Annotated in this window: 43 protein-coding genes and 1 pseudogene (1 of these 44 only partly in view); 27 read left to right on the forward strand and 17 right to left on the reverse strand. The window is 70.1% G+C overall.

Features of this window, described 5'->3' with window-relative positions; all coding sequences use genetic code 11:
- Window positions 1–6 precede the first annotated feature (6 nt).
- Together PV679_RS14385 and PV679_RS14390 are read right to left on the reverse strand one after the other, a co-directional pair.
- Window positions 7–204 (reverse strand): annotated as a pseudogene (locus tag PV679_RS14385) (short chain dehydrogenase); the annotation flags it as partial.
- A gap of 76 nt (window positions 205–280) precedes the next feature.
- Complete coding sequence (locus PV679_RS14390; protein ID WP_319680596.1) at window positions 281–1,045, reverse strand: SDR family NAD(P)-dependent oxidoreductase; 765 nt, start codon at window positions 1,043–1,045, stop codon at window positions 281–283.
- Window positions 1,046–1,370: 325 nt separating this feature from the next.
- On the opposite strand from PV679_RS14390, the gene PV679_RS14395 reads away from it, so the two are divergent.
- Window positions 1,371–2,321, forward strand: coding sequence for a helix-turn-helix domain-containing protein (locus PV679_RS14395; RefSeq protein ID WP_319680597.1), 951 nt, complete (start codon window positions 1,371–1,373; stop codon window positions 2,319–2,321).
- 72 nt (window positions 2,322–2,393) lie between these two features.
- Here PV679_RS14395 and PV679_RS14400 read toward each other — a convergent pair whose 3' ends face one another.
- Window positions 2,394–3,920, reverse strand: coding sequence for a GMC family oxidoreductase (locus tag PV679_RS14400; RefSeq protein ID WP_319680598.1), 1,527 nt, complete (start codon window positions 3,918–3,920; stop codon window positions 2,394–2,396).
- Between the two features lie 171 nt (window positions 3,921–4,091).
- On the opposite strand from PV679_RS14400, the gene PV679_RS14405 reads away from it, so the two are divergent.
- From PV679_RS14405 to PV679_RS14425, 5 genes are all read left to right on the forward strand, one after another.
- Window positions 4,092–4,559: a MerR family transcriptional regulator gene (locus tag PV679_RS14405; RefSeq protein ID WP_319680599.1), complete on the forward strand. Its 468-nt coding sequence runs from the start codon at window positions 4,092–4,094 to the stop codon at window positions 4,557–4,559.
- Window positions 4,546–4,878, forward strand: coding sequence for a thioredoxin (gene trxA, locus PV679_RS14410; RefSeq protein ID WP_319680600.1), 333 nt, complete (start codon window positions 4,546–4,548; stop codon window positions 4,876–4,878). The genes PV679_RS14405 and trxA overlap by 14 nt, the downstream gene beginning before the upstream one ends.
- Before the next feature lie 281 nt (window positions 4,879–5,159).
- Window positions 5,160–7,475 carry a HelD family protein gene (locus tag PV679_RS14415; protein WP_319680601.1) on the forward strand — a complete coding sequence of 772 codons (2,316 nt, stop codon included), beginning with the start codon at window positions 5,160–5,162 and terminating at the stop codon, window positions 7,473–7,475.
- Between the two features lie 234 nt (window positions 7,476–7,709).
- The gene (locus PV679_RS14420; protein ID WP_319680603.1) at window positions 7,710–8,222 is read left to right on the forward strand and encodes a hypothetical protein; all 513 of its coding nucleotides are present in this window, start codon (window positions 7,710–7,712) and stop codon (window positions 8,220–8,222) included.
- Window positions 8,215–9,426 (forward strand): nitric oxide synthase oxygenase, encoded by a 1,212-nt coding sequence (locus tag PV679_RS14425; RefSeq protein WP_319680676.1) that lies wholly within the window; start codon window positions 8,215–8,217, stop codon window positions 9,424–9,426. Before PV679_RS14420 ends, PV679_RS14425 begins: the two co-directional genes overlap by 8 nt.
- Window positions 9,427–9,571: 145 nt before the next feature.
- Here the strand turns inward: PV679_RS14425 and glgB are convergent, their stop codons facing one another.
- From glgB to PV679_RS14445, 4 genes are all read right to left on the reverse strand, one after another.
- Window positions 9,572–11,962 (reverse strand): 1,4-alpha-glucan branching enzyme, encoded by a 2,391-nt coding sequence (gene glgB / locus PV679_RS14430; protein WP_416069721.1) that lies wholly within the window; start codon window positions 11,960–11,962, stop codon window positions 9,572–9,574.
- A 156-nt stretch (window positions 11,963–12,118) separates the two neighbouring features.
- Window positions 12,119–13,585 carry a maltokinase N-terminal cap-like domain-containing protein gene (locus tag PV679_RS14435; RefSeq protein WP_319680604.1) on the reverse strand — a complete coding sequence of 489 codons (1,467 nt, stop codon included), beginning with the start codon at window positions 13,583–13,585 and terminating at the stop codon, window positions 12,119–12,121.
- A 206-nt stretch (window positions 13,586–13,791) separates the two neighbouring features.
- Window positions 13,792–15,516 carry a maltose alpha-D-glucosyltransferase gene (gene treS / locus PV679_RS14440; RefSeq protein WP_319680605.1) on the reverse strand — a complete coding sequence of 575 codons (1,725 nt, stop codon included), beginning with the start codon at window positions 15,514–15,516 and terminating at the stop codon, window positions 13,792–13,794.
- Complete coding sequence (locus tag PV679_RS14445) at window positions 15,513–17,510, reverse strand: alpha-1,4-glucan--maltose-1-phosphate maltosyltransferase (RefSeq protein WP_319680678.1); 1,998 nt, start codon at window positions 17,508–17,510, stop codon at window positions 15,513–15,515. The genes treS and PV679_RS14445 overlap by 4 nt, the downstream gene beginning before the upstream one ends.
- Window positions 17,511–17,996: 486 nt before the next feature.
- Here PV679_RS14445 and glgP point away from each other — a divergent pair, with 486 nt between their 5' ends.
- The 4 genes from glgP to PV679_RS14465 all read left to right on the forward strand — a co-directional run bounded on the left by glgP (window position 17,997) and on the right by PV679_RS14465 (window position 24,634).
- Entirely contained in the window at window positions 17,997–20,645 is a 2,649-nt protein-coding gene (gene glgP / locus PV679_RS14450; RefSeq protein ID WP_319680606.1) for an alpha-glucan family phosphorylase, read from the forward strand.
- Window positions 20,646–20,907: 262 nt separating this feature from the next.
- Window positions 20,908–22,152, forward strand: a complete 1,245-nt coding sequence (locus PV679_RS14455) for an alginate lyase family protein (protein ID WP_319680607.1) — start codon at window positions 20,908–20,910, stop codon at window positions 22,150–22,152.
- Window positions 22,153–22,519: 367 nt separating this feature from the next.
- Window positions 22,520–24,241, forward strand: a complete 1,722-nt coding sequence (ctaD, locus tag PV679_RS14460; protein ID WP_319680679.1) for a cytochrome c oxidase subunit I — start codon at window positions 22,520–22,522, stop codon at window positions 24,239–24,241.
- A 51-nt stretch (window positions 24,242–24,292) separates the two neighbouring features.
- Window positions 24,293–24,634, forward strand: coding sequence for a hypothetical protein (locus PV679_RS14465; protein WP_319680609.1), 342 nt, complete (start codon window positions 24,293–24,295; stop codon window positions 24,632–24,634).
- Between the two features lie 76 nt (window positions 24,635–24,710).
- Here the strand turns inward: PV679_RS14465 and PV679_RS14470 are convergent, their stop codons facing one another.
- The 5 genes from PV679_RS14470 to glgX all read right to left on the reverse strand — a co-directional run bounded on the left by PV679_RS14470 (window position 24,711) and on the right by glgX (window position 34,306).
- Window positions 24,711–25,307 (reverse strand): hypothetical protein, encoded by a 597-nt coding sequence (locus tag PV679_RS14470; protein WP_319680610.1) that lies wholly within the window; start codon window positions 25,305–25,307, stop codon window positions 24,711–24,713.
- Window positions 25,308–25,510: 203 nt separating this feature from the next.
- Window positions 25,511–27,538, reverse strand: a complete 2,028-nt coding sequence (locus PV679_RS14475) for a M4 family metallopeptidase (protein WP_319680611.1) — start codon at window positions 27,536–27,538, stop codon at window positions 25,511–25,513.
- A 546-nt stretch (window positions 27,539–28,084) separates the two neighbouring features.
- A complete protein-coding gene (locus tag PV679_RS14480) occupies window positions 28,085–29,965 on the reverse strand; it encodes an ABC transporter ATP-binding protein (RefSeq protein WP_319680612.1) in 1,881 nt (626 codons plus the stop codon).
- Window positions 29,962–31,761, reverse strand: a complete 1,800-nt coding sequence (locus tag PV679_RS14485) for an ABC transporter ATP-binding protein (protein ID WP_319680613.1) — start codon at window positions 31,759–31,761, stop codon at window positions 29,962–29,964. The genes PV679_RS14480 and PV679_RS14485 overlap by 4 nt, the downstream gene beginning before the upstream one ends.
- 148 nt (window positions 31,762–31,909) lie before the next feature.
- The gene (gene glgX, locus PV679_RS14490) at window positions 31,910–34,306 is read right to left on the reverse strand and encodes a glycogen debranching protein GlgX (protein ID WP_416069722.1); all 2,397 of its coding nucleotides are present in this window, start codon (window positions 34,304–34,306) and stop codon (window positions 31,910–31,912) included.
- 149 nt (window positions 34,307–34,455) lie between these two features.
- On the opposite strand from glgX, the gene PV679_RS14495 reads away from it, so the two are divergent.
- The 7 genes from PV679_RS14495 to PV679_RS14525 all read left to right on the forward strand — a co-directional run bounded on the left by PV679_RS14495 (window position 34,456) and on the right by PV679_RS14525 (window position 41,585).
- Window positions 34,456–35,676, forward strand: coding sequence for a L,D-transpeptidase (locus tag PV679_RS14495; RefSeq protein WP_319680614.1), 1,221 nt, complete (start codon window positions 34,456–34,458; stop codon window positions 35,674–35,676).
- A gap of 207 nt (window positions 35,677–35,883) precedes the next feature.
- Window positions 35,884–37,185, forward strand: a complete 1,302-nt coding sequence (locus PV679_RS14500) for a L,D-transpeptidase (protein ID WP_416069723.1) — start codon at window positions 35,884–35,886, stop codon at window positions 37,183–37,185.
- Between the two features lie 123 nt (window positions 37,186–37,308).
- Window positions 37,309–38,079, forward strand: coding sequence for an enoyl-CoA hydratase/isomerase family protein (locus tag PV679_RS14505; RefSeq protein WP_319680615.1), 771 nt, complete (start codon window positions 37,309–37,311; stop codon window positions 38,077–38,079).
- 264 nt (window positions 38,080–38,343) lie between these two features.
- Entirely contained in the window at window positions 38,344–38,856 is a 513-nt protein-coding gene (locus tag PV679_RS14510) for an ATP-binding protein (protein WP_319680616.1), read from the forward strand.
- 352 nt (window positions 38,857–39,208) lie between these two features.
- A complete protein-coding gene (locus tag PV679_RS14515) occupies window positions 39,209–40,021 on the forward strand; it encodes a polysaccharide deacetylase family protein (RefSeq protein ID WP_319680617.1) in 813 nt (270 codons plus the stop codon).
- An 8-nt stretch (window positions 40,022–40,029) separates the two neighbouring features.
- Window positions 40,030–41,211 carry a beta-propeller fold lactonase family protein gene (locus PV679_RS14520; protein ID WP_319680682.1) on the forward strand — a complete coding sequence of 394 codons (1,182 nt, stop codon included), beginning with the start codon at window positions 40,030–40,032 and terminating at the stop codon, window positions 41,209–41,211.
- A gap of 158 nt (window positions 41,212–41,369) precedes the next feature.
- Complete coding sequence (locus PV679_RS14525) at window positions 41,370–41,585, forward strand: EF-hand domain-containing protein (protein WP_319680618.1); 216 nt, start codon at window positions 41,370–41,372, stop codon at window positions 41,583–41,585.
- 64 nt (window positions 41,586–41,649) lie between these two features.
- On the opposite strand, the gene PV679_RS14530 is transcribed toward PV679_RS14525, so the two are convergent.
- Window positions 41,650–43,185, reverse strand: coding sequence for an MFS transporter (locus PV679_RS14530; protein ID WP_319680619.1), 1,536 nt, complete (start codon window positions 43,183–43,185; stop codon window positions 41,650–41,652).
- A gap of 93 nt (window positions 43,186–43,278) precedes the next feature.
- On the opposite strand from PV679_RS14530, the gene PV679_RS14535 reads away from it, so the two are divergent.
- The 4 genes from PV679_RS14535 (at window position 43,279) to PV679_RS14550 (ending at window position 48,631) form a co-directional block, all read left to right on the forward strand.
- Window positions 43,279–43,833: a MarR family winged helix-turn-helix transcriptional regulator gene (locus tag PV679_RS14535; RefSeq protein ID WP_319680620.1), complete on the forward strand. Its 555-nt coding sequence runs from the start codon at window positions 43,279–43,281 to the stop codon at window positions 43,831–43,833.
- Window positions 43,834–44,019: 186 nt separating this feature from the next.
- Window positions 44,020–45,069 carry an ABC transporter permease gene (locus PV679_RS14540; protein WP_319680621.1) on the forward strand — a complete coding sequence of 350 codons (1,050 nt, stop codon included), beginning with the start codon at window positions 44,020–44,022 and terminating at the stop codon, window positions 45,067–45,069.
- Between the two features lie 174 nt (window positions 45,070–45,243).
- Window positions 45,244–47,412 carry a protein kinase domain-containing protein gene (locus PV679_RS14545; protein ID WP_319680622.1) on the forward strand — a complete coding sequence of 723 codons (2,169 nt, stop codon included), beginning with the start codon at window positions 45,244–45,246 and terminating at the stop codon, window positions 47,410–47,412.
- Window positions 47,413–47,635: 223 nt separating this feature from the next.
- Entirely contained in the window at window positions 47,636–48,631 is a 996-nt protein-coding gene (locus PV679_RS14550) for an Acg family FMN-binding oxidoreductase (RefSeq protein WP_319680623.1), read from the forward strand.
- A gap of 87 nt (window positions 48,632–48,718) precedes the next feature.
- Here PV679_RS14550 and PV679_RS14555 read toward each other — a convergent pair whose 3' ends face one another.
- Window positions 48,719–49,606, reverse strand: a complete 888-nt coding sequence (locus PV679_RS14555) for a universal stress protein (RefSeq protein ID WP_319680624.1) — start codon at window positions 49,604–49,606, stop codon at window positions 48,719–48,721.
- A gap of 316 nt (window positions 49,607–49,922) precedes the next feature.
- Between PV679_RS14555 and PV679_RS14560 the strand changes: the two genes are divergently transcribed.
- A complete protein-coding gene (locus PV679_RS14560; RefSeq protein WP_319680683.1) occupies window positions 49,923–50,969 on the forward strand; it encodes an alcohol dehydrogenase catalytic domain-containing protein in 1,047 nt (348 codons plus the stop codon).
- Window positions 50,970–51,071: 102 nt separating this feature from the next.
- Window positions 51,072–52,790, forward strand: coding sequence for a GAF domain-containing protein (locus tag PV679_RS14565; protein ID WP_319680625.1), 1,719 nt, complete (start codon window positions 51,072–51,074; stop codon window positions 52,788–52,790).
- Window positions 52,791–52,833: 43 nt separating this feature from the next.
- On the opposite strand, the gene PV679_RS14570 is transcribed toward PV679_RS14565, so the two are convergent.
- Window positions 52,834–53,538 (reverse strand): response regulator transcription factor, encoded by a 705-nt coding sequence (locus PV679_RS14570; protein WP_319680626.1) that lies wholly within the window; start codon window positions 53,536–53,538, stop codon window positions 52,834–52,836.
- A 39-nt stretch (window positions 53,539–53,577) separates the two neighbouring features.
- Window positions 53,578–54,348, reverse strand: coding sequence for a TetR/AcrR family transcriptional regulator (locus PV679_RS14575; RefSeq protein ID WP_319680627.1), 771 nt, complete (start codon window positions 54,346–54,348; stop codon window positions 53,578–53,580).
- Between the two features lie 77 nt (window positions 54,349–54,425).
- Here PV679_RS14575 and PV679_RS14580 point away from each other — a divergent pair, with 77 nt between their 5' ends.
- The 4 genes from PV679_RS14580 (at window position 54,426) to gap (ending at window position 57,095) form a co-directional block, all read left to right on the forward strand.
- Window positions 54,426–54,740 carry a DUF1330 domain-containing protein gene (locus tag PV679_RS14580; RefSeq protein ID WP_319680628.1) on the forward strand — a complete coding sequence of 105 codons (315 nt, stop codon included), beginning with the start codon at window positions 54,426–54,428 and terminating at the stop codon, window positions 54,738–54,740.
- 114 nt (window positions 54,741–54,854) lie between these two features.
- Entirely contained in the window at window positions 54,855–54,977 is a 123-nt protein-coding gene (locus PV679_RS14585) for a hypothetical protein (RefSeq protein WP_319680629.1), read from the forward strand.
- Between the two features lie 33 nt (window positions 54,978–55,010).
- On the forward strand, window positions 55,011–55,967 hold the full coding sequence (locus tag PV679_RS14590) for a GlxA family transcriptional regulator (protein WP_319680630.1): 957 nt from the start codon (window positions 55,011–55,013) through the stop codon (window positions 55,965–55,967).
- Window positions 55,968–56,099: 132 nt separating this feature from the next.
- Entirely contained in the window at window positions 56,100–57,095 is a 996-nt protein-coding gene (gene gap / locus PV679_RS14595; RefSeq protein ID WP_319680631.1) for a type I glyceraldehyde-3-phosphate dehydrogenase, read from the forward strand.
- Between the two features lie 232 nt (window positions 57,096–57,327).
- Here the strand turns inward: gap and PV679_RS14600 are convergent, their stop codons facing one another.
- On the reverse strand, window positions 57,328–57,671 hold the final stretch of the coding sequence (locus PV679_RS14600) for an L-serine ammonia-lyase (RefSeq protein WP_319680632.1). It continues 1,039 nt past the right edge of the window; only the last 344 of its 1,383 coding nucleotides appear in the window; its start codon lies beyond the right edge, outside the window — the gene reads right to left on this strand; it ends in the stop codon at window positions 57,328–57,330.

Raw genomic sequence — 57,671 nt, forward strand, 5'->3', positions numbered from 1 at the left:
CGTCGTCGCCCAGGGCGCCTCGATCCGGATACGTTCCACCGCCGCCGCGCCTTTGACCGGATTCCGTACGGGCATGACGACCTCCGCGCCGGCCAGTGCGAGCCTGCCGGCCAGGCCGAGACCGACTCCGTCGCTCGCGCCGGTCACGACTGCCGGCTTGCCGGTCAGATCCGGGACGGTGATGTCCAGTGTGGTGCGGGCCATGACTACTCCTCGGAGCAGCGGTGGTGACGGGTCGCGGAATCTGGTCTCGCCGGGCGGTCGAGGGGCCGGACAGCCCTTAGATCAAGGTCCCGCCGGAGGCCTCGACGCGCTGGGCGTTGATCCAACCGGTGTGCTCGGAGAGCAGTGCCGAGATGACACCGCCGATGTCCTCCGGCTCGCCGACGCGGCCGAGTGCGGTCTGGCTGTCCAGCGCGGCACGGATCTGCTTGTTGTCGCGGACACCGCCGCCGCCGAAGTCGGTGGCGACCGGTCCGGGAGCGATCGTGTTGGCGGTGATGCCGCGCGGGCCCAGTTCCTTGGCCAGATAGCGGGTGAAGACCTCGATGGCGCCCTTCATCGCCGCGTACGCGGAGGTGCCGTGTGCGGTGAAGCGGGTCAGACCGGTGGACACATTGACGATCCGGCCGCCGTCCGCGAGCAGTGGCAGCAGCCGCTGGGTCAGGAAGTACACACCACGGAGGTGGACGTTCATCAGCTCGTCGAAGCCCTCCACCGTCATCTCCGCGATCGGCGCCGCGACATAGCCACCGGCGTTGTTGACCAGGAAGTCGAACGTCTCCCGGTCCCAGCCGTCCTTGAGCAGCCGGCGTACGTCATCGGTGAACGTGTCGAAGGCGTCGAGCCGGCCGGTGTCGAGCTGGACGGCGAAGGCGGTCCGGCCCAGCGAGACGGCGGCATCGACGACGGCCTCGGCCTCGTCGGCGTGTGAGCGGTACGTGATGATGAGGTCGACGCCGTCCTGCGCCAGCTTCAGCGCGGTGCTGCGGCCCAGTCCTCGGTTGGCACCGGTGATGATGGCGATCCTGCTCTGCGCGGTCATGGAATGGCTCTCCCAGTGACGAGGATGGCCGTCGCGTGCCGATCACGCGGACTTCTGCGAACCATCACCGCCATGACCCACAGTGGTCCGCGCGCCGATCCGGATGAAGGACTCACTTATCCAGGGACCGCCGATCCCTCCACCGCGTTCGCGACCATAGTTTGGTCTCACAAAACGCTGGTCTCACAAAAACATGCTCATCACATCGTTAAATTGCATGAAAGACTCTCATAAGAGTGCAGATCGCATATGCTTTCAATGTGTTCTTCAGTGCGTCATTTCTCATGATCGCGCCGGGAGGTTGGGCCGTCGGCGAGGACGCTCCATGAACGCCGCGACAGCCGGCCGCGAGCAGGCCGAGCGACTGGAACACCTCGGATCCCAGGTGTTCGCACCGCTCAGTGTCGTCCCGGACGGCGACGACCGGGATTTCCGTGGCACGCTGCGGCATGCGACCGCCGGAGATGTCGTCGTGACCCGGGTCTGGGCCACGGCCTGCGATGTGATGCGGTTGCCGACGCTCATCGGCTCCGGCGATCACGAACTCGTCAAAGTGACACTGCGCGGTCGTGGCCAGGTGGGCTTCGAACAGGACGGCCGGCGATGTCTGCTCGGGCCGGACGAACTGGTCGCCTACGAGACCGTCCGGCCGTACACGCTGTGCTTCACCGAGCCGGCCGATCTGGTGGTCCTCGGCATACCGCGCACACTGCTGGGACCACACATCGACCAGGTGGCAGGCCGGACCGCCTGCGCCATACCGGCCGACTCCGGTGCGCATCGACTCGCGGCGACGCTGCTCCGGGACGCGGCCGACGACCTGGACGGCCTCGCCGGCGACAACGGTCCGCACCTCGCCGACGCTCTGGTCTCTCTCGCGCTGTCCGCGCTCGCCGGACCGTCGGTCGTGCCACCTGGTCAGGAGCTCGCCGACCAGGTGCTGACCTACTGTCTGCGCCGCCTCTCCGATCCGCGCCTGTCCGCGGAGTCGGTGGCCGCGGAGCACCGGATCTCCTTGCGCTATCTGTACAAGATCCTGGAGCCGCGCGGCATCAGGCTGTCGGCCTGGATCCGCAGCCGCCGGATGGAACGGATCAGGCACGATCTCAGCGATCCGGCGCTGGGCCATCGCGCCGCCGCGATGATCGCCGCGGACTGGGGCGTCCTGGACGCCACTCACCTCAGCCGCGCGCTGCGCGCCGAATGCGGACAGAGCGCGGCCGAGATCAGGCGAACCGCGCGGCTGCGCGGCGCCGGCCTGCGACCGCCGCGGTGACGGCGGCTTCGACGGCCCGGCCGCGCGAATCCGTGCCGCCGGACTCGTGCCACCGGACTCGTGCCACCGGACTCAGGCGTCCGCGAGGATGAGGTCCGCGGCCTTCTCGCCGATCATCATCGACGGCGCGTGTGTGTTGCCGGACGGAATGGCCGGCATGACCGAGGCGTCCGCGACGCGCAGCGACCGTACTCCGTTGACCCGCAGCTCCGGGTCCACGACGGACATCGGATCCTGGCCCATCCGGCAGGTGCCGACCTGATGGTGGTAGGTGGTGGCGGCGCTCCGTACGTACTCACGCAGATCGTCGCGGGTCCTGGTCGCCGGGCCGGGAGCGACCTCCGCCTTGCGCCATTCGCGGAACGCCGAGGAATGTCCGATCTCGCGGCAGATCTCCACGGCGTCCACCAGCGTCTCCAGGTCGTGCGGAGCCTCCAGCACACGCGGATCGACCAGCGGCGCGCGCTCCGGATCGGCGCCGGCCAGCCGGAGGTGTCCTCGGGACAGTGGCCGGAGGATGCCGGGAGCGATGGTGTATCCATGCTCGGGCATCGGATAGCCGTCCGCCGGATACACCCTATGGAGAAAGATCGGCTGGAGGTCGGGTCCGAGCAGCCGTGGATCGCTCTTCCAGTAGAGCTGGCTCTCCAGCAGGTTGTATCGGCCGGGAGGCAGCGGCTTCGTCGACTCGTAGATGTTCGAGATCAGAAGATGGTCGTGCAGATTCTCTCCGACACCCGGTACGTCGTGTCGGACGTCGATGCCGACATTCCTGAGGTGTTCGGCCGGACCGATCCCGGACAGCAGGAGCAGCTTGGGTGAGCCGATGACACCGGCGCTGAGCACCACCTCGGCGGAGGCGTAGGCCCGGCGCGGCTCACCGCGCACGCTGTACTCGACGCCGACGGCCCGGTCGCCGTCGAAGAGGAGGCGACGCGCCAGCGCGAGCGTGGTCACGGTGACCTCGGGACGTTCCCGGACCGGCGCCACGAAGGACTGCCAGCTCGACATGCGCCTGCCGTCCCGCGTGGTGATCTGGTTGAATCCCGCGCCCAGCGGATGCTCGCCGTTGAAGTCGTCGGTCTTCGGGAAGCCGCTGGAGACGGCCGCGTCGACAAACGCCGCAGCCGTGGGATGAGGGTCGTGGATCCGGCAGACCGGCTGAAGACCTCCCGCTCCGTGCCACCGGCTCGCTCCGTCCTCGTGGTCCTCGGACTTCAGGAAGTACGGAAAGACGCTCTCCCAGTCCCAGCCGGTCGCGCCGCCGTAGCTCCAGGCGTCGTAGTCACTCCGGACTCCGCGCATATAGATCATGCCGTTCACCGAGGCGCAGCCGCCGAGGACCTTTCCTCTGGGCATGCGCACGGAACGATCCTTCGCGTGCTTCTGCGGAACCGTCCGCACCGCCCAGTCGAGTTCACTGTCGAACAGCGCGGGCCAGGAGGAAGGGTTGTGCACCAATTCACTGGTGTCCTCGGGACCGGCTTCCAGAATATGGACGCTATGGCCACGGTCGAGCAGCCTGCGGGCGATCACACTGCCCGATGAACCGGCTCCTACCACGACATATTCGTGCTCTACTCGCTCGGTTTCCAACATGGTCCGCTCCTTTCGACATCCCCTCCTCCCTGCTTTCGACGGTAGGCGGCGGAAAGCCTCGGAATTCTCCTCGTTGCGCACGATTACTCGCCCATACGAGCACGGTCCGCGCGAGCGGACAGGAGCGGGCGCCTTGCCTTGACGTCGGCGTCAAGGCTTACCGTCGTCGGCATGCGAATCGGCGAGCTGGCGGAGCGGGCCGGGACGACCACCCGCGCTCTGCGTTACTACGAGTCACGCGGACTGCTGCCCGCCCGGCGCGCGGTGAACGGCTACCGCACCTACGACGAGGACGATCTGCGGCTGCTCCAGCAGATCAGGACCCTGCAGGACTTCGGGTTCGATCTGGAGGAGACCCGGCCGTTCGTCGAGTGCCTGCGCGCCGGGCATCCGGCCGGAGACTCCTGTCCGGCCTCGCTCGCCGTCTACCGGAGCAAGCTCACCGAGCTGGACGGACTGATCGACCAGCTCCAGTCGGTCCGTGCCCAGGTAGGAGCGCAGCTCGCGCAGGCCGAGGAGGCGCGGGCCGGACTGGCGGCCGGAGCCGACGCACCACGGTGCGAGCTGACGCACGCGCTCAGCCATGACGCTTACGACGCTTATGACGCTCATGAGGAGACAGAGAATGATCAGGATTGAAGGCGTCGACGCGGTGACGGACGCGGACTTCGACGGCGAGGTGCTGAAGGCCGCGCTGCCGGTGCTGGTGGAGTTCACCGCCGACTGGTGCCCGCCGTGCCGTCAGCTCGCGCCGGTGCTCGCCGCCGTGGCGGAGGAGGAGGCCGGCCGGCTCAAGGTCGTGCAGATCGATGTGGACAGCAATCCGGAGATCACGGGCCGGTACGGCGTACTGGCGATGCCGACGCTCATCGTGTTCCACGGAGGTGAGCCGGTGAAGTCGATGGTCGGCGCGCGGCCGAAGCGCAAGCTGTCGCAGGAGCTTGAGGACGTGATCTGAGGTCCGCCGGTGACTGCCGGTGTCCGTCGCCCGACGGCGGGCCCGGTGTCCCGGCGGCCGCGCGGTGTCTTTGTGCCGGAGCGGTCGCGCCGCGCGTCCGGACACCATGCCCGGTCCCTGTGCGGAGGTCGTCAACCGCCATCACCCGTACGCAAAAAAATGCCCCGGCTCCGAATTGACGGCCGGGGTGTTTCTCTGCGTATATTGGTGGTTTCCGTGTCCCTGAATGAATATGGACATGGACCGGGTCACTGGGAACAGCGTATCGGACAGGGGCTGAATTGTCAACCGAGGAATTGCAGAACGAGCAGCAATTCGTCTCCCTTCTCTATGAGCGGCTGGACGCTCTCCGGGAGCAGGCCGAGGCCGCCATACAGACGTCGATCGGCCAGGTCAACAGCGTGCGACAGGCCCGCGTCGAGCGCGATATCAGTGTCGCGGAACAGTCCGGCCGGGTGTCCTCGCTGAATGCGGTGGAATCCGGGCTGTGTTTCGGCCGGATCGATCTCGGCGAAGGCACGAATCCGAACACGACGCACCACATCGGACGCATCGGAATGCGGCGCGACGACGAGGAACGCACTCCGCTGCTGATCGACTGGCGGGCACCGGTGGCTCGGCCGTTCTATCTCGCCACCGGTTTCTCTCCGATGGGACTGCGCAGGCGCCGGCACATCACGACCATGGAGCGCCGTGTCACCGCGCTCCATGACGAGATCATGGATCTCACCGACACGACCCGCACCGGCTACGAGGATCCGGACGGCGACGCCGTGCTGCTCTCCGCGCTGAACTCCGCGCGCACCGGGCGGATGAGCGACATCGTGCAGACCATCCAGGCCGAGCAGGACCGCGTCATCCGCGCACCGCACCGAGGAGTGCTGGTCGTCGAGGGCGGTCCGGGCACCGGCAAGACGGCGGTGGCGCTGCACCGCGCCGCGTATCTGCTCTACGCCTACCGGGAGCAGTTGGCCCGCCGCGCCGTGCTGATCGTCGGACCGAATCCCGCCTTCCTCGGCTATATCGGCGAGGTGCTGCCGTCGCTCGGTGAGACCGGTGTGCTGCTGGCGACGACCGGCGAGCTCTTTCCCGGCGTACGGGCCACCGGCACGGACACGCCGCGAGCCGCCGAGATCAAGGGCCGCGCGGAGATGGCGCGGGTGCTCGCCGAGGAGCTGAGCGACCGGCAGGCGCTGCCGGATCCGGTGATGGAGATCGAACACGAGGACCACGGCACATTCGTGCTGGACCGGGAGACCGCGTCCGAGGCGAGACGGCTGGCCCGCGAGACCGGCCTGCCGCACAACCTGGCGCGGCCGCACTTCGCCTTCCGGATCATCGACGCGCTCACCGAGCAGCTCGCCGCCCGCATCGGCGAGGACCCGCTCGACGGCGGGAACCTGCTCGATCCCGCCGACATCGCTCAGCTCGGCAAGGAGATCGCCACCAGTCCCGAGGTGCAGGCGGCGATCGACGCGCTCTGGCCGACACTCACTCCGCAGCGGCTCGTCGCCGACTTCCTGGCGGATCCGCGCCGTCTCGGCCCGCGCGACGCCGCCGCCGTACACCGGCCGGGCCCGCGCACCGGCACCGACGCGCCGGACGAGTGGACGCCCGCCGATGTGCCGCTGCTCGACGAGGCGGCCGAACTGCTCGGTGAGGACGACACCGAGGCCCGCGCCGCCGCCGCGCTGGCACGGCAGGAGCGGATCGCCTACGCGCAAGGCGTGCTGGAGCTGTCGTACGGCTCCCGTACACAGGAGTTCGAGGACGAGCAGGAGTCGGAGGTCCTCGCCGCGCACGACATCATCGACGCCGAGCGCTTCGCCGACCGGCACGAGGAGACCGACAGCCGCAGCGCCGCCGAACGGGCCGCCGCCGACCGCACCTGGGCCTTCGGCCATATCGTCGTGGACGAGGCGCAGGAACTCTCCGCCATGGCCTGGCGGCTGCTGATGCGCCGCTGTCCGAGCCGCTCCATGACCCTGGTCGGCGATCCGGCCCAGACCGGAGACGCGGCGGGCTGCGACTCCTGGCAGCAGATCCTGGAGCCGTATGTCGGCGAGCGCTGGGAGCTGGCGAAGCTCGGCGTCAACTACCGCACACCGGCCGAGATCATGGAGGTCGCGGCCGAGGTGCGGCGGATGACGGACCCGGTGTTCGAGCCGCCGAAATCCGTCCGCTCCACCGGGAACGGCCCGCTGGTGCGGGCCGTGGACCGGACCGCGCTCGCCGGTACGGCCGCCGCGCTGGCGGCCGCGCACCCGGGCGAGGGACGGCTCGCGGTGATCGCTCCGGCCGCGCTGCTGCCCGGTCTCGCGGCCGCGCTGCCCGGCGCCTCCTGGGGCGCCACACCCGATCTGACCCGTCCCGTGGTCCTGCTGGACGCACGGCAGGCGAAGGGCCTGGAGTTCGACACGGTGCTCGTCGTCGACCCGGAAGGAATCATGGACGGCTCGCCGCGCGGCATCAACGACCTCTATGTGGCGCTGACCAGAGCGACCCAGCGGCTCGGCATCGTGCGCGACCGCGAGGTGTCGTCCCGGCTCGCGTCGGTGCGGGCCGCGACGGAGGAGTGGGCCGTCACGGACGCATAAGCCGGATGGCCCTGCCGGAGCGGGTCCGGCGGGGCCGCACGCGTGACAGCGCGGCCCGGACACGCCGGTGCGGGCCGCTCGTCCGGGTGAAGGACGGCGCTGATCGGGTGAACTTCCCGCCAGATCGTTTGTCCCGCTCGCTCCGGCGGGCTGAAGTGACGTCGCACCCGTTCCGGGTGACGCCCGGCGAGAGCCTCCTCTCCGGGCCGACGTTCCTTCTCCTCTGGAGGTCAGGTGTCCCGTACGCCTTTCTCTGCGCGTCCGTCCCGTGTTGTCCTGGCGCTGGCCGCCGGTACCGCGATGACCGCCGCCGTCGTCACCTACGCCGGCGCCGCGCCCGCGCCCGAGCGGGCACCGGCGAAGGCCGCGACCACGCTCAACTGGATCGGCGTGAAGAAGGTCGACACCGAGCCCAGGAGCGCCAGGGCGGGCGCCAGTTGGACCACCTTCCTGGAGCTGCACGAGAACAACCGGGGCCGTCCTGGAAAGATCATCGGCGATGGCAGCGCGCGGTGCGGCACGGTGCGGATCACGCACAACGGCTCGACCACCCAGTGCCAGCGGGTGCTGCGCACCTCCAAGGGCTTTCTCGCGCTGAGCGCCATGATCGACCGCTTCGGCGGAGGACCGTACAAGGGCGCGTCCGCCGTCGTCGGCGGCACCGGGTCGTACGCCGGAGCCCAGGGCGAGGCGGAGATCGTCCTGGACGGGAAGCAGGTCCGCTTCCGTATCCACCTTGGTGGCTGAGACCGCGATGCCGGGAGCGGGGCGCACGGCGCCGCCCATGTGCCCCGCTCAGGGACAGCGGACGGAGATCGCAGCCGGTGTCACCGAGCCGGCCGCCGTCCTGACGAACGCTCCGGACCCGGCATCCGAGTCCGCGCTGTCGGCCGAGGCCCGGCGCTTTCTGCTGGACGACGAGACACCCGTGGACGGTGACCGTGCGCACCGGCTCGCCGCCGCGCTGGCGGAGATCCGCGCGACCGGCGGCTACCGCCAGACGACGGCCGAGCTGGCCCACGGCTGCAAGATCGCCTGGCGCAACCACGCGCGCTGTGTCGGCCGGCTGCACTGGAAGGCGCTGCGCGTGGTCGACCGCCGCGACGCGACCAGTGCCGAGGAGGTCTTCGCCGCCTGTGTGGACCATCTCCGGCTGGCCACCAACCACGGCCGGCTCCAGCCCGTCATCACCGTGTTCGGCCAGCGGTCACCGGACGGCTCCGGGCCCAGGATCTGGAATCCGCAGCTCGTGCGCTACGCCGGATACGCGCGGCCCGACGGCGGTGTGGTGGGCGATCCGCTGCAGGTGGACCTCACGGCGGCGGCGCGCTCGCTCGGCTGGCGCGGCGCCGGCGGTCCGTTCGACGTACTGCCGCTGATCGTGCGGATGCCCGGCGAGGAGCCGCGCTGGTTCTCACTGCCCGAGGACGCGGTGCTGGAGGTGGAGCTCGTCCATCCGGACCTGCCGTGGTTCGCGGAGCTGGGCCTGCGCTGGCACGCCGTACCGGCCATCTCCGACATGCTGCTGGAGATCGGCGGTGTCGAGTATCCGGCCTGTCCGTTCAACGGCTGGTACGTCGGATACGAGATCGGCGCGCGCAATCTCGCCGACACCGACCGGTACGACATGCTGCCGCGCGTGGCGGCCGGGATGGGCCTGGACACCGGCCGCGACGACACACTGTGGAAGGACGTGGCGCTGGTCGAGATCAACCGGGCCGTGCTGCACTCGTTCCACCGGGCCGGCGTGCATATCGTCGACCACCACACCGTGACCCGGCAGTTCGTCACTCATGAGGAGCGCGAAGAGCGCCGTGGCAGGGCCACTCCCACCGACCGCGACTGGATCGTGCCGCCGCTGTCCGCCTCCACCACACCGGTGTTCCACCGGACGTACACCAACACCGCCGTACGGCCGAACTACCACCGGCAGCCACCGGCCTGGACGTGAGACAGGCCAGGCAGACACCTGGAGACGCCGCCAGGCCGGGGGCGGACGGTGATCCTCCACCGTCCGCCCCCGGACGGCTCCCTGGGACGTGCCATGGCCCCGCCGGAGCGGATGTGGCGTGGCCAGAGCCATATATGAGGGTACGTCAGACGGGCCGCAGCCAGATCGTCGCCAACGGCGGCAGCGTGAGCTGGAGGCTCGCGGGCCGGCCGTGCGCGCCGACCGATTCCGGCTTCACCGGTTCCGGGTTGAGCACATCGCCGCCGCCGTAGCGCGCCGCGTCCGTATTGAGGACCTCGGTCCAGGCCGAGAACTCCTCCGGCACGCCGAGCCGGTAGTCGTGCCGGACCACCGGCGAGAAGTGCGAGACCGCCAGCAGTGGCGCGCCGGCCGCGTCGAAGCGCAGGAAGGCGAAGACATTGTCCTCGGCGGCGCCGCCGTCCACCCAGGAGAAGCCCTCCGGCGCGGTGTCCCGCTCCCAGAGCGCGGGCGTCCTGCCGTACACCGCGTTGAGATCGCGGACCAGATCACGCACACCCTGGTGGTCGGCCGCCGCCGCGTAGGACGGATCGAGCAGCCACCAGTCCGGGCCATGGCCCTCCGACCACTCCGCGCCCTGAGCGAACTCCTGTCCCATGAAGAGCAGTTGCTTGCCCGGATGCGCCCACATGAAGCCGAGATAGGCGCGATCGTTGGCGCGCTGCTGCCACCAGTCACCGGGCATCTTGGAGACCAGCGCCCGCTTGCCGTGGACCACCTCGTCGTGGGAGATCGGCAGGACGTAGTTCTCGCTGTACGCGTACACCATGGAGAAGGTCATCTCACCGTGGTGATACTTGCGGTGGACGGGCTCCTTGGCGACATAGTCCAGCGAGTCGTGCATCCAGCCCATGTTCCACTTCAGTCCGAAGCCGAGACCGCCGAAGCCGTCCGGGCCCACGACATGCGTGGCGCGCGTGACGCCGTTCCAGGCGGTGGACTCCTCGGCCACGGTCACCACACCGGGACAGCGGCGGTAGACCGTGGCGTTCATCTCCTGGAGGAAGGCGACGGCGTCCAGATTCTCCCGGCCGCCGCGCTCGTTCGGAGACCACTGGCCCTCCTCGCGGGAGTAGTCCAGATAGAGCATCGAGGCGACCGCGTCGACCCGCAGCCCGTCGATATGGAACTCCTCGCACCAGTACACGGCGTTGGCGACCAGGAAGTTACGCACCTCCGTGCGGCCGTAGTCGAATTCCAGCGTGCCCCAGTCGGGATGCTCGGCCCGCTGCGGATCGGCGTGCTCGTACAGCGGACGGCCGTCGAACCGCGCCAGCGCCCACTCGTCCTTCGGGAAGTGCGCCGGGACCCAGTCGACCAGCACGCCGATGCCCGCGCGGTGCAGCGCGTCCACGAGATACCGGAAATCGTCCGGCGTGCCCATCCGGGACGTCGGCGCGTAGAAGCCGGTGACCTGATAGCCCCAGGAGCCGCCGAACGGATGCTCCGCGACCGGCATCAGCTCGACATGCGTGAAGCCCAGATCCCTGACGTAGGCGGGAAGCTGGGAAGCGAGCTGACGATACGTCAGGCCGGGCCGCCAGGACGCCAGATGGACCTCGTACACGGAGAACGGCGCCTCGTGCACCGGCCGGTCCGCGCGGTGCGCGAGCCACTCCTCGTCGCGCCACACATGGTGGGACTCGGTCACGATGGAGGCGGTCGCGGGCGGCACCTCGGTGCGCCGCGCCATCGGATCCGCGCGCAGTGTGTGCGATCCGTCGGGACGCGTGATGTCGAACTTGTAGAGCGCGCCCTCGCCGATCCCCGGCACGAACAGCTCCCACACGCCGGTGGAGCCGAGCGAACGCATCGGCAGGCTCGTGCCGTCCCAGTAGTTGAAGTCGCCGGCGATCCGCACGCCACGGGCATTGGGCGCCCAGACGGTGAAGCGGGTGCCGGTCACACCCTGGTGTGTCATGGGACGGGCGCCGAGGGCCTTCCACAGCTCCTCGTGCCGGCCCTCGCCGATGAGGTGGAGATCGAGGTCGCCGAGCGCGGGCAGGAAGCGGTACGGATCGCCGGCCTCCAGTTCGTCGGCCTCGGCCGCGCTCGCGCCGCTCTCCGCCGAGGCGTCGCCGTACCGGACGAGCAGTGTGTACGCGGGCACCTCGCGCAGCGGCAGGACACCGGAGAAGAGTCCGTCGCCGTCGTCGTGCAGCTCGGCCCGGACACCGTCGGCCAGCACGGTCACGGCGCGCGCGTAAGGCCGCAGTGTCCGGAAGGCCACGCCGTCGCGCACCGGATGCGCTCCGAGCAGCGCGTGCGGTTCGTGATGCGAACCGGCGAGCAGCCGCTCCCGGTCACCGCCGTCCAGCGGCCGTGCGGCGCGCACGTCCCGGCCGCCCGGATCCTCGCGCGGCCGGGGAGCCACGGCGGAGGTGCCGGGACGCTCGCGGCCCGGAGACTTCCGCCTCTCGGCCGGAGCGGGCGGCGGGACCGGGAGAGTGGTGGGCTCGGGCTCGGACTTGCGGTGGGACGGCGGGCGGGCGGTCACGGGGCTGCCTCCTCGGCGGGCTTCGCTTCTGTGGGCGGTCGGGAGTGGGAGAGCGCCGGCGGTCGGGGCCGGCGGACAGGCACGGTCGGGCGGTGTACAGCGCCGGAGGCCGTGCGGCGGCGCCGCCACCGAAGCGCGGCGGCGCCGCCTCGCGGGTCAGACCTCGCCGGCCAGACGGCGGATCGCCGCCATCGGGACCGGCAGCCAGTCGGGGCGGTGCCTCGCCTCGTACAGGACCTCGTAGACCGCCTTGTCCGTCTCGTACGCGCGCAGCAGCTCGGGCTCCGCGCGCGGGTCGACGCCCGAGGCCGACGCGTATCCCTCGCAGTACGCCGCCCGGCACCGCTCCGCCCAGTCCGGACGCCACGGCTCGTGGGAGCGGGCCGCGTAGTCGAAGGAGCGGAGCATGCCCGCGACATCGCGGACCGGCGGCTGAGGCCGGCGCCGCTCGGCGAGCGGCCTGGCGGGCTCGCCCTCGAAGTCGATGACCGACCATCTGCCGTCCGGAGTCCGCAGGGCCTGTCCGAGATGCAGATCGCCGTGCACACGCTGGGCCGGCCGGCCGCGTCCGGCCTCGTCCAGACCGGCGAGCGCGGCGAAGGCGGTGCGCAGCCCGGAGACATGAGGACGCAGCGAGGGCACCGCCTGGGCCGCGAGGTCCAGCCGGTCCGCCATTGCGCTCGCGAGCTGCGCGGTCTGGCTGCGGCCCAGTGTGACCGTCGGCAGCGCGTCGGCGAGCGCGGTGTGCACCTCGGCGGTGGCCCGGCCCAGCGCGCGGGCCTCGATGGTGAAGTCGCGGCCGTCGGCCAGCGCGGCCAGCGCGAGCTGCCAGCCGTCCTGGGAGCCGCGCAGATAGGGCTGGAGCACGCCGAGTGTGAGGGATTCTCCGCTGCCCGACGGATCCGCGGCCTCGAACCAGGCGACCGGTGCGGGCACGCGCTCGCAGCCTTCCGCCGCCAGCGCCAGCGGAAGCTCCAGATCCGGATGCGGTCCCGGAAAGACCCTGCGGAGGATCTTGAGGATGAAGGCGTCGCCGTAGACCAAAGACGAGTTCGACTGCTCGGCGCCGAGCAGCCGGCCGGTGAGTCCCGCCGGGACCGGCCCGGCCCGGTCGAACCGCAGCGGTCCCTGCGCACCGGGCGAGCCCAGCCGCTCCAGCAGCAGCTCGGCGAGGCGCGGGTCGTGCAGTCCCTCGTAGGCGGTGAGACCGGCCAGCGGTCCCTCCGCCACATGGCCGATCAGCGCGGACGCCAGATACGGCGGCAGTGCCTTGCGGATCCCGAGCAGGAGCTGATAGCAGTCACCGGCCGACGCGGCGACCGCGGCGGGCGTTGATGAGGAGGGAATCGACGGCGGAGGCCCGGAGGCACCTCGCTGTTCGACCCGTACGAGCAGATGCAACAGCCACGGACCCCCCGCGTTCATCGGCAGCAGCTCGGTGACCGTCACCGGCACGAAGCCGGTGATCTGCCGGCCCTTGCCCGCGAACCAGCGCTGGCGTGGCAGCCAGTCGTGGAGCAGCGGCGTGAGCGAGCTGACCAGCGCTCTCGCGTCGGCGGGAGACACGGCGGGCGAGGTGGCGGCGAGGCGCGGGGTAGTCCGGGTGGATGCAGCCTTCGACATGGCATCGCGTCCTTTCCCCGGGCACACCACAGGATGCGCAGAGTGTCCCGGATTGCGGCAATGGCTGTCCGGCTGTGCGGGACGTGTCGGGTGAGGATGATCCGTACGGCTTGATTTCGTACGAACTCGAACGAACGGGATGTCGGGAGAGTGCCCCGTGCGAGGCGGCGGAAACCGACTCGCACGGGGTCGTGCGGCACACCGCGTCAGACGGGCGCGATGTCCTTCCTGAGGCGGAACCAGTAGAAGCCGTGGCCCGCGAGGGTCAGGAGATAGGGCCACTCGCCGATGGCCGGGAACCGGACGCCGCCGATCAGCTCCACCGGATGACGGCCGCTGAAGGCCCGCAGATCCAGCTCCGTGGGCTGTGCGAACCGCGAGAAGTTGTGCACACAGAGCACCAGGTCGTCGCCGTCGCCCTCCGCGGAGGGAGCCTCGCGCAGAAAGGCCAGCACGGCCGGGTTCGACGAGGGCAGTTCGGTGTACGAGCCGAGACCGAAGGCGTGGTTCTGCTTCCGGATCTCGATCATCCGGCGGGTCCAGTGCAGCAGCGAGGAAGGCGACGCCATCGCCGCCTCCACATTGGTGACCTGGTAGCCGTAGACCGGGTCCATGATCGTCGGCAGATAGAGCCGGCCCGGGTCGCTGGAGGAGAATCCGGCGTTCCGGTCCGGTGTCCACTGCATCGGAGTCCGTACGGCGTCCCGGTCGCCGAGCCAGATGTTGTCGCCCATCCCGATCTCGTCGCCGTAGTAGAGGATCGGCGAGCCGGGCAGCGACAGCAGCAGAGCGGTGAACAGCTCGATCTGGTTGCGGTCGTTGTCCAGCAGCGGAGCGAGACGACGCCGGATGCCGATGTTGGCGCGCATCCGCGGATCCTTGGCGTACTCCGCGTACATGTAGTCGCGCTCTTCGTCCGTGACCATTTCGAGGGTCAGCTCGTCGTGGTTGCGCAGGAAGATGCCCCACTGGCAGCCGGTCGGGATCGCCGGGGTCTTCGCCAGGATCTCCGAGACCGGGTAGCGGGACTCGCGCCGTACGGCCATGAAGATCCGCGGCATCACCGGGAAGTGGAAGGCCATATGGCACTCGTCGCCGCCGGCCGCGTAGTCGCCGAAGTAGTCGACGACGTCCTCCGGCCACTGGTTGGCCTCGGCGAGGATCACCGTGTCGGGATAGTTGGCGTCGATCTCCTTCCGGACCCGCTTGAGGAACTCGTGGGTGGCCGGGAGGTTCTCGCAGTTGGTGTTCTCCTCCTGGTACAGATACGGCACGGCGTCCAGCCGGAAGCCGTCGATGCCCAGGTCCAGCCAGAACCGCAGCGCCGAGGTGATCTCCTCCTGCACCGCCGGGTTCTCGTAGTTGAGATCCGGCTGGTGGGAGAAGAACCGGTGCCAGTAGTACTGCTTGCGCACCGGGTCGAAGGTCCAGTTGGACGTCTCGGTGTCGACGAAGATGACGCGGGCGTCCTGGTACTGCTTGTCGTCGTCGGCCCAGACGTAGTAGTCGCCGTACGGCCCGTCGGGGTCCTTGCGGGACTCCTGGAACCACTCGTGCTGATCGCTCGTGTGGTTCATGACGAAGTCGATGATCACGCGCATGCCGCGCTGGTGCGCGGCGTCGACGAACTCCACGAAGTCGGCGAGATCGCCGAATTCGGGCAGCACCGCCGTGTAGTCGGACACGTCGTAGCCGCCGTCGCGCAGCGGTGACTTGAAGAACGGCGGCAGCCAGAGGCAGTCGACGCCCAGCCACTGGAGATAGTCGAGTTTGGCGGTGAGCCCCTTGAGGTCACCGATGCCGTCGCCATTGCTGTCCTGGAACGAACGCACCAGGACTTCGTAGAAGACGGCCCGTTTGAACCAGTCGGGATCGCGGTCCTTGGCGGGAGTGTCCTCGAAGGTGTCGTGGACGGGCTCATTGACGATCATGTTGTGGGTGACCCTCCGATCGGCGGGGACGGTCGCAGCACCACGATGTGCGCGGGCGTGACGCCCGGCTCTAGGCGCACATAGTTGGCTCTGCCCCAGTGATAGGTCTCGCCGGTGAGCTCATCGCGCACCGGAACGGTCTCGTGCCAGTCAAGGCCGAGCCGCGGCATGTCCAACGAGACCGTCGCCTCCTGGGTGTGGTGAGGGTCGAGGTTGACGACCACCAGAACAATGTTCGAACCCGACCGCTTGCTGTACGCGATGACCGCTTCGTTGTCGGCCTGGTGGAAGTGGATGTCGCGCAGCCGCTGGAGGGCAGGGTGGCGGCGTCTGATCCGGTTGAGTGTGGTGATGAGCGGGGCGATGGTGCGGCCCTCGCGCTCGGCCGCCTCCCAGTCACGGGGCTTCAGCTGGTACTTCTCCGAGTCAAGGTACTCCTCGCTGCCGGGCTTGGCAGGGCTGTTCTCGCAGAGTTCATATCCCGCGTACACACCCCACGACGGGACCATCGTCGCGGCCAGCACCGCCCGCACCTCGAAGGCCGGACGGCCGCCTTCCTGGAGATAGGAGTGCAGGATGTCAGGCGTGTTCACGAAGAAGTTGGGCCGCATGTACGAGGCCGCCTCACCCGACAGCTCGGTGAGGTAGTCGGTCAGCTCCTGCTTGGTGTTGCGCCAGGTGAAGTACGTATACGACTGCTGGAAGCCGATCGCGGCCAGCGTGTGCATCATCGCCGGCCTGGTGAACGCCTCCGCCAGGAAGATCACATCGGGGTCGGTGCGGTTGATGTTGCCGATCACCTTCTCCCAGAAGAGCACCGGCTTGGTGTGCGGATTGTCCACGCGGAAGATCCGGACGCCGTGCGCCATCCAGTGGCGCAGGACGCGGGTCGTCTCGCGGACCAGTCCGCGCAGATCGCTGTCGAAGGCGATCGGATAGATGTCCTGGTACTTCTTCGGCGGATTCTCGGCGTAGGCGATGGTGCCGTCCGCGCGGTGATGGAACCAGTCCGGATGCTTCGCGACCCACGGATGGTCCGGTGAGCACTGGAGCGCGAAGTCCAGCGCGACCTCCATCCGCAGTCCGCGTGCCGTCTCCACGAAGTGGTCGAAGTCCTCGATCGTGCCCAGGTCCGGGTGGATCGCGTCATGGCCGCCGTCGGCCGAGCCGATCGCCCACGGCACGCCGACATCCTCCGGGCCCGGTGTGAGTGTGTTGTTCGGACCCTTGCGGTGCGTGGTGCCGATGGGATGGACCGGCGGCAGATACACCACGTCGAATCCCATGGCGGCGACCGCCGGCAGCCGCTCGGCGGCCGTCCTGAAGGTGCCGCTGACCGGCGGCTCGCCGGCCGTGACGACCGCGCCCTCGGAGCGCGGGAACAGCTCGTACCAGGAGCCGTACAGCGCGCGTTCGCGCTCGACGAGCAGCGGCGCCGGACGCGAGGAGCTGACCAGCTCGCGCAGCGGATGGCGGGCGAGGGCCGCCGCGCAGTCGGCGGAGAGCGCGGCGGCGAGCCGGTCCCGCGCGGACAGCGCGGTGTCGCGCAGAGCGTCGACGGCGGCCAGCACGGCCTCCCGGCCCTCGCCCTTCGGCACACCGGCGGCGGCCCGCTCGAACAGCTCGGCGCCCTCCGCGAGGACCAGCGCGATGTCGCGCTCGTCGGTGGCCGCGGGGATCTTGATCAGGGCGGCGTGGCGCCAGGTGGCGACGGGATCGCTCCACGCCTCGACGGTGTATGTCCAGCGGCCTTCCTCGGTGGGAGTGACCTCGGCGCCCCAGCGGTCGGTACCGGGAGCGAGCTCACGCATGGGAGTCCAGGGGCCGGGGCGGCCACCGGGGTCCATCAGGACGACGTTCGCCGCGACGGCGTCATGCCCCTCGCGGAAGACAGTCGCGGTGACCTGGAAGGACTCACCGCTCACCGCCTTCGCGGGGCGTCTGCCGCAGTCGACGAGAGGGCGTACGTCCAGGACGGGAATGCGACCAATCAGCGGTTTCACTGGATCACCTGAGGGCTGTGCGGGCGTGACAGGCATGGCAGGTCGAGCAGGTAGGGATCTTTGACGGCTTTTGCCGCTTTTGCTTGGTTTTGGTGTTCTTTGTAGCCGCTCGGTAGACGACTGGGAGGCTGCGGGCATGGCCGCTCCTGTCCGCGTTCACTCGAATAGCGCTGGAATCGTGTGGAAACGCGCTCGTGTGCCGTGCGTACCGGGGGAGCATTCCCACCGTTTTCGGGTGAGCAATCCGGTGGCGCGCCGGCTACCGGGGCGTAGGAACGGGCGGGGGACACGGGAGACGAACGAAAGCCGTACTCAATCTCTTTATCGGGTGCCCCGCAAGGGCGCGGAAACCCGTCCTCGTACGCACATGTGCGCCGTGGTTGCGGAGGGCGGGGTGCGACTACCGTCGGGAGGAGGCGGGACGCACACCGTGGCGCGTCCCCTCCGGCTCGTAAGTCCCCTGCGAAGGTGGAACACGTGAAGGCAATCCGTCGGTTCACCGTCCGCCCCGTCCTGCCCGAACCACTTCAACCGCTCAGCGACCTCGCCCGCAACCTGCGCTGGTCCTGGCACACCGAGACCCGTCAGCTCTTCGAAGCCGTCGACCCCGACGGCTGGAGTGCCGCCGACGGCGACCCCGTACGGCTGCTCGGAGCCGTGTCCGCCACCCGTCTGGCCGAGCTGGCCGGCGACCTTCCGTTCCTGGACAGACTCTCCGCGGCCGCCGCCGATCTCGACACCTATCTGAGCGGCGACCGCTGGTACCAGGAGCGCGACGGCCAGGGCGCGGAGCTGCCCGCCGCCATCGGCTATTTCTCTCCCGAATTCGGTGTCACCGCGGCCCTGCCCCAGTACTCCGGCGGCCTGGGCATCCTCGCCGGAGACCATCTCAAGGCCGCCAGCGACCTCGGCGTACCGCTCATCGGCGTCGGTCTGCTCTACCGGCACGGCTACTTCCGCCAGTCGCTGTCGCGGGACGGCTGGCAGCAGGAGCAGTATCCGGTCCTCGACCCCAACGAACTCCCGCTCACTCCGCTGCGCGAGGACGACGGCTCACCCGCCCAGGTCGTCCTCACACTGCCGGGCCGGCGCTCGCTGCGCGCCGGTATCTGGCAGGCGCACGTCGGCCGGGTCCCGCTGCTGATGCTCGACTCGGACGTCGAGGAGAACGGCCCCGGCGAACGCGATGTCACCGACCGGCTCTACGGCGGCGGCAGCGAGCACCGTCTCCTCCAGGAGATGCTGCTCGGCATCGGCGGCGTCCGCGCCGTGCGTACGTACTGCCGGCTCACCGGCCATCCCGAGCCCGAGGTGTTCCACACCAACGAGGGCCACGCCGGATTCCTCGGTCTGGAACGCATCCGAGAGCTCACCGGCACCGGACTCGGCTTCGAAGCCGCGCTGGAGTCCGTCCGCGCCGGTACGGTGTTCACCACTCACACGCCCGTGCCGGCCGGAATCGACCGCTTCGACCGCGAGCTGGTGGCGCGTCACTTCGGCGACGACGGCGAGCTGCCCGGCCTGGACGCGGAGCGGGTCCTCGCCCTCGGTCTGGAGACCTATCCCGGCGGCAGGCCGAACCTCTTCAACATGGCCGTGATGGGACTGCGGCTCGCCCAGCGGGCCAATGGCGTCTCGACCCTGCACGGCGCGGTCAGCCGCGAGATGTTCGCCGGTCTCTGGCCCGGCTTCGACCCGGACGAGGTGCCGATCACCTCCGTCACCAACGGTGTGCACGCGCCGACCTGGGTCGCGCCGGAGGTCGCCAGGCTCGGCGCCGGCGCGGCGGGCCGCAGCGAGAACGCGCTGTTCGCGGGTTCGCTCGACCCGGAAGGAGATCCGCCGCGCTGGGACGCCTTCGCCGAGATTCCGGACGGCGACGTCTGGAACGTACGCAAGATCCTGCGCGAGCGGCTTGTGCTGGAGGTGCGCGAACGGCTGCGGGCGTCCTGGCGGCTGCGCGGTGCGCAGGCCGCCGAGCTGGGCTGGATCGACGGCGTCCTCGACCCGGACATCCTCACCATCGGCTTCGCCCGCCGCGTCCCTTCGTACAAGCGCCTGACGCTGATGCTGCGCGACCGGGACCGGCTGCGGGAGCTGCTGCTCCATCCGGAGCGGCCGGTCCAGATCGTCGTGGCGGGAAAGGCGCATCCGGCGGACGACGGCGGCAAGCGGCTGATCCAGGAGCTGGTGCGGTTCGCCGACGATCCCCGGGTGCGCCACCGCATCGTCTTCCTGCCGGACTACGGGATGGCGATGGCGCAGAAGCTCTATCCCGGCTGTGACGTCTGGCTGAACAATCCGCTGCGGCCTCTGGAGGCCTGCGGCACCAGCGGGATGAAGGCCGCGCTCAACGGCTGTCTCAACCTGTCCGTCCTGGACGGTTGGTGGGACGAGTGGTTCGAGCCGGACTTCGGCTGGGCCATCCCGACCGCGGACGGACTGGCCGCCGACGAGAACCGCCGGGACGAACTGGAGGCGAACGCCCTCTACGAGCTGATCGAGGACCGGGTCGCGCCTCGCTTCTACGACCGGGGCACCGGCGGTCTGCCGGACCGCTGGATCGAGATGGTCCGCCGCACCCTGGTCACGCTCGGGCCGAAGGTGCTCGCGGACCGGATGGTCCGCGAGTACGTCGAGCGGCTGTACGCGCCCGCCGCCGGAGCCCACCGCGCGCTGGACGCGAACACCGCGACGGAGCTGGCGGCCTGGAAGGACCGGACGCGCGGCCGCTGGCCGCATGTCTCGGTCGACCATGTCGAGGCCGTCGCGGCCACCGCCGCCGGTGGCTCGGCGGAGCTGGGCTCCACGCTCTCGCTGCGGGTCCGGGTCGGCCTCGGCGAGCTCCGTCCCGACGAGGTGGAGGTCCAGGCGGTCGCCGGGCGGGTCAGCTCCGACGACACGATCGTGGACGCGCTGGCCGTCCCGCTCAAGCCGGCCGGAGGCCCCGACATGGAGGGCCGCTGGGTCTACGAGGGACCGCTCGCGCTGGACCGTACGGGCCCCTACGGCTACACGGTCCGGGTGCTGCCGGCCCATCCGCTGCTGGCCACCAGTGCGGAACTGGGCCTGGTCGCGCTGCCGACGGAGGCGACGGGCGAGGGAGCGGGCGTGCTGTTGCGCTGAGCGCGGCCGGCGCGACGCGCGAGATGGTTCAGGGCCGGGCACCGGGGGGCGGTGCCCGGCCCTTCTCGTGCGCGCTGCCCGCTGTGCGGTGCCCGATGCGTGGTGCGCGGTGCGCGGTGGCGGGGTTTCCATAGGTCCAGACCTTGACGTGTCCATGTGTTGGTTCTAAGTTCCTGACTCAATAACGGGTTCACAACTCCACTCAACGTTCATATGGATGAATGGAGTTGAGGAACGTCCACTGACCGGAAGGCACCCCCACATGCGCCCCGGATCCATTTCCAGAGTTCTCGGACTCTCCGCCGCCCTGGCCGGTGTGATCGCCGCGGCCTTCATGGCACCCGCCTCCGCCGACCAGGCTCCCTCGGTGCGGCCGGCCGAGGCGGCGGCGACCGCCGGTGCCGCCGTCGCCGCCGCGCCGGCGAACTTCACCCATCCCGGTGTGAACCTGAACACCGCTCAGCTCGACTTCGTACGCGGCAAGGTGCAGGCCGGCGCGCAGCCCTGGAAGGCCGCGTACGACCAGATGATCGGGAGCAGGTACGCCTCCCTGTCACGGACGGCCAAGCCCCGCGCCGTCGTCGAGTGCGGCTCGTACTCCAACCCCAACAACGGCTGCACGGACGAGCGCGAGGACGCGATCGCCGCCTACACCGACGCGCTGGCCTGGTACATCACGCGTGACGACCGGTACGCGCAGAAGGCGATCCAGCTCATGGACGCCTGGTCCAGCAGCATCCAGGACCACACCAACAGCAACGCTCCGCTCCAGACCGGCTGGGCCGGTTCCTCCTGGCCCAAGGCCGCCGAGATCATCAAGCACGTCTACGGCAACTGGCCGAACGCCGGGCGCTTCGGCACCATGCTGCGCAATGTCTATCTGCCCGAGATCATCAATGGCTCCAACTCCAACGGGAACTGGGAGCTGACCATGATGGAGGCGGCGGTCAGCATCTCCGTCTTCCTCGACGACAAGGCCGCCTACGACAAGGCGATCGGCATCTATCTGACCCGGGTGCCCGCGTACATCTATCTCTCGTCCGACGGCGCGCTGCCGAAGACGGTGCCGAGCCAGAACCTGAACACCCGCGACAAGATCGTCGGCTACTGGCAGGGCCAGGGAACCTTTGTCACCGGCCTCACGCAGGAGACCTGCCGCGACTTCGTGCACACCGGCTACGGCATCTCGTCCGTCTCGCATGTCTTCGAGACCGCGCGGCTCCAGGGCCAGGACCTCTTCCCGCAGGTCGGTGAGCGGCTGCGGCAGGCGCTGGGCTTCCAGTCCAAGTACGAGGTGCAGGCCGAGCCCGTGCCCTCGTCGCTGTGCGGCGGCAGTGTGCAGCGTGGCCTCGGTCCCGTCACCGAGGTCGGCTTCAACGCGCTCAACACCCGGCTGGGCTACGCGATGACCAACACGCAGCGGCTCACCGAGCAGCAGCGGCCCTCCGGGACCAACAATCTGTTTGTGGCCTGGGAGACCCTGACCAACGCGCAGAACCCGAACTGACCGCGGGCCGGGACCGAGCGGTCACACCGCTTCCCGGACCTGAACGCACGCGTCGGAACACCTCGTACCCGTTACCGGGCCCGGTCCGACTCCCTTGTGGAGAGAGACACTTCGGGCCCGGTGGCGGGTACGTCCGGTTGTCCGGCCGGCGAGCCGCCGGCTCCGGCGCCCGTCCTGCCGTCAACACCGCACCACCAGTGCGGCAAGCCCTTCGGGTGAAAGCGCGCCGGCCTCGCGGCGGGAGCGGAGGCCGCGCCGTCGCGACGCGCCGGTGAGGAGGAGGTCTCACCGACCCGGTGAAAGCAACGCCATGCTGCTTGCCGAGTCCACAGGCGACCGTTGACGGAGGAGCGTTGCAGTGACGACGATGGGCACGGAAGGGCCGGCCGAGGCCGACGAAACCTACTCTGACGAGATGCCGGTGCGCCGCAAGCGGCCGGGCAGTGTTGTCGTGGGGTGGCTGACCACCACCGATCACAAGACGATCGGCACGCTGTATCTCATTACGTCATTCGGGTTCTTCATCGGCGGCGGTGTGCTGGCCCTTGTCATGCGCGCGGAGCTGGCCCGTCCCGGTACGCAGATCATCTCGAACGAGCAGTACAACCAGGCGTTCACGATCCATGGCACGATCATGCTGCTGCTGTTCGCGACGCCACTGTTCGCCGGATTCACGAACTGGATCATGCCGCTCCAGATCGGCGCGCCCGATGTGGCGTTCCCTCGGCTGAACATCCTCGCCTACTGGCTCTATCTCTTCGGCGGGCTGATGGTCGTGGGCGGCTTCCTCACTCCGAACGGCGCGGCCGACTTCGGCTGGTTCGCCTACTCGCCGCTCACGAACGGGATCCGCTCGCCGGGCGTCGGCGGCGATTTGTGGATCATGGGTCTGGCGCTCTCCGGTTTCGGCACGATCCTCGGCGCGGTCAACTTCATCACCACGATCATCTGTATGCGGGCTCCCGGTATGACGATGTTCCGGATGCCGATCTTCACCTGGAACGTGCTGCTGACCGCGCTGCTGGTCCTGTTCGCCTTCCCGGTGCTGGCCGCCGCGCTGCTCGCGCTGGAGGCGGACCGCAAGTTCGGCGCGCGTGTGTTCGACGCCGCCAATGGCGGGGCCCTGCTGTGGCAGCACCTTTTCTGGTTCTTCGGCCATCCCGAGGTGTACATCATCGCGCTGCCCTTCTTCGGTATCGTCACCGAGATCCTTCCGGTCTTCAGCCGAAAACCGATCTTCGGTTATATCGGCCTGGTCGCGGCGACCATCTCCATCGCCGGTCTTTCCATTACGGTCTGGGCGCACCATATGTTTGTGACCGGAGGTGTGCTGCTGCCTTTCTTCTCCTTCATGTCCTTCCTGATCGCGGTGCCCACCGGTGTGAAATTCTTCAACTGGGCCGGGACCATGTGGCACGGTTCGCTGTCCTTCGAGACTCCCATGCTCTGGTCCATCGGCTTCCTGGTCACCTTTCTCTTCGGTGGTCTCACCGGTGTCCTGCTGGCGTCACCGCCGATGGACTTCCATGTCTCCGACTCGTACTTCGTGGTCGCGCACTTCCACTACGTCGTCTTTGGCACCGTGGTATTCGCGATGTTCGCCGGATTCCATTTCTGGTGGCCGAAGTTCACCGGCAAGATGCTGGACGAGCGGCTCGGTAAAATCACCTTCTGGACATTGTTCGTGGGTTTCCACGGCACCTTCCTGGTGCAGCACTGGCTGGGCGCGGAAGGCATGCCGCGGCGTTACGCCGACTATCTCGCCACCGATGGCTTCACCGCGCTCAACACCGTTTCCTCGATCAGTTCCTTTCTGCTCGGTCTGTCGATGCTGCCGTTCTTCTACAACGTCTGGAAGACCACCAAGTACGGCAAGAAGGTCGAGGTCGACGATCCGTGGGGCTACGGCCGTTCGCTGGAGTGGGCCACGTCCTGTCCGCCGCCGCGGCACAACTTCCTCACACTGCCGCGCATCCGTTCGGAATCCCCGGCGTTCGATCTGCACTATCCGGCCATCCGGTCGCTCGACGACGCTCTCAACAAGCCGCACCGCTCCCAGACCGTGGCGCCGGGAGACAAGCAGCAGTGAGGGCGCCGCGACGAGTGGAGATCCGTCCGAACCGGCGGCCAGGAGAATCGTGTGGAGCCGGATAAGGACACCGCCCGTGGTCTGGCCCAGTTCGAGGGCTATCTCCTGTGGAGCGCCGAGGTGGAGGACGCCAGGCGCCAGGCGGCCCGGTTCGCCGAGCAGTTGCCGTGGCTCACGACCGCCCAGCGTGCGGACGTGGAGCGCCTCTACGCCGCCGACCGGCTGGCCGCCGCGCGGGCGATGCTCGTACGTGTCACCGAACGCGCCGCCGAGCTGCGCGGCGAGTACACGGAGCGCTACCGGCTGCTGAGGACGCGCTGTGTGGCGGCGGCCGTCGTGTCGGCCGCCGCGGTGAGCGGCGGCTGCGCGGCGCTCACGCTTCTCGCGCGCTGAGCCGTCCGGGGCGCGGGAGAGGCCCTGGACGGCTCGGGTGCGCGGACGCCGGGACCGGACACCGGACCGCCGCCGGTCAGCCGCCGGGCAGCGAGTAGTTCAGCGAGATGTTGAGCGTCGTGGCGAAGGTGAGATACATCAGCCACAGCCCGGTGACGATGTGGAAGAAACCGAGCGCCCGCTCGCCGGGATTGTTCGGCACCGGCGCGTGTTCATTGGCGGTGGTCGGCACGCGTGCGCCGATCCGGAAACTGGCGAAGAACTCGCTCAGATAGACACCGGTCAGTCCCGCGAACAGCACTCCCAGCGGCCATGAGCCGACGGAGAAGAAAACCACCATGCCCAGCACCGAGATGATGACGAAGGCGATCGACATGAATCCGGTCGGCCGTACATCATTTCCCTGGTAGCGATTCCATCCCAGTGCGAACCAGTGAATGCCGTACGCCGAGAAAGCGAGAGCGGCGGTGTAGAGCGCCGGTTCCTTGAGAGACTCGAACCAGGCGAGCGCGACAAACAGGTAGACACCTGTCACGAACTGGCAGAAGCCGGGCAGCCAGATACCCCATACACCGGTCGCGCGGTCGACCGAAGCGTTTCGCGACGGGAACCGGAAGAGCTCCTGGGGCCCATAGATGAGATAGCCGGTGCCGAGACCGAAAAAGCCCAGCACTACCGGCGCAAACGTTGTCGTTGCGAACGAAACGCTCATCGACGCCCCCACATCCTGAGGATATCCGGGTCATCTCGATGATGCTTCCGGCCCGGTGATCCCGCAAATGGAGGCGGCCGGCACCCGGCACGCGCGAAGCCGCCCGGGGTGCGGAACACCCCGGGCGGCTCACTCGGTCAGGTGCGGTGGGACGGCCGGACGGCTCAGAAGGTGAGCTTGAATCCGTTGATACGGCCGGTGTCCTGCGCCGCGACATCCTGGACCCGCAGCTTCCAGGCTCCGTTGGCCACCTCGGAGGAGGCGTTCACGAGGTACTCCTCCACCACGTTGTCGGCCGAGTCGCTACCGCTGGAGTTCTTCAGCCGGTAGGCGGTGCCGTCCGGCGCGACCAGGTCGATGACCAGGTCACCGCGCCAGGTGTGGGTGATGTCCACATTGACCTGGAGGTCGGTCGGCGCGTTGCCGGTGACTCCGGTGACGTTGACCGTCGAGGTGACCGCCGCGCCGTTGTCCGGGATGGCGACGGAGGTGGTGGACTCGAAGACCGGGCCCGGGTTGGGGTCGGAGCCGGGGCGGCGGCCGACCGCGATGCCGGCCCAGGCGTCCTGGACGGCCGTGTACTCGGCGCTGGTGGTGCCGTACAGCTCACCGGCGACCGCGAGCGTGCCGGTGCGGGCCGCCGCGTAGTTCGTCGTGGAGGTGAACTTCGTGGCGAGCGCCTTGAACCAGATCTGCTCGGCCTTCGCCCGGCCGATGCCGGTCACCGGCAGACCGTCGGAGGTCGGCGAGTTGTACGAGACGCCGTTGACGACCTTGGCGCCACTGCCCTCGGAGAGCAGGTAGAAGAAGTGGTTGGCCGGGCCCGACGAGTAGTGGACGTCGGTGCTGCCGATGCCCGAGTACCAGCTGTCCGGCGAGATGCCGTCGCGGCTCGGCTTGTCCTGGTAGCGCAGCGGCGTGCCGTTGCCGTTGATGTCGATCTTCTCGCCGATCAGGTAGTCACCCGGGTCCTGGGGACTGTTGGCGTAGAACTCGACGGCCGAGGCGAAGATGTCGGAGGTGGCCTCGTTGAGACCGCCGGACTCGCCGCTGTACACCAGGCCGGCCGTGGCGGCGGTGACGCCGTGGGACATCTCGTGGGCGGCCACGTCGATGGACGTCAGCGGCTTGGTGTTGCCCGAGCCGTCGCCGTACGTCATGCAGAAGCAACTGTCCTGCCAGAAGGCGTTGACGTAGCCGCTGCTGTAGTGGACGCGGGAGTACGCGCCGACGCCGTCACCGCGGATGCCGGTGCGGCCGTGCACGTTCTTGTAGTAGTCCCAGGTCTCACCGGCGCCGTAGGCGGCGTCGGCGCCCGCGGTCTCCAGGTTGGCGGCGGCGCCGTTGCCCCAGACGTCGTCCGGGCCAGAGAAGAGAGTGCCGGTGCCCGAGGTGCCGCGGTTCAGGTTGTACGTCTTGTGGTTGCCCCGGCCCGAGTCGGTCAGGTTGTACGTCGAGCCCGACTGGACGGAGCCGACGGTGACCTGGCCGCTGTACTGGGTGTTGCCCACGCCCGTCTCGACGCCCTGCCACTCGTACAGCTTCGCGCCGGTGGCGGCGTCGGTGACGACATGCAGCTCGTTCGGGGTGCCGTCGTGCTGGAGCCCGCCGACGACCGTCTCGTAGGCGAGGGTCGGCGCGCCCTGCGCCATCCACACGACCTTGCGCGGCGCGCGGTCGGCCTCGGTCTTCTTCGAACCGTCCGCGGCCGCGGCGCTCAGCGCCTGCTTCTCCGCGGTGGCCGGCGCCACCTCGGCGGTGGTGACGACGTTCTTGAGGACCGACGTGGAGGCCTTGCTGACGGCCTTGGTCGTGCCCGCCTTCGTCGCCGCGACCACGAGGTCACCGCCGAGGACCGGAAGGCCCTGGTAGGTGCGCTCGTACCGGGTGTGCGTGGTGCCGTCGACGTCCTGGACGACGTCACGTACGACGAGCTTCTCCTGCGCGCCGAGGCCGAGTTCCTTGGCGGTGGCCGCCTTGGCGGCGTCGGCCTCGCGTATCAGCGCGGCGCGCTGGGCCGGAGAGAGATCGCGCGGCAGCGCGCCGGGGTTCGCCTTGCCGGCGACGGCTGCGGTGGGAGCGCTGTCGGGCCGTGCGACGGCGGTTCCTGACTGCACACCGACGGTGAGCAGAGCTGCTGCGGCGATCAGAGCGCCGGTCGCGGTGGCGCGACGGCTGGGCGTGGATCTCACGCGAACTCCTTCTGCGAGGGGGGTACCGGGCCGCTGGGTGGGCCGCCCGGACGGTGCACGCGGAGCAGTTGGTGCGAAGAACGGGGGAAGAGTGGCAGTCGCGGCGCCTTCCTGTCAGGAGCGCGTCAAGAAGTTGGCCGGAAACGGTTCGCTGCCCGAAAGCCCCTGTTCGTTAAGCGGACGTTTCGCCAGTGATCATGACGGCGCCTCCAGGTGTTCGGCGCGGCCCGAATTTCAAAGTGTCGGAGGAGCCCTTGGAGATCGTGTTCGAAGGTGACGAATGTGAACGGAGTTTTGAGCGGTCGAGTGGCGGCGCCCGCCGGAGCCGACGCGAAGTGTGGCTCATTCCCTGCCGTCGTCCACGGCGGACACGCCCGGTGTGACGCCGTACGGGACCCGGGACCGCCGGGAGCCGGGAGCGCGCTCCGGCGGCGCGGCCCGCGCGCGTCGCGAGCGGGCCGGTCCGCCGGAGTGTCATCGCTGTGGGTAACCGGCCGTGCGTACACCGTGCGCCGGTTCCGGGCCCGGCGGCCGTCGGACGGCCGGTCAGGCCAGGCTGTCCCGCCAGGCGCGGTGCAGGCCCGCGAACCGGCCCGGGCCGGCGATCAGATCGGACGGCGAGCCGTCCTCGACGACCCGGCCGTGTTCCATCACCAGCACCCGGTCCGCGATCTCGACCGTCGACAGACGGTGCGCGATCACCACCGCCGTACGGCCGCGCAGCACGGTGTCCATGGCGCGCTGCACGGCGCGCTCGCCCGGGATGTCCAGCGAGCTGGTCGCCTCGTCGAGGATCAGGACGGCCGGATCGGCGAGCAGCGCGCGGGCGAAGGCGACCAGTTGGCGCTGGCCGGCGGAGATACGGCCGCCGCGCTTGCGTACGTCCGTGTCGTAGCCGTCCGGCAGGGAGCGGATGAAGTCGTCGGCGCCGATCGCCTTCGCCGCCGCTTCGATGTCCTCGCGGGAGGCGTCCGGACGGCCGATGGCGATGTTCTCGGCGACCGTGCCGGAGAAGAGGAACGCCTCCTGGGTCACCATCACGACTCCGCGCCGCAGCTCCGGTGTGTCCAGCTCGCGCAGATCGACACCGTCGAGCAGGACCCGGCCCCGCGTCGGGTCGTAGAAGCGGGCCAGCAGTTTGGCCAGCGTGGACTTGCCGGCGCCGGTCGAGCCGACCACGGCGACGGTCTGGCCGGCCGGGACCGTCAGATCGAAGCGCGGCAGGACCTCGCCGCCCGTGCGGTACGAGAAGCTCACGCCGTCGAAGACGACCTCGCGGCCCGGGAAGCCGCCGGTGAGCGCGGGCAGCGGACGAGGACGCGACGCCTCGGGCACCGAGGGCGCCTGCGCCAGCAGACCCGCGATCTTCTCCAGTGAAGCGGCAGCCGACTGATACGAGTTGAGGAACATGCCGAGCCGGTCGATCGGGTCGTACAGCCGCCGCAGATACAGCACGGCGGCGGCCAGCACACCGAGGGCCAGCGTGCCGTCCGCCACCCGGTAGGCGCCCCAGAGCACCATCCCGGCGACGGCGGTGTTGGCGACGAGCCGTGAGCCGACCACATAGCGGGCCATCTCGATCAGCGCGTCGCCGTTGCTGCGCTCATGGCGGTGGTTGAGCACGTGGAAGTCCGCGTCGTTGGCCCGCTCGCGCCGGAACGCCTGCACCGGCCTGATGCCGTTCATCGTCTCCGTGAACTTCACGATGACGGCGGCGATCGCCGTGGAGCGCCGGCCGAAGATCAGGCCGGCCCGGCTCTGGTAGAGCCGCACCAGCAGATACAGCGGTATGAAGGAGGCCACGGCCAGCGCGCCGATCCGCACGTCCAGATAGAGCAGCATCGCCGAGATGTAGACGAAGGCGAGCACCACTCCCAGCAGCTCCTGGAGGCCCTCGCTGAGCAGCTCGCGCAGCGACTCCACATCGGTGGTGGACCGGGAGATCAGCCGACCGGAGGTGTACCGCTCGTGGAAGTCCACGCTCAGCGCCTGCGCGTGGCGGAAGATACGGCCGCGCAGATCGAGAAGCGCGTCCTGGTTGATCCGCGCGGAGGCCCGGATGAAGACGAACTGGAAGCCTCCCGAGCCGAGTGCGCAGATCAGATAGCCGGCGCCGACGGCGACCAGCGGTCCGTGGTCGCCGTCCCGGAAGGCGGGCACGCCACGGTCGATGGCGTACGCGACGATCAGCGGGCCCGTCTGGGCGGCGGCCTGCTGGAGCAGCAGAAGCAGCGCGGCCACGACGACCCGGCCGCGCCGGGCACGCAGCAGCGACCGCAGCAGGGCGCCGGTGGCACCTGGAGGTGTGGGCAGGTCGTCCTGGTCGAACGGGTCACCGGCCGGGACGGGAGCGCCGGAGAGCGCCCGCTCGTCCTCGGTGCCGACCGGCGCCGGACCGGTGGTGCCCGTGGTGGCCGACGTGGTCATCGGACGCCCTCCTCAACGGCCGTGGAGCCCGACATCAGCCAGGCGTACTCCTCGCTGCCGCGCAGCAGTTCCTGATGGGTGCCGACGGCCGCGATCCGGCCCCGGGAGATCAGCGCCACCCGGTCGGCGAGCAGCACGGTCGACGGCCGGTGCGCCACGACCAGCGCGGTGGTCTCCTGGAGCACCCGGCGCAGCGCCGCCTCCACCAACGCCTCCGTATGCACGTCGAGCGCGGACAGCGGATCGTCCAGCACCAGGAAGCGCGGCCGTCCGACCACCGCTCTGGCGAGCGCGAGCCGCTGCCGCTGGCCGCCGGAGAGGCTGAGCCCCTGCTCGCCGACCTGTGTCCGCAGGCCCTGAGGCAGGTCCTGTACGAAGCCGGCCTGGGCCACCTCCAGCGCCCGCAGCAGCGCCTCCTCGTCGGCGTCCGCCGAGCCCATCAGCACGTTCTCGCCGACGCTCGCGGAGAACAGCGTCGGCTCCTCGAAGGCCACCGAGACGAGTTCACGCAGCCGGCGCCGCTCCATCAGAGTGATGTCCTCGCCGTCCAGCGTGATCCGGCCGCCGGTCACCTCGTGCAGTCGCGGTACGAGCGCGGTGAGCGTCGTCTTGCCCGAACCGGTGGCGCCGACCAGGGCCATGGTCTCGCCGGGCCGGACATGCAGATCGACCGCCGCCAGCACGGGCGCGGAGGCCGGATCCGCGTCCGGATACCGGAAGGAGACCCCTTCGAAGCGCAGCCCTCCGGTCTCCGGACGCGGGACGCCCGCGCTCGGGGCCCGCGCCGGGTCCGTGGCCTCCGCCTCCTCCCGGACGTCCATCACCTCGAAGAAGCGCTCGGTCGCCGTCGCCGACTCCTGGCTCATCGCGAGCAGGAATCCCATCGACTCCACCGGCCACCGCAGCGCCAGCGCCGTCGACAGGAACGCGACCAGTGTGCCCGCCGAGAGCGCGCCGTCCGCCACCTGGATCGTGCCGAGCACCAGCGCGGCACCGATGGCCAGTTCCGGAATGATCATGACCAGGGCCCAGATGCCTCCCAGCAGCCGTGCCTTGCCCAGCTCCGTGGCGCGCAGTCGCTCCGCGAGCGCGCGGAAGGCGAGGGACTGGCTGCGATGGCGCCCGAAGCCCTTGACGATCCGGATGCCGAGCACGCCCTCCTCGACGACCGTCGTCAGATCTCCCACCTGGTCCTGGGCCCGGCGCGCGACCAGTGAGTACCGCGACTCGAAGAGCGAACACAGAATGACCAGCGGCAGCACCGGAACCAGCAGCACCAGCCCGAGCGACCAGTCCTGGATCAGCAGAATGACGAAGCCGGCCAGGATCGTCGTCGTGTTGACCAGCAGGAAGGTGAGCGGGAACGCCAGGAACATCCGCAGCAGCATCAGATCCGTCGTCCCGCGCGAAAGGAGCTGTCCCGACGGCCACCGGTCGTGGAAGGCGACCGGAAGCCGCTGCAGATGCCGGTAGAGGTCGGCCCGCATCGCCGCCTCCACACCGGCCAGCGGCCGGGCCACCAGCCAGCGCCGCAGGCCGAAGAGCAGCGCCTCGGCGATGCCGAGCGCCAGCAGGAACAGCGCTCCGAGCCACACGCCTCCCGGGTCGCGGTCGGTGACCGGTCCGTCGACCATCCACTTCAGTACGAGCGGGATCACCAGGCTGAGACAGGACGCGACTATCGCGACAAAAGCCGCACTGGCGAGACGCGTTCGCACCGGGCGTACGTACGGCCACAGCCTCAGCAGTGAACGCACGGAGGACCGGTCCTTGGTGGCTGCATGTGTTTCGGGCATCAGGGGTGAGCCTACGGTTGACCACTGACATCGCTCATGTGATTTTCCCGTCACTGTCGGCCGGTCGCACCCTTCATATCAGCCGATCGGTTGATATGAATTCCAGTGCGACGCGCAGGTCACCGCCGCCGCTCCGGCCCCGTCCGGCTCAGCCCCGTACCGTGAAGAGCAGCACGGACCGGGCCGGGACCGACACCGTCGTGCCCCCCTCGTGCACCGTCCCCGGCGCCCGCGCCTGTTCCTCCCGCGCCGTGTCCACCACCAGCTCGTACGCCTCGGCCCAGGGCGGGCCGGGCAGCGTGAAGCCGACGTCCTGGTCGCCCGCGTGCAGGACCGTCAGGAAACTGACGTCCGTGATCTTCTCTCCGCGTGCGTCCCGTCCCGGGATGTCCCGTCCGGACAGGAAGAGCCCGAGCGTCGGCGCCGGCGCGTACCAGTCGTCCTCCGTCATCTCCGCGCCGTGCGGCGAGAACCACGCGAGGTCCCGCAGCCCGTCGGCCGCCTGCGGCCGGCCGGAGAAGAAGGCGCGGCGGCGCAGCACGGGATGGGCGTGGCGCAGCGCGAGCAGCCGGGCCGTCAGCCGGTGCAGCTCCTGTCCGTCCTGCTGCTCCAGGAGCGACCAGTCGAGCCAGCTCACCTCGTTGTCCTGGCAGTACGCGTTGTTGTTGCCGCCCTGCGTACGGCCCATCTCGTCGCCCGCCACCAGCATCGGCACGCCCGTCGACACCAGCAGCGTGGTGAGCAGATTGCGTAGCTGCCGCCGCCGCAGCGCGTTGATCCGTTCGTCGTCGGTCTCGCCCTCGGTCCCGCAGTTCCAGGACCGGTTGTCGTTCGTCCCGTCCCGGTTGCCCTCGCCGTTCGCCTCGTTGTGCTTCCGCTCGTACGACACCAGATCGCGCAGCGTGAAGCCGTCGTGCGCCGTGATGAAGTTGACGGAGGCGTACGGCCGCCGTCCGCCCCACGCGTACAGATCGCTCGAACCGGACAGCCGGTAGCCGAGATCCCGTACGTCCGGCAGCGCGCCGCGCCAGAAGTCCCGTACCGCGTCCCGGTAGCGGTCGTTCCACTCGGTCCACAGCGGCGGGAACGCGCCCACCTGGTAGCCGCCGTTGCCCACGTCCCACGGTTCGGCGATCAGCTTCACCCGGCGCAGCACCGGATCCTGGGCGATCACCGCGAGGAACGGCGAGAGCATGTCGACATCGTGCATGGAGCGCGCGAGAGCCGCCGCCAGATCGAAGCGGAAGCCGTCGACGCCCATCTCGGTGACCCAGTACCGCAGCGAATCGGTGATCAGCCGCAGCACATGTGGCTGCACCACATGGAGGGTGTTGCCGCAGCCGGTGTAGTCGGTGTAACGGCGGGCGTCGGACGCCAGGCGGTAGTAGCCGCGGTTGTCGATACCTCGCAGGGACAGTGTGGGACCACGCTCTCCGGACTCCGCCGTGTGGTTGTAGACCACGTCGAGGATGACCTCGATACCGGCCGCGTGCAGCGCGCGCACCATCCTCTTGAACTCCTCGACCTGCTGTCCGCGGGTGCCGCTCGCCGCGTAGCCGGCGTGCGGCGCGAAGTAGCCGACGGAGTTGTAGCCCCAGTAGTTGCGCCGGCCGCGCCGCAGCAGATGGTCCTCGTGCGCGAACTGGTGGACGGGAAGCAGCTCGACCGCCGTCACGCCGAGCTGCCGGAGATGGCTGATCGCCGCCGGATGCGCGAGACCGGCGTAGGTGCCGCGCAGCTCCTCCGGGATTCCGGGATGCAGCTTGGTGAAGCCGCGCACATGCAGCTCGTAGATGACCGAGTCGGCCCACGGTGTCTTGGGCCGCCGGTCGTCGGCCCACTCGTCGCCGGGCGCCTCGTCGTGGACGACGACACCTTTCGGGACGTACGGAGCCGAGTCGCGGTCGTCGCGCACGGTGTCCGCGACCTGCTGCTGCGGCCAGTCGCGGACATGGCCGTAGACCTCCGCGGGCAGCCGGCCGTAGTCATTTCCGCTGGACCCGTCGACCGCGCGGGCGTACGGGTCGAGCAGCAGCTTCGCCGGGTTCCAGCGGGCGCCGGTCCATGGGTCCCAGCGGCCGTGGACCCGGAAGCCGTAGCGCTGTCCGGGACGGACGCCGGGCACGAAGCCGTGCCAGATCCCATGGGTCAGTTCGGTCAGCGGCAGCCGGGTCTCGACGCTCCCGCGGTGTCCGTCGCCGTCCGGGCCGCCGCCGCGCTCGGCGGATCCGTCGCTCGCGTCGTCGAACAGACAGAGCTCGACCGCCTCCGCGCCGCCCGCCCAGAGCGCGAAATTGGTACCGGCCACTCCGTCCGGGCCGGTCCGGTAGCGCGCGCCGAGCGGATGAGGCGCTCCCGGCCACACCGAGCGCCGCCGCGTGCCCGGCTTTCCGCGGCGGCCGCCGGTCCCGGGCGCGGGCAGAAAACCGGCTCGTCCTCTGCGTACCGCCTGTTCCGTCCCGTCGGCCACTTCCGTCTCTTGCGTCCGTTCCGTCGCCTCCAGCGCCGACTCCTGCACTGCCTTCTGCTCGGCTGCGCTCGCCACCTGTCCGGCCTCCCGCGGCTCGTCGGCCTCGCGGATCGGTGCGCACGGCGTCCCGGCCGCGGCTCTCCTCGCGTGGTCCTTCTCCTGTTCTTCCCTCAAGAGGCCCTGCCCTCACGTTTCCCTCGGAGGGGGGTGGTCGTTGGGCGGGCGTGAGACACGTACTGAAGCGGGCAGGGACCGGCATGGCCGCGGCTCTGGCATGGGCAGGACTGATCGCGGGACTGGCCGGTCTGGCGGGATGCGGCGGCGAGGAGGAGTTCACGGACGACAAGCCGGATCGACGGGGAGACACGATCCGGGTCTTTCCCGAGGACGGCGCGCGGGACGTCGGCCAGACCGACCGGATCCGGGTGAGCGTGCCCGACGGCAGGCTGGAGCGGGTGACGGTGGCACAGATCGAGGACGCCACGCCGACCGAACTGCCCGGCCGGATCTCGCCGGACGGCAGTACCTGGCGGCCGGACGGCCGGGTGCGGATCGTGCCGGCCGCCAAGTACCGCGTCGACGCGGTGGCGCTGGACGCGCGGGGCCGTCGCTCGGCCCGGCACACGACCTTCACCACGGCTGTCCCCAAGGCGCGGTTCGTCGGCTACTTCACGCCGGAGAACCGCGCCACCGTCGGCGCCGGAATGATCGTCTCCTTCGACTTCAACCGGAAGATCCAGGACCGCGCCGCCGTCGAGCGCGCCATCACGGTGACCTCGGACCCGCCGGTGGAGGTCGTCGGCCACTGGTTCGGCGACGAACGCCTCGACTTCCGCCCGCGTGAGTACTGGCAACCGGGCACCAAGGTCACGGTCGGTCTGGCGCTGCGCGACGTGCAGGCGGCGCCGGGCGTGTTCGGCATCCAGCGGAAGACCGTCGGCTTCACGGTCGGCCGGTCCCAGATCTCGCTCGTCGACGCGGCGAAGCACACCATGGAGGTACGGCGCGGCGGAGAGCTGCTCTCGACCCTGCCGGTGACCGCCGGCGGCCCCGAGACCCCGACGTACAACGGGAAGATGGTGGTCTCCGAGTTGTACGACGTCACCCGGATGAACGGCATGACCGTCGGCTTCGGGGGCGAGTACGACATCAAGGACGTGCCACACGCGGTACGGCTGACCACCTCCGGGACCTTTCTGCACGGCAACTACTGGGCGTCCGCGCAGACGTTCGGCTCGGAGAACGTCAGCCACGGCTGTGTCGGGCTGCGCGACATCAAGGGCGGCGGAGCCGACACACCGGCCGGCTGGTTCTTCGAGCGCACTCTGATCGGTGATGTCGTGGAGGTGGTCAACTCCGAGGACGACACGGTCGCGGCCGACAACGGCCTCGGCGGCTGGAACCTCAACTGGCCCGCGTGGAAGGCCGGTTCGGCCCTCACCTGACCTCGCGCCGACCCTCGCCGAGCCTCTCGTCCCGCTCGGTACGGCCCGTATGACCTGCGCTGTCACCGATCTGTTGGGACGGAACGGTGACATTCGCGGTGGCTTCGCCACGCTTGCGGTGTGATTATCTTTTGCTGTGCGCGTGGACTCAACGCGCGGGGGTGCGGGCCGTGGCGGGGCCAGGCCGTGCGAGGGGAGACGACCATAGTGAACGGGCTGCCGATATCGGGGACATCGGCCGGGCCTGGCGGGGGACCGCAGGACTCGGGAGCGCGGGGACGGAGGCCGGGAGAGCGGCGGACGCACGGGCGGACGGGGCCGCTGGCCCTGCTGCTCGGCGCGCTGCTCCTGGTGGTCACCGCGTGCGGCGGCGGAGGCACCGGCTCCGGCGGCGCCGCCGACGACAAGGCGGACGGCAAGGGCGCGGCGAAGGTCGAGAACGCCGCCTCCGTGGCGGTCGTGACGATCGCGCCGAAGGACGGCGCGAAGGCGGTCGCCACCACCGGCGCGCTCAAGGTCTCGGCGGCCAAGGGCAAGCTGACGACGGTCACCGTCCAGGACGACAAGGGCGAGCGGGTCGAAGGAAAGCTGGCCGCCGACGGCGCCAGTTGGGAGCCGCTCCAGCATCTCGCCGGTGCCACCAAGTACAAGGTGCACGCCATCGCGAAGGACGCGGACGGCCGGGAGTCCGCCAAGGACACCGCCTTCACCACGCTCGTCCCGAAGAACACCTTCATCGGCCAGTACACGCCGGAGGACGGTTCGACGGTCGGTGTCGGTATGCCGGTCTCGATCAACTTCACCCGGGGCATCACCGAGCCGGAGGCCGTCGAGAAGGCCATCACGGTGACGGCGAGTCCGCCCGTGCCCGTCGAGGGACACTGGTTCGGAAACGACCGGCTGGACTTCCGGCCGGAGAAGTACTGGGCGGCGGGGACGAAGGTCACCGTCACGCTCAATCTGGACGGTGTCGAGGGCCGGCCCGGCGTGTACGGCAAGCAGGCCAAGACGGTGTCCTTCACCGTCGGCCGCAGCCAGGTCTCCACCGTGGACGCCAAGGCGCACACGATGAAGGTCGTACGGGACGGCAAGCAGATCAAGCAGATCCCGATCACCGCGGGCGCTCCGTCGACCACCACGTACAACGGTCAGATGGTCATCAGTGAGAAGTACGAGGTGACCAGGATGAACGGCGCGACGGTCGGTTTCGGCGGTGAGTACGACATCAAGGACGTGCCGCACGCGATGCGTCTGTCGACCTCGGGCACCTTCGTCCACGGCAACTACTGGGCGTCTCCGGGCACCTTCGGCTCGTCGAACGTCAGCCACGGCTGTGTGGGACTGCGGGACCAGCGTGGCGGCGGCGCCAACGGCACGCCGTCGGCGTGGTTCTACAAGTCCTCGATCATCGGCGACGTGGTGATCGTGAAGAACTCCAAGGACAAGCAGATCGCTCCGGACAACGGTCTGAACGGCTGGAACATGTCCTGGGCGGAGTGGACCAGCTAGGTCCTGTCCGCACCGTCATCCGCCTCCGAAGGACCCGGCGCGCCGCGAGCGCACCGGGTCCTTCGCCGTCGGCGCCGGTCAGCGGCCGTGGAGATCGCGGAGACAGGCTCTAACCTCCTCCGTATGGCAACCGTGAATCTCGAAGTCTCGGGCGGCGTGGGCACGATCCGGCTCGACCGCCCGCCGATGAACGCACTGAACACCTCCATCCAGGACCTGCTGCGGGAGGTGGCCGAGGAGGCCGGCCGGCGTGAGGACGTACGCTCCGTGATCCTCTACGGCGGCGAGAAGGTCTTCGCGGCCGGCGCCGACATCAAGGAGATGCGCGAGATGGACCACGCGGCGATGGTCGGCCGCTCCCGCGCGCTCCAGGAGTCGTTCACCGCCGTGGCCCGTATCCCCAAGCCCGTCGTCGCGGCGGTCACCGGTTACGCGCTGGGCGGCGGCTGCGAGCTGGCGCTCTGCGCCGACTTCCGGATCGCCGGTGACAACGCCAGGCTCGGCCAGCCGGAGATTCTGCTGGGACTGATCCCGGGCGCCGGCGGCACTCAGCGGCTGGCCCGGCTGATCGGCCCGTCCCGGGCCAAGGACCTCATCTTCACGGGCCGTCAGGTCACGGCGCAGGAGGCGCTCTCGATCGGTCTGGTCGACCGGGTGGTCCCGGCGGCGGAGGTGTACGAGCAGGCGCACGCCTGGGCCGCGAAGCTGGCACAGGGTCCGGCGCTCGCGCTGCGGGCCGCCAAGGAGTCGGTCGACGTGGGTCTCGGTACGGATCTGGAGACCGGTCTGGCCGTGGAACGCAACTGGTTCGCCGGCCTGTTCGCCACGGAGGACCGGGAGCGCGGCATGCGGTCCTTTGTGGAGGACGGTCCCGGCAAGGCCAACTTCCGCTGAGAAACGCTTTGTTGGAGACAAAGTGAGGCGTCGCGTCAACCCGGTGCACGGCTTGGCGGGACCTTGGGGAGACCTTGGGAAAGCCGGCCGAACCGGGTCCGCGGATGGGCGCGCCTCGATGTGTTGTCGCAGGTCAGAGTGGCCGTAATGGAGTGCGCAGTGCCAGCGGCATATGCCATTCGGGCCCTCGGAGGTGAGGTGTTCCGGTGGACGGATTCCCTGGGAACGGCCCCGGAGGGCCCACTGGCCCGCCATGATGGGGGCATGGCGGGCCTGGAGGGTGTGGAGCAACCGCGGCAGCGCGGTGAGGCGGCCGTTGCGCGGTGGTTACCGGCCGTCGAGGACGAACAGGCGCTGAGAGCGATCGAGTTGTTCGGCAATCCGACGGAGCGGGAAGTCCGGCTGCCGTCCCGTCCGGAGTCCGCCTCGGCCGCCCGCCGGATCACCCACGGTGTGGTGCTGCGGCAGTGGGCGCTCTCGCCGTCGACGGCGGAGTCCGCGGTCCTGCTTGTCTCGGAGCTCGTGGGCAACGCCGTACGGCACACCGGCGCGCGGGTCTTCGGACTGCGGATGCTGCGCCGGCGCGGCTGGATCAGGATCGAGGTGCGGGATCCTTCGCGAGGGCTGCCGTGTCTGCTGCCGGTGCACGAGCTGGACACCAGCGGGCGCGGGCTCTTCCTGGTGGACCGGCTCTCCGACCGCTGGGGTGTCGATCTGCTGCCGCGCGGCAAGACCACCTGGTTCGAGATGCGGGTCGCCGACCGCCAGGCACCCTGAGGGCCGTGTGACGCTGACGCACAGAAGCCCTCGGTGGCCGGGATACGGCGCCGAGGGGCTTCTGTGCGGGTCCGTGGACAAGGGGTGTGTCCACGGCCGCTCTGTGACGACCGGGCCCGGGTCAATGGAGGTCGTATCCACGACTATGGCAGACGAGCGGCTCCGGAGCCAGAATCATCCAGATGAATCGCAGGTGAAGTGTGCCACTCGCCTGGTAATTATCGACTGAAGTGAAGATGTCGCGGCTGAATCATTGATCATGTCTCCGACAGGTGGCGCCGGAGGCGACCCGCGAAGGCGTGGAAGCCCGTCAATCATCATCTTTCGTGCATATAAGCCTTTTAATGAGGGCGTGAACCCCCCGATCGACCGTCGCGACGCTCTGCGCGCAGCAGTCGGCACGGCCGTTACGGGCGCCTTCGCCACCGGCTGTACGGACAGCGCGCCCGCCGGGCCCGCCCGCGCGCCTTCTTCCGTACCGTCCGGCGGACCCGCCTCCGGACCCGCCTCAGGGACCGCGCGGCCCGCCGTCCGTGCCGCTCCTTCGCCCAGGCGCTTTCCCGGCCGGCCCGTCGAGATCGCGTACGGACCGCGCGACCGCGCGCGGGTCGCACTCACCTTCCACGGGCAGGGCGACCCGGCCACCGCCAGAGCCGTACTGGCCGAGGCGGAGCGCGGCCGGGCCCGGGTCACGGTGCTCGCCGTCGGCGGCTGGCTCGACGAGAACCCGGCCATCGCCCGCCGGATCCTCGACGGCGGCCACGATCTCGGCAACCACACACTGCACCACGTCGACATCTCCTCGATGGACGCGGCCGCGGCGTACGCCGAGATCACCGGCTGCGCCCAGCGGCTGCGCCGGCTCACCGGCTCCATCGGCACCTGGTTCCGTCCCTCCCGCACGGCGCACGCCACTCCGCTCGTCCAGCGACTGGCCCGGCGGGCGGGGTATCCGCATGTCCTCTCCTACGACGTCGACTCGCTCGACTTCACCTCGCCCGGCGCCACGGCCGTCACCCGCACCGTCACCGAACAGATCCGCAACGGATCGGTGGTGAGCCTGCACTTCGGCTACGCGGACACGGTCGCCGCGCTGCCCGCCCTCCTCGACGCACTGGAACGCCGCGGCCTGCGCGCGGTGACGACCACGGAGCTGCTGACCTGATGCACCGGATGCCTCCCCTCACCACGCGGGCCGCCGTCCTGCTCGCGACGGGGACCCTCGCCCTGTTCGCGGGCTGCGCGGGACCCGACACCGCGCGCACCGCGGCCGGCTCCGGCCCGGCCACCACCCGGCCCGTCGTCTCCAGACCGGCCGGACCGCCGGGCCTCCCGGGCATGCCGCCGGTGCGGGACCCGAAGGACATCTACGCCGCCGACCGGCCCAATATGCTCTCGCCGGTCGTACGGGGCTTTCCGTCCCGGGTGTATGTCCCGAACACCAACTCCGACACGGTCTCGGTCATCGACCCGGCGACCTACAAGGTGATCGAGACCATCCCGGTCGGCCGGCAGCCGCAGCATGTCGTACCGTCCTGGGACCTCAAGACCCTCTGGGTCAACAACAACCGCGGCCATACGCTGACGCCGGTCAATCCGGCCACGGGCGCCGCCGGGAAGCCCGTCGACGTACACGATCCGTACAACCTCTACTTCACGCCGAACGGCAAGTACGCGGTCGTCATGGCCTCGCTCGACCGTGAGCTGGTCTTCCGCGATCCGCACACCATGAAGATCAAGAAGACCGAGCCGGTCACCTGCGCGGGCGTCAACCACGCCGACTTCTCCGCCGACGGCCGCTACTTCGTCGTCTCCTGCGAGTTCTCCGGAGAACTCCTCAAGGTCGACACCGAGCGGATGCGGGTCATCGGCCAGCAGAAGCTGCCGTTCCAGGGCGCCATGCCGCAGGACGTGAAGATCTCGCCCGACGGCAAGACGTTCTACATCGCCGACATGATGGCCCACGGCGTATGGGTGCTGGACGGCAAGAAGTTCACCACGCCCAGGCTGCTGCCCACCGGCGACGGCGCGCACGGCCTCTATGTCAGCCGTGACTCCCGGGAGATGTACATCTCCAACCGGGGCGAGGGCTCGGTCTCCATCTTCGACTTCACTCAGAACCGGCTGACCAAGAAGTGGCGGCTGCCGAACGGCGGCAGCCCCGACATGGGCGGTGTCTCGGCGGACGGCAAGGTCCTCTGGCTGTCCGGGCGTTACAACGCCGAGGTGTACGCGATCGACACGAAGACCGGTAAACAGCTCGCCCGGATCCCGGTCGGCAGCGGTCCGCACGGACTCGCGGTCTATCCGCAGCCCGGCCGCTACTCGCTGGGCCACACGGGCGTCTTCCGCTGACGGCGGGCCGGCCCGGAAGCGCGCCGGCCGGGCCGCCGCGTCGCCGGTGTCCGGCCCGCTCACCGTCCGCCGCCGAGGGCCTCGGACCCCTGCCGTACGGGTGAGTTGGAGCGGATAATCTGACTCCGTCCATACGGCACCACGAAGGGGCGGAAACAGTGGCGGACATCGACGACGCGCGCAAGGCGTTCGAACGGTTCGACGCGGACGGCGACGGGCTCATCACCGCGGCGGAGTACAAGAGCGCGATGGCGCAGCTCGGTGACTTCCAGGTGACCGAGAGCGTGGCCCAGGCCGTCATCAACGCCCATGACACGAACTCCGACGGGCTGCTCACCTTCGACGAGTTCTGGGCCGCCCGCAAGGGAGAGTGACGCCCGCTCCGGGCCGGCCGGTCCGTCGTCCGTCGTCGGATCCGGCCGCACCGGCCCGGTGCGGTCAGCGCACACTCTCCGGCTGAGGCAGGCTCTCGGACTCCCGCAGTGTGTTTCGGGCCACAGGCACGCCGATTCCCTCGTCCTGCCGGGGCCGCAGCGTGCGCAGCAGGACGGGCACGGTGACGAGAGCGAGCGCGCCGCCGACCCAGATGACGACGTGCAGGGCGCCGGTGAACGCGGCGGCGGCTTCGGCCGAGGTGGTGTGCAGGCCCGCGTTGAGCGCGTCGGTGACCGCGCCGGAGTCGGTGACACGGCCGGCCAGCCGTGCGGCGGTGACACTGATCATCAGGGATCCGCCGACGGCGGCGGCGGCCGTGTCGGCGGTCAGCCGCAGTGCGTTGAACATCCCGGAGGCCATGCCGGCCCGGGCCAGCTCGACGCTGGACACCGCGGCGCCGTCGAGGACGGCCAGTGTCATGCCGTATCCGGTGCCGGCGATCAGCAGTGGTCCGGCCAGAGTGCCGACGCCGACGCCGGGTTCGATGACCGTCAGCCAGGCCATGCCCGCCGCGACGAGCGCCATGGCGGACGCGAGCAGCGTGCGCAGTGAGAACCATCGCGTCATCCGCGAGGCCAGCAGCGGAATGACCAGCGTGGGAGCGGTGAAGAGCACCAGGATCGCGCCGGCGTGCAGTGCGCTGAAGCCCTCGACCGCGCTGAAGTACGTCGGCAGCAGGACCAGCAGCGGAAGGAGCGTGAAGGCCAGCGCCATCGCCGTCGCGTTGACCGCCATGAAGCGCGGATACCGCAGCAGAGCGAGGTCGAACATCGGTGCCTTCTGACGGTGCTCGGCCACCACGAAGCCGGTCAGCAGCAGCGCGAAGCCGGCCAGCGAGCCGATCACGAGTCCGGAGCCCCAGCCGTACGCGGGTGCCTCGACCAGCGCGAAGATGAGCAGGAACAGGGCGCCGGTGAAGGTGATGGTGCCGGGCCAGTCGAGCGGCCGGGCGTGCGGGTTGCGCGACTCCTTCAGTACGGGCGAGAACGCCGCGACGAGCAGTCCGAGGACGGCGGGGATCGCGAACACGCCGCGCCAGCCCAGCGCGGACAGCATCAGGCCGGAGACCAGCGGACCGAAGGCGAGGCCGGCGCCGAGCGCGGTGCCGAAGATGCCGAAGGCGCGAATCCGTTGCGTACCCTCGAAGCGGGCGGCTATCAGTGTCGATCCGCTGGTCAGCGTGGCGCCGGCGCCGATGCCTGCCACCGCGCGCGCGATGTCGAGGACGACGATGGAGCCCGCCAGCGTGGCCACCAGGGCGCCCAGCCCGAACAGCACCACACCGAGCTGGAAGACGCGCCGGCGACCGACGCGGTCGGCGAGGGCGCCGAAGGCCAGCATCAGCGAGGCGAACATGACGTTGTAGCCGCTGATCACCCACTGGAGAGACTGCGCGCTGGGACGCAGATCACTGGCGATGTCGGGAAGCGCGACCCCGGCGCCGGTCAGCGCGACCGGGACGAGGAAGACCGCCAGACTGACGAGCAGGAGTGTGACCCAGGCGGGGCCCTGGGAGGACGATGATGAAGGACCCTTCATCGATGTAGTTTCATTCATAGTTTCAGGACCCTACATCAAGAGTCTCGTACCATCGGGGACAGGCAGGGTGCCGCTGACTACAGTCGGGCTGGGATGACTGACCACATGAAGAACCAGACGAAGCACGCGATCAGGGCCGGCCACGAGGCCGAGGAGACCGGGAGCGGTCCGGCGGCTGAGGAGACCGGGACCGGCCAGGTGGCCGGGGCCGCCGGGAATCTCGGCGCTCACATCAAGCGCGCCGATCAGGCGATCATGGCCCGCAAGGCGGAGGCGCTGCGCGGCCTGGACCTGACCGTGCCCCAGTGCAGGGTGCTGGGCTTTCTCGTGGGCGGCGCCGCCAAGTCGTGCACTCAGCTCTCGCGCGAGGCGCTGGTCACCTCGCAGACGATGACCGGCATCGTCAAGAACCTTGAGGCCAAGGGCCTGGTCGAGCGCCGGACCTCACCCGATCACGGCCGGGTGGTCCTGGTGTCCCTCACGCCCGCCGGGATCGAGACCGCCCGGCGTGCCAGCGTCCTGTCGGACACGATCGAGCGCGGCGTGCTCGACGCTCTCTCCGACGGCGATCACGCGCTGCTGATACGGCTGCTGGACCGGGTCGCCGAGGCCGCGCCGGTGGCCGGCATCCGGCTGCTCACGCCGTAGCGGCGCGGCGGTCACCGGCTGGACGCGAGAGCAGCCGCCCGCCGGACCCGCCGTACCGGAGGCGCTGTCCACCGTCGGCCGCTGTTCCGGGTGCGCCGCGCCGGGGTTGCCGGGAGGCTGGCCTGAGCGGGCCGCGCTCGTCCCGCCCGGGCCACGGATCCGGACCAGCGCTCTCACGGAGGCCGTATGACCCGTCGTACCGTCCTGGAGCGCCGGCGGGCGTTCGTGGAGTCGCGGTTCTATCCGGCGGCGGTGATCGTGTTCATCGTGGCCGTCGCCGCGGGCCTGTTCGCGGGCTCGTACACGTACGCCATGGCCAATCCGACGCCGCGTGACATCCCGACCGCCGTCGTCGGCGCGCCGAGATCGGAGGTCCGGCGCGCGGAGTTCGTCGAGGGTATGGAGCGGGCGCTGGGCGCCTCGCTGCGGCTGCGGCAGTATCCCGACTACGCGCAGGCCCGCGAGGCGATCGAGCAGCAGCGGGTGTTCGCCATCCTGCGCGACCGCCGAGGCCGGCCGGAGCTGGATGTCTCCAGCGCGTCCGGCGCTTCGGTGGCGGAGCTGCTGGCGCAGGAGGCGCCGCTGGTCAGCAGGAGAGTCGGCACACCGGTCGCGGTGCGGGACATCAAGCCGCTGCAGCACGGCGACCCGCGCGGCCTGGCCATCTTCTACATCTCGCTGGCCTCGGTGGTGGTGGGCTTCGTGGGCGCGGCCCAGTTGAGCGTCCACGCGAAGGAGCTCGTCCCGGCGGAGAGGATCGCCTTCACCGTGGCGTACGCGCTGCTCGGCGGGTTCGCGATCGCGGCGGTGACCGACTGGGCGCTGGGCGCGCTGCGGCTGCCGTTCCTGGAGTCCTGGCTGATCCTGGCGCTGACCATGTTCACCTCGGGCATGGTCTTCTCGATGTTCAACACCCTGATCGGCCGGTGGGCGCTGCTGCCGACCTGGGGGCTGATGGTGCTGCTCGGCAATCCGTCGTCCGGCGGCGCGGTCTCCTGGCCGCTGCTGCCCTCACTGCTGGGGACGATCGGCCGCTGGCTGCCGCCCGGCGCGGCGGTGAACGCCCAGCACACGGCCGTCTACTTCGGCGACCACCAGCACGCTTTCCCGTTCGTCGTGCTCGCGGTGTGGGCGGCGGTGTCCAGCGCGGTCTTCTGGTTCTGGCGGCGGCGCCATCCGGGCGGCGAGACCGTACAGGAGACCGGGAAGCCGGGCGGTGAGGCGGCGTCCACCTGACGGGAGACGGCCGGGAGATGACCTGATCCGGGATTTTCCGGCGGCTCCGGAACGCGTCCCGACACGAGGTCTGTCCCATCTCCTCGCGAGCGGACGGGTGTTCGGGATACGGTTACCCGCCCATTCCACGGGATGACGAGGCATGGGCGCCGGGCCATCAGGAGACCGGCGCCGGTGGCCGGTCCTCGCGTGGCGGACGGCGCGGGAAGCGGAGGGGGTGAGCGGGTGCCGCTGAGTGCGGTGGATCCGGATTCGATCGGCGGTTACCAGCTCCTGGAGCGGCTCGGCTCCGGTGGCATGGGAGTGGTCTATCTGGCGCGCTCCGCGTCCGGCGGACGGGTGGCGGTCAAGGTCGTGCACGCGCAGTTCGCGCAGAACGAGGAGTTCAGGACGCGCTTCCGGCAGGAGGTGGCGGCGGTCAGACGGGTCAGTGGCGCCTTCACCGCCTCGGTGGTGGACGCCGATCCCGATGCCGCGCTGCCCTGGATGGCCACGCTGTATGTGCCCGCCGCCACCCTCTCGGACCGGGTGGACAAGCGGGGGCCGCTGACGGCGGCGGAGGTGCTGCGGCTCGCGCGCGGGCTGGTGGAGGCGCTGGGCGACATCCACCACGCGGATGTGGTGCACCGCGATCTGAAACCGGCGAATGTGCTGATGGCGCAGGACGGACCACGGGTCATCGACTTCGGGATCTCCCGGGCGGTCGACCACGAGTCGCTCACCTTCACCGGACACATCATGGGCACACCGCCGTTCATGTCGCCGGAGGCGCTGAGCCGTCCGCGTGAGGTGACGGCGGCCTCGGACATCTTCTCGCTCGGCGCGCTGCTGGTGTACGCGGCGACGGGCCAGGGGCCGTTCGACGCGGAGAGCCCCTATCTGACGATGTATCAGGTGGTGCACGAGCCGCCCGCGCTGGACCGGGTGGCACCGGCGCTGCGCGGAATCGTCGAACGGTGCCTGGAGAAGGACCCGGCGGACCGGCCGGGGCTGGAGGAGCTGGCCCGGATGCTGGACGAGCTGCCCGCGAACGGCCTCCCGGCCGACGTCCAGGGTCCCGCGGCCCGGCCGTCTTCGCGCTGGCTACGGCCGTTGCGCGGCAGGTCCTCGCGCACTCTGGCGGCCGTGGCCACCGCGGTCGCTCTCGCGGCGGGCACGCTGGTGCTGGCGGACACCGTGGACACCGGAAGCCCCGTGGACGACCGGCCACCGGCCGCGTCCACGGGCAGCGTCAGCCGGCCCGCTCCGGTGCGGGAGGCCCCGCTGCCTGCGGGCTGGCGGCCATGGGAGCTGACCGGGTCCGGCAGCGACGGAGAGACCGATGCCGTCACGGACTGCCGCGCGTACGAACTCGCCGTCTACTGCAACGGCGACGGTTTCCACGCGGCGCGGATCGACGCCGCGTCCGGGCATGTCGACTGGCGTGTGCCGTCCACGGAGCCGGGGTCGTCCAGCGGTGTCGATGTGCGCGCCGGGCGCGTTCTGCTGCGGGGCCCCGCCTCTCCGGACGGTTCGCAGCGGGAGGATCTCATGGTCCTGGACGCGAAGACCGGCAGGAATCTCTGGAAGCGACGGGCGGTCTTCACCGGAGCGGTGACGTTCTTCGGCCGCGCGGTGCTCTCCAGTGACGGCATGGAGGAGGGCTCGCTGGTCGGCCGGGACGCCAGGACCGGCGCCGAGCTGTGGTCCACGCCATGGCCCGGTACCGGGCTTGTCTGCGATCCCATGGTCTTCGCCGACGCGCCGTACGCCGCGTGTTCCGGTACGCCGGAGGAAGGGACCACTTTCCTGCGGCTGGACCCGGAGAACGGAACGCCGAAGAAGATCATCCATGTGAAGGGTGTCACCACCGCGATCGGCGTCGACGGCGGCGATCTGCTCATCCTGTCGTCGGAGGCCAAGGACACACCGGAGAACTGGTTCCGGTTCCTGCTGCGCGTCGACATCGGGACGGGCCACCGGCGGACGTTGAAGCTGCCCGAACATCCGGTCAGCGCGGCGACGCTGGCCGGTGGCCACCTCTTCTTCGTCCAGGACACCGGCCGCGTCACCGCGATCGACGTGACCACCGGTCAGCAGGTGTGGAGCGAGGACACCGCCGTGGACCTGCTGGGAACGCCGATCGTCTCCGGGCGGGAAGGCGCGGTCTATCTGTCGAGCTACAGCGGACGCCTGGTCGCCCTGGATCTGCGGACGGGCCGCAAGCGGTGGCAGACGGCGGCGATGGGCGCGAGCGCCTGGGGAACGACGGGCGGAGTGCTGTCGATACGGGCCGGCGGCTCACTCGTCACCAGGGCGAACGGAAGCCTTCGCTCCATCGACCCGCTCCATCCGAACGCCTGACCGGGCTCGCCGCCGTACCGCCGTACCGCCGTACCGCCGTACCGCCGTACCGCCGTACCGCAGTGGCACGGCGCCGGATGAGAACCGCTCGGCCGGACAGGGCCACCGGGTCCGCCGCAGGGTCCCACCGGCCCCTGACACGGACCGTCGCCTGGCGTCACACTGTTCGGAGAGAACTCGCGTCACACTGGTCGGAGAGAAGGTCGACACGAGGGAGGCCCCGGTGTCCGTATCCGCGCTCGACACGGTGGCCGTGGCCGGTCTGGTCCGCGACGCCACCGCCGCGCCGTCGATGCACAACGCGCAGCCCTGGCGCTTCCACTTCGTCCGGAGCAGCCGTACGTTCCGCCTCTACGCGGACCTCGCACGCGCCATGCCGTACGCCGACCCGACCACACGCGGGCTGCACATCGGCTGCGGCGCGGCGCTGCTGAATCTGCGGGTCGCGGCCGTCCACGCGGGACTGCTGCCGGTCACGACTCTGCTGCCCGCCGCCGGGCCGCCGGATCTCGTGGCGACGGTCCGAATCGACGAATCCGCATCCTCCGGGACGCCGGCCGACGAACTCGCACCGCTGTATCCGGCGATCCGCGACCGGCACACCAGCCGTTGTCCCTTCACGAACCGCCGGATCCCGGACGAGGTCCGACGCGCGCTCGGCGAAGCCGCTCGGCGTGAGGACGCGGTCCTCACCTTCCTGGCCGGTGCGCACCTCCAGACCGTGCTCGACCTGGTCCGCGATGCCGAGGGATACGTCCATATGGACGCGGACCGGGAGGCGGAGCTGGAGCGCTGGACCAGGCGCGCCACCGCCGGTTCGCCGCCGGACGGAGTCCCGGACTACGCCTTCGGACCGCTCAAGCGAGGCGGATCGGCGCCCGCACGCGACTTCGCGGGCCGCGTTCCGGTGAAGGGCCGTGGCAGAGCCGATTTCGAGGAGACGCCGCAGATCGCACTGCTGAGCACGGCGGCCGACGAACCGGCCGACTGGCTGCGCGCGGGACAGGCGCTGGAACGGGTCCTGCTGACCGCCACGCGCCACGGGCTGAGCAGTTCGTTCGCCACCCAGCCGCTGGAATGGCCCGAGTTCCGCTGGGTGCTGCGCGACCCGCTCTCGGGCACCGGCGAGGCCCAGATGGTGATGCGGCTGGGCTACGGACCGGCCGGGAGCCCGACACCTCGGCGTCCCGTGCCCGACGTGCTGACGATCGAGGACTGACGGCATCGAGGATGGACGCCGGAGGGCCGTGGTACTGACGGCGGAGGACTGACGGCTGAGGACTGACGACGACGGGCCGCGACCGGCTCAGCCGCGCGGAACGATGGCCACCGGGCACCGCGCGCGGTGGATGACGGCGTGGGTCACCCGTCCCAGTGGAGAGCTGATCGGATGCGTGGGCCCGCGAGCGCCCGTCACCAGGAGATCCGCGTGCTCGGCCGCCTCGACCAGCGCTCCGGCGACGGAGACGGCGCGGACGGTGTCCTCCGTGACCGTGAGATCCGGGAACTCCTTCCGGATGGGCACCACGAGATGCGCGGTCGCCTCGGCCTCCGACCTCGCGACGCCGCTCAGGTCGTCGACCATGGTCGCCATACTTCCCGCGTTCCGCAGGAACATCCAGACGCTCACCACCCGGAGCGGCACATCGCGCAGCGCGGCGGTCCGGGCGGCGAACCGCAGCGCGTCCTGGTCGCGCTCATCGCGCAGCGCCGCGACCACTCTGTGCTCCGAGGTGTCCGTGACGTCACGGACGACGATCACCGGACCGCGTGCGTGGGCGGCGGTACGGAGACCGGCCGAGCCGACGAGCAGCGCCGAGAATCCGCCCAGTCCCCGGGAGCCCAGGACGATCGTGCCGTCCGTTCCGGCCGCTTCCAGCAGACTCTCCGTGGTCTCGTCGTAGCTGACCGTGGCGGAGACCCGGACATCCGGCCGGCGGGCGGACACCTGTGCCGTGGCCTCGTCAAGGACTGTCCGGGCGCGATCGAGGATGGTGTGGGCATCGTCGTAGGCCAGATAGAGGGCCTGCTCGACGCCGAGCGCGTGCACGATGGTCAGCGGCCGGCCGCGTACGGCTGCCTCGTCCGCCGCCCAGAGGACCGCTCTTGTCGCGTGGTCCGAGCCGTCCGTACCGGTCACCACCGGTCCGAGTGCCTGCCCGAGTGCCTGCCTGCCGGGCGCGGTGTCGTCCATCGTCTTCCTCCTGAGCCGGTCGCCGGAAGCGGTCTTCTCTCACGTTGCCGCCAGGGCCCGCGCGGCGCGAGGGCTGCCCGGGGCCACCGTGCGGGCCGAAGGTCCCGGCATGGCCATGGCCGGCCGCCGCCAGGACGTCCGTACGCCGTCTGTGCCGACCGGACGTCTGTATCGACCGGACGTGGTGTCACCGGACGGGACCTTCCGGCTCCGTCCGGGGCCTGTCCGGCCCATGTGCCGACGGTCACACCGCCCGCAGGCTGGTGAGACAGGGCAGCGCGAGCAGCACGGCGTGTTCAGCAGGGAGATGAGCGAGATGAAGGCGTACACATTCCATGGCCCCGGGCACGGCTCCTGGGACGAGGTCCCGGATCCGGGGATCAAGGACGGAGCGGACGCGATCATCCGGGTGGACGCCGTCACGATCTGCGGCACCGATCTGCACATTCTGAAGGGCGACGTCCCGGAGGTCGCTCCGGGCACGGTGCTGGGCCACGAGGCCGTGGGCGAGGTGGCGGAGGTGGGCGGCGATGTGCACACGGTGCGGCCGGGAGACCGGGTGCTGGTGTCCTGCATCTCCGCGTGCGGCCGTTGCCACTACTGCCGGCAGGCCCGGTACGGCCAGTGCCTGGGCGGCGGTGGCTGGGCACTGGGACATCTGATCGACGGTACGCAGGCCGAATATGTACGCGTGCCGTTCGCCGACCTCTCCGTCCATCCGCTGCCTGGCTCCCTCGACAGCAAGGACGCGGTGCTGCTCGCCGACATCTTTCCCACCGCGTACGAAGTGGGAGTACGCAACGGCCGCGTCGGGCCCGGCGACACCGTGGTCGTCGTCGGCGCCGGGCCCGTCGGGCTGGCGGCCGTCGCCACGGCGAAGCTGTTCAGTCCCGGCCGGATCATCGCGGTCGACCTGGCGCCGTCCCGGCTGGACGCGGCGCGCGAGATGGGCGCGGACACCGTGGTCAGCGCCGAGGAGGAGCCCGGACGGCTCGTCGAGGACCTGACCGAGGGATACGGGGCGGAGGTGGCCATCGAGGCCGTGGGTGTGCCGGAGACCTTCGAGCTGTGCACCCGCGTGGTGCGGCCCGGCGGCCATATCGCCAACGTAGGCGTCCACGGCAAACCCGCCACGCTCCATCTGGAAGAGCTGTGGACCAAGGACGTGACGATCACGACGGGGCTGGTGGACACCTCCTCGACGCCGATGCTGCTGAGCATGACGGCCGCCGGCCGGCTGCCCACCGCGCGACTGGTCAGCCACAGCTTCGGCCTCGACCGGATGGAGGAGGCGTACGAGGTGTTCGCCGGCGCCGCCGAGAGCGGGGCTCTCAAGGTCGTCCTTGAACGCTCCGCCGCCTGAGCCGGCCCGTTCACCGTTTCTCCGGGATGCCGGAAATTCCTCGCCCGATACCGTGGAGGCGTGGCATCCGGCCTGATGCGTCCAGGTCCCGACGGAGGAACCGTGAGCGAGGACGGGAGCGAGCGGACCGGCCGCGTCCCGGGATGGCCGGACGCGCTGCCGCAGGAGTTGCAGGCGCGGCTCGACGCCGTCCGGCGCGGCACCAGGGAGTCGATGCAGAGCCTGCTCGAAGCGGTGCTCTCGGTCGGCCGTGAGCTCGATCTTCCGCAGGTGCTCCGGCATCTCGTGGAGGCGGCCGTGGTGCTGGTCGACGCCGAGTACGGAGCGCTGGGCGTCGTGGCGGAGGGCACCAGGCTGTCCCAGTTCCTGACCGTCGGAATCAGCGAGGAACAAGCCGCCGCGATCGGGCCGTTGCCGTCCGGCCACGGAATCCTGGGAGAGCTGATCCGCCGTCCCGAGCCGCTGCGGCTGTCCGACCTGTCCAGGCATCCGGCGTCGTACGGATTCCCGGCGGAGCATCCGCCGATGCGCTCGTTCCTCGGAGTGCCGATCAGGGTCGGCGACGAGGTGTTCGGAAATCTGTATCTCACCGAGAAACGAGGCGGCAAGGACTTCGACGAGGAGGACGAGACCGTCCTGTCCACGCTCGCCATGGCGGCCGGGGCCGCCATCGAGAACGCGCGGCTGTACGAGACGGCGCGCCGGCGGCAGGGCTGGCTGGAGGCCGACGCGGAGATCGTCGCGAGTCTGCTGTCCGGGGCGGACGAGGACCGGGTGCTCCGGCTGATCGTCGATCACGCGCGCCGACTGCTCTCCGCCGACCTGGGTGTGCTGGCGCTGCCCGGCGAGGGCGGCGAGGTCCTGCGTGTCGCTCTCGCCTCCGGAGTGGACGCCGAGATCCATCACGGGCTCGTCCTGCCCGCTCAGGGCTCGTTCGCCGGCGCCGCGCTGCACGCCGGTGAGCCGATCATCAGCGCCGATGTGGAGCGCGATCCGAGGATCACGGCGGGACCTCCACGATGGGGCGGACTGGGACCGGCCGTCGCGGTTCCCATGGTCACCGGCGAGGCGGTACGCGGAGTCCTGCTGCTGGCCCGGGTCCGCGAGCGGGAGGCGTTCACCGAGGCCGAGACCGCTCCGCTGCTGGCGTTCGCCGGACAGGCGGCACTCGCCATGGAACTCGCCGAGCGACGGCGCTCCGCCGAACAGCTCACGCTGCTGAAGGACCGTGACCGGATCGCGCGTGACCTGCACGATCTGGCCATCCAGCGGCTCTTCGCGACGGGCATGACGCTCCAGAGCACCGTGCGGTTCGTCGAGCACCCGGAGGCGCGGGAACGGCTGCTGCGCGCCGTTGACGATCTCGACGAGACGATCAAGATCATCCGGTCGACGATCTTCGGGCTGCGCGCCCGTGACACCGGCCGCACCCGCCAGGGCCTGCGGGTCCGGGCCACCGTCGTGGTCGAGCAGGCCGTACCGGCCCTGGGCTTCACTCCGGCGCTGCGTATGGAGGGCCTCATCGACACGGATGTGCCGTCAGCGGTCGGCGAGCATGTCGTGGCCGTGCTGGGTGAGGCACTGAGCAATATCGCGCGGCACGCGCGCGCCACCGCCGCCGAGGTTTCCCTGCTGGTCCGCGACGGCCGGCTGACCCTGACCGTCGCGGACAACGGCATCGGCATCCCGGCGGACGCCCGCGAGAGCGGACTGGAGAATCTCCGACGGCGAGCGGAGAGCCTCGGCGGCCGGACGACCGTCGGCGCCGCGGATCGGCGAGGTACGCGTCTGGTGTGGACGGTGCCGCTCGGCCACGGCTGACCACCGCGGTCGGTGGGCCGGTCCGGGCCTTCGGGACGGCGGCTCAGTGGTGTCCGCGCTCGCGCTCGCCGGGACGCGGATCGGCCTGGGTGGCGAGGACGGCCGCCTGGATCCGCCGCTCGACACCGAGCTTGGCCAGCAGGCGCGAGATGTGGTTCTTCACCGTCTTCTCGGACAGATAGAGACGCCTGCCGATCTCCCGGTTGGTCAGCCCGTCGCCGATCAGCGCGAGGATCTCCCGCTCACGCGGAGAGAGCCCCGCCAGCGCGTCCGCCTCCGACGGCTCGCCGCTCTCCTCGCCGCGCAGACTGCTCATCAGCCGGGTCGTGGTCGCCGGATCGAGCATGGACTGGCCGGACGCGACCGTCCGTACCGCGGTGACCAGGTCCGATCCCTTGATCTCCTTGAGCACGTATCCCGCGGCGCCGGCCATGATCGCGTCGAGCAGCGCGTCGTCGTCGTCGAACGAGGTGAGCATCAGACACGCCAGGCCGGGCATCCCGGTACGCAGTTCCCGGCAGGCCGTGATCCCGTCGCCGTCCGGGAGCCGTACATCGAGCAACGCGACATCCGGCCGGAGCGCCGGCCCGCGGGCCAGCGCGTGGTCCACCGTGCCCGCGTCGCCGACGACCGCGATGTCGGGTTCCGCGTCGAGCAGGTCCTGGACACCGCGACGGACGACTTCGTGATCGTCGAGCAGAAAGACCCGGATCGGGTTCTCCGGTGAGAAGCGCCGTGTCTCGCTCATGGTGTGCCTCCACGCTGGTGGACCAGCTCCGTCACCTGTTCATCGTGACTCCGGCCGACCGCGTGGAACAGGGCCGAACGGGTCCGGCTGATCCAGGCCCAGTGACCTGACCAGGTCAAGCATCTCGGCGCGGTGCAGCGCGGCCGGGTTGCCCGCGACGGGATGGATATGACCGTCGATCTCCAGAGCCACCAGGCCGTGCATCCGGCCCCAGACGCGCAGCGCGAGCGCTGCCGCGGCGGGCGGCACGTCCGGGAGGTCCGCCCGGATCTTCGCGACGTAGTCCGGATGCAGATCGGACCAGGAGGTGTCCTCGGGCTGGTGGTGCCGGGCGTGCGGCCACGCGGCGGCGACCAGGCGGGTGAGGTCGCGGCACACCCGGCGTGCCGTCTGCTCCACCGGCCCGCCGTCGGGCGGCTGGTAACCGGGGACGGGATGGCCGTAGAAGAGCCGGAAGCTCTCCGGGTGAGCCAGCGCCCACTCCCTCAGGGCCTGGCCCCAGGCCAGCAGTCTCCCGCCGGGATCGGTGTCGGGCACGGCGCCGCTGGCGCTCTCCACCGCCTCCGCGAGCGAGGCGGCGATCCCGCTGATCAGCGCCGTGATCAGGTCGTCACGGGTGGGGAAGTAGCTGTAGATCGCGCGCGGTGTCATCCCCATCTCGCGGGCGATACCGCGCAGCGAGATCGCGCCCGGCCCGCTGTCGGCCAACTGCCGCAGCGCGATGGCCTTGATCTCCTGGCTTGTCTCCCGCCGCAGCCGCTCCCGGCGGCTCAACACCGGCCCGGCGCGCCCGGCTTCGTCCTTGGTCACGTCGGGGAGGTTACAGGAGTGCGTTAGTCTGCGCCGTGGCAAAAGTACACGCCGTGTCCAAAGGAAGCAGGGTTACCGTGTCCGCTTATGTCATCGTCGGAGTCGACGTCCTCGACGAGGAGGCATGCCTGGCCTACGCCGCCGTGGCCCAGCCGTCCGTCCTCAGCCACGGCGGCCGTTATCTGGTGGCGGGCCCCACGCCCGAGCCCGTCGAAGGCACCTGGGACTTCGCGCGGCTGCTGGTCATCGAGTTCCCGGACATGGACCGGATCCAGGAGTGGTATGCCTCTCCCGAGTACCGGCGGGCCCTGGAGATCCGGAAGGACGCGGCCCGGGTGCGGATGCTGTTCGCCGAGGGATCGCCGCCCGAGGGCTTCTCGCTCCCGGCGTAGACCGTGTCCGGCGGAGCCCGCGCGCGGACGGAGGCGGCCGACATGGCCGCGTGGCTGCGGAGAGCTGTCGCTGAACGTCTCCCCGCCGGTGGCGGACTGCGGCAAAATTGAGCCGTGCCAACCGACCCGGACACGATCGAACTGAGCGAACGCGAACTTCGCGAGATCGCGGGGCGGTGTCCCGGCCATGCCGACACCGTGCCCGGCGGACCCGCGCTCCTCCGGGAACGGGGCTGATGCACCCCCGCGCCCTCACGTACCCTCGTGCCCGTGCCCGCTTCACCCCTGCATCGTGTCGCCGTCCTTGTGCTCGAAGGTGCGAAGCCTCTCGATGTCGGGATTCCCGCGCAGGTGTTCACGACCCGCGCGAGCATGCCGTACGAGGTGCGGGTGTGCGGCGCGGCGCCGGGTCTTGTGACCGGCGGCGACGGCCTGTCGTACTCCGTCGCCCATGGCATCGACGCACTCGCGTGGGCCGACATCGTCTTCGTTCCCGGCTACCGGCACCCGGACCGTGACGACCCGCCGCAGGCCGTCGTCGACGCGCTGATCGCCGCCCACAACCGGGGCGCGCGGCTCGCCGCCATCTCGACGGGCGCCTTCGCGCTCGCCGCCACGGGTCTGCTCGACGGCAAGCGCGCCACGACACACTGGCATTACACGCGGGCACTCGCGGCGAAGCGTCCGCTCGTCCAGGTCGACGCGAACGTTCTGTTCGTCGACGAGGGCAGCGTGCTGACGTCGGCCGGCGCCGCCTCGGGCATCGACCTGTGCCTGCACATTCTGCGCGGCGATCTGGGGGTGTCCGCGTCGAACCACGCGGCGCGGCGCCTGGTGGCGGCGCCGTACCGCAGCGGCGGTCAGGCACAGTACGTGCCGCGCAGCGTGCCCGAGTCGCTCGGCGAGCGGTTCGCCGCCACCCGGGAGTGGGCGCTGCACCGGCTCGGCGAGCCCCTCACCCTTGAAGTGCTCGCCCGGCACGCGGCGGTGTCGCCGCGCACGTTCTCGCGGCGCTTCGTCGAGGACACGGGATACACACCAATGCAGTGGGTCATGCGAGCCCGCATCGACGTGGCCCGTGAGCTGCTCGAACGTTCGCAGCGGGGCATCGAGCAGATCGCCGCCGACGTCGGTCTCGGCACCGGCGCGAATCTGCGGCTGCACTTCCAGCGCATCCTCGACACCACGCCGAGCGAGTACCGGCGCACCTTCGCCCAGGGGCAGTAGCACACCACCACCACATGGCGTGATCCTTGTGGAAGCCACGTGGCGTGATCCTTGTGGACCCTGGCGATCACGCCGCTGTCACCGGCGGACGCCGCGCGAGAACCTGGTGGTGAACCTGAAGGGACACCATTCATGACTCGCATCGCCATCAACGGATTCGGCCGCATCGGACGCAATGTGCTGCGCGCGCTGCTCGAACGCGACAGCGACCTGGAGGTCGTCGCCGTCAACGACCTCACGGAGCCCGCCACGCTCGCGCGGCTGCTCGCCTATGACACGACGGCGGGCCGGCTCGGCCGCCCGGTGACTGTCGACGGGGACGCCCTCGTCGTCGACGGCCGTCGCATCACCGTGATCGCCGAGCGCGAACCGGCGCGGCTGCCGTGGGCCGAGCTCGGCGTCGACATCGTGCTTGAGGCGACCGGCCGCTTCACATCGGCGACGGCCGCCCGCGCCCACATCGACGCGGGCGCGAAAAAGGTACTCATCAGCGCGCCGGCGGACGGCGCCGATGTCACGCTCGCGTTCGGGGTCAACACCGACGCGTACGACCCGGCCGCGCACACGATCGTCTCGAACGCCTCGTGCACGACCAACGCGCTCGCGCCGCTGGCCGCCGTGCTCGACGGTCTTGCCGGCATCGAGCACGGCTTCATGACGACGGTGCACGCCTACACGCAGGAGCAGAATCTGCAGGACGGTCCGCACCGCGACGCCCGCCGCGCCCGCGCGGCCGCCGTCAACATCGTGCCCACCACGACAGGCGCCGCCAAGGCGATCGGCCTCGTGCTGCCGAACCTCGACGGCAAGCTGTCCGGCGACTCGATCCGCGTGCCGGTTCCGGTGGGATCGATCGTCGAGCTCAATACGACCGTCGCGCGTGATGTGACGCGCGAGGAGGTGCTGGCGGCGTACCGCGACGCGGCGCAGGGGTCGCTCGCGGGCGTACTCGAATACTCGGACGACCCGCTCGTGTCGTCCGACATCACGGGCAACCCGGCCTCGTCGATCTTCGACTCGGCTCTCACCCGCGTCGACGGCCGCCACGTCAAGGTGGTCGCCTGGTACGACAACGAGTGGGGCTTCTCGAACCGCGTGATCGATACGCTCGAACTCCTCGCCGGCTGACCGGAAACCGGGGCGGCCCGCCTGCGGGAACTCGGAGTGCACACGCCGCGCCCAGCCGGGGCGGCAGACGACCGGACGTGCTGTGGGAACACCCTGCCAGTCCCGCAGCGCGCCGGTCCGCTTGGGCACCACGACGATCAGGACGGGCGTCCAGGTGAACGTCCGCCGTGCACACGGGAAAGTCCCCGACCGGGCTGCGAGCCGAGGAAACCGCTGATCAGCGTACGTTTCCTCAGCACTCGATGATGTTCACCGCGAGCCCGCCGCGCGCGGTCTCCTTGTACTTGACCGACATGTCCGCGCCCGTCTCCTTCATGGTCTTGATGACCTTGTCCAGGGAGACCTTGTGGCTGCCGTCACCGCGCAGCGCCATCTTCGCCGCCGTGACCGCCTTCACCGCCGCCATGCCGTTGCGCTCGATGCACGGGATCTGCACCAGGCCGCCGACCGGGTCGCACGTCAGGCCGAGGTTGTGCTCCATGCCGATCTCGGCGGCGTTCTCCACCTGTTCCGTGCTGCCGCCGAGCACCTCGGCGAGTGCGCCCGCCGCCATCGAGCAGGCCGAGCCGACCTCGC

Origin of the sequence: Streptomyces sp. AK02-01A (assembly GCF_033795305.1) — a bacterium.
In the GTDB taxonomy this organism is placed as follows: Bacteria; Actinomycetota; Actinomycetes; order Streptomycetales; family Streptomycetaceae; genus Streptomyces.

Coding starts and splice junctions, on each gene's coding strand:
- PV679_RS14405 (WP_319680599.1), top strand. CDS start 4,092: ATGCGAATCGGCGAGCTGGCGGAGCGGGCCGGGACGACCACCCGCGCT.
- PV679_RS14390 (WP_319680596.1), bottom strand. CDS start 1,045: ATGACCGCGCAGAGCAGGATCGCCATCATCACCGGTGCCAACCGAGGA.
- PV679_RS14530 (WP_319680619.1), bottom strand. CDS start 43,185: ATGAAGGGTCCTTCATCATCGTCCTCCCAGGGCCCCGCCTGGGTCACA.
- PV679_RS14555 (WP_319680624.1), bottom strand. CDS start 49,606: ATGGACGACACCGCGCCCGGCAGGCAGGCACTCGGGCAGGCACTCGGA.
- PV679_RS14435 (WP_319680604.1), bottom strand. CDS start 13,585: ATGTCGAAGGCTGCATCCACCCGGACTACCCCGCGCCTCGCCGCCACC.
- PV679_RS14560 (WP_319680683.1), top strand. CDS start 49,923: ATGAAGGCGTACACATTCCATGGCCCCGGGCACGGCTCCTGGGACGAG.
- PV679_RS14485 (WP_319680613.1), bottom strand. CDS start 31,761: ATGCCCGAAACACATGCAGCCACCAAGGACCGGTCCTCCGTGCGTTCA.
- PV679_RS14570 (WP_319680626.1), bottom strand. CDS start 53,538: ATGAGCGAGACACGGCGCTTCTCACCGGAGAACCCGATCCGGGTCTTT.
- PV679_RS14520 (WP_319680682.1), top strand. CDS start 40,030: ATGCCTCCCCTCACCACGCGGGCCGCCGTCCTGCTCGCGACGGGGACC.
- treS (WP_319680605.1), bottom strand. CDS start 15,516: ATGATCGTCAATGAGCCCGTCCACGACACCTTCGAGGACACTCCCGCC.
- PV679_RS14395 (WP_319680597.1), top strand. CDS start 1,371: ATGAACGCCGCGACAGCCGGCCGCGAGCAGGCCGAGCGACTGGAACAC.
- ctaD (WP_319680679.1), top strand. CDS start 22,520: ATGGGCACGGAAGGGCCGGCCGAGGCCGACGAAACCTACTCTGACGAG.
- PV679_RS14510 (WP_319680616.1), top strand. CDS start 38,344: ATGGCGGGCCTGGAGGGTGTGGAGCAACCGCGGCAGCGCGGTGAGGCG.
- PV679_RS14455 (WP_319680607.1), top strand. CDS start 20,908: ATGCGCCCCGGATCCATTTCCAGAGTTCTCGGACTCTCCGCCGCCCTG.
- PV679_RS14400 (WP_319680598.1), bottom strand. CDS start 3,920: ATGTTGGAAACCGAGCGAGTAGAGCACGAATATGTCGTGGTAGGAGCC.
- PV679_RS14505 (WP_319680615.1), top strand. CDS start 37,309: ATGGCAACCGTGAATCTCGAAGTCTCGGGCGGCGTGGGCACGATCCGG.
- trxA (WP_319680600.1), top strand. CDS start 4,546: ATGATCAGGATTGAAGGCGTCGACGCGGTGACGGACGCGGACTTCGAC.
- gap (WP_319680631.1), top strand. CDS start 56,100: ATGACTCGCATCGCCATCAACGGATTCGGCCGCATCGGACGCAATGTG.
- PV679_RS14540 (WP_319680621.1), top strand. CDS start 44,020: ATGACCCGTCGTACCGTCCTGGAGCGCCGGCGGGCGTTCGTGGAGTCG.
- PV679_RS14480 (WP_319680612.1), bottom strand. CDS start 29,965: ATGACCACGTCGGCCACCACGGGCACCACCGGTCCGGCGCCGGTCGGC.
- PV679_RS14535 (WP_319680620.1), top strand. CDS start 43,279: ATGACTGACCACATGAAGAACCAGACGAAGCACGCGATCAGGGCCGGC.